Origin of the sequence: Streptomyces sp. NPDC051322 (genome assembly GCF_040689485.1) — a bacterium.
Classification (GTDB): domain Bacteria; phylum Actinomycetota; class Actinomycetes; order Streptomycetales; family Streptomycetaceae; genus Streptomyces.
Window position 1 is genome coordinate 342,305 of sequence record NZ_JBFBAK010000007.1, and the last position, 55,631, is coordinate 397,935.

Here is a 55,631-nt window from a genome sequence, read left to right on the forward strand (position 1 = left end):
AGCTGAACCCGGTCCGTGTACGCGGAGCTGTCCCGGGCTGCGGTGAGCTGAGCCTGGGTGAGCAGTCCGGTGCACAGGCCGCCGTCGTCGCAGACGAGCAGGTGCCCGGTGCGCGCGCCGGCCATGACGGACAGGGCCACCTCGACGGTCATGTCGTCGCAGACCTGCGGTCCTGCGGTGTCCACGGCGGCGGCCACCGTACTGTGCACGGGGGTGGCACTCGTCGGGCCGGGCTGCATCTGAATCAGCGTCAAAAGGTGCCTCCTGCATGAGTGGGTCGGCTTCCTGATCACGAAGTCTTCAGGCCGCCGCGTCGAACGTGGCTTGTCGCACGGTCACGCGCCGGGCAGCCGAGGCGGGGCTGCGTCGGCCGCGTGAGGCCGTGCCGCGCTGACGCCGCTGGGCCGCCGGTGCGGTGATCGTCACGGGGATGCCGGAGGGGTCCCGAGCGCCGGTGATCCGACTGAGGGCCTCTTCACCGGAGCGGACCTGGGTGGTTCGGGGCACGATGCCCGCAGCTGTCATGAGGCGGACCATGTCGCGGCGCTGGTTGGGGGTGACCAGTGTGACGACACTGCCGGACTCGCCGGCGCGCGCGGTGCGGCCGCCGCGATGGAGGTAATCCTTGTGGTCGCTCGGCGGGTCGACGTTGACGACGAGGTCGAGGCTGTCGACGTGGATGCCGCGAGCGGCGACGTTCGTGGCCACGAGTACGGTGACGTCCCCGGTCTTGAACTGCGCCAAGGTCCGGGTGCGCTGCGGCTGTGACTTGCCGCCGTGCAGGGCAGCGGCCCGGACACCACTGTTCAGCAGGTCCTGCGTCAGTCGGTCGACGGCGTGCTTGGTGTCAAGGAACATGATCACCCGGCCTTCGCGCGCCGCGATCTGCGTCGTCGTCCTGTGCTTGTCGGCGCCGTGGACGTGCAGCACGTGGTGCTCCATCGTGGTGACCGCGCCTGCGGACGGGTCGACGGAGTGGACGACCGGGTCGGTGAGGTAGCGGCGGACCAGGCGGTCGACATTGCGGTCGAGGGTGGCGGAGAACAGCATCCGCTGGCCCTCGGGACGGACTTGGTCCAGGAGCGCGGTGACCTGGGGCATGAAGCCCATGTCGGCCATCTGATCGGCCTCGTCCAGGACGGTGATCGCGACCTGGTTCAGTCGGCAGTCACCGCGGTCGATGAGATCCTTGAGCCGTCCCGGTGTCGCGACGACGACCTCGGCGCCACCGCGCAGCACGTTGGCCTGCCTGGCGATCGGCATTCCGCCGACGACGGTGGCCAGGCGCAGCCTCACCGAGCGGGCATAAGGGGTGAGCGCGTCGGTCACCTGCTGGGCCAGTTCACGCGTCGGCACAAGGACCAGGGCCAGGGGCTGACGGGGCTCGGCGCGCTGCCCGGCAGTGCGGGCCAACAGGGCCAAGCCGAAGGCGAGCGTCTTGCCGGATCCGGTGCGCCCGCGTCCCAGTGCGTCGCGGCCCGCGAGGGTGTTGGGCAGGGTCGCGCCTTGGATCGGGAAGGGGACGCTGACGCCTTGCGCCGTCAGCGCGGTCAGCAACGGCCCTGGCATGTCGAGGTCGGCAAACGCCTCGACCGCGGGCAGCGCGGGAGTGATCGTCTCCGGCAGGGCGAACTCGCCCTGCACCACTGCGGGTCGGCGGCCCTGACCGCCCGAACGGCGCGGGGCGGGCGAGCCGAAGCGGCTGCCCCGCTCCGGACCGCCGCCGGAGCCGAAAGCGGGGCCTTCGGTCCGGCGGGCGCGGGAGGAGCGGCCGTTCGTACGTGTGGGGTTCATCGAGAACCTTCCTTGATACGCGGCACGCACCAAGGAATTCCCGCAGCAAAAGATCAGCGCGGGGAATCACAAGAACGGGCCGAACGGAATGCGGAAAAGAATCCGACAGTGCAGTTAATTGCGGAACGCCAGGGATGAAGCGGGCGACGTCACGTGGATGATGAATCCCGGACGTCGCCCGGTTGTCGCCCCGAAAAGGGGCAGATCCTTGGAGGAAGGAAGCGGGCGGTGTTCAGGTGACACCATCGCGGGAGGTGCTCGGAGCTGGGGCCCGCGCCCCGAGGGATGCGGGCCCCAGCTCCGAGCGTGCGTCGGCGTCAGGCGAGAACGATGTTCTCGGCCGTCGGGCCCTTGCCTCCCGGCGCGACATCGAAGATGACCTTCTGGCCTTCGAGCAACTCGCGGAAGCCGTGGGCGGCGATGTTCGAGAAGTGGGCGAACACGTCAGGGCCCCCGCCATCCTGCTCGATGAAACCGAAACCCTTGGCCGCGTTGAACCACTTCACGGTGCCTGACGCCACGTCATATCTCCTTTGGGGCAGTACGCCGGGACCCGCGATGCGCGGATACCGGGTCGCCGCGATGATGCCCCGCCCGGAAAACGACCGGAATTACAAAAAAGCTTCCAACGACCAGCAAATACTGGCGAAGGCGCTTGAAGTTTTGGGAACCCACAACTGCAACTGAGAACGACAGTAGCACGAGGTAGCGGCCTGAGTACGCTAAATAATTCCACTCTGTCAGTCGCAGCAAGCACTCTCCCTGCATGACGCGCCAAACCCTTACCTCGCGGTCATAGATATTGGCCCATCCGGAGCGGAGCGTTTCAGAAGAGCGGTTCCTGTGCCATCCCGACAGCGGCCCTCGGCTTCCGCACCGTCCTCGCGGAGCAACGTGGCGGATTCCTGTTGATGAGGCATCGAAGCATGCTCCGAGTGGAAGGCGTTGTTCACCAGACAGGAGAGGATCTCAGTGATGGACTGGGCACTTGATGAGGGTTTCGAGACACCCGAAGGGGTGATGCGGTGGGGGACCTTGGGCAGCGGAGACCCACTCGTACTGGTGCACGGCACGCCGTACTCCTCCTTCCTCTGGCGGGACATCGCTCCCGCGCTCGCCCGCACCCGCAAGGTCTACTTCTTCGACCATCTCGGCTTCGGCCAGTCGGACCAGCGTGAGGGCCAGGACCTGAGCCTGGCGGCTCACTCAAGGAACTTCGCCCAGCTCCTCGACCACTGGGGGCTGTCCCGTCCCAGCGTTGTGGCTCACGACATCGGCGGGTCGGTGGCGCTTCGGACCTTGCTGTTGGAGGAGAGGAGCTACCGGGACCTGACCCTTTTCGACGCGGTGAGCGGCGGCGAGTGGGAACGAGGGCTCTTCCAGCTCTTCCTGGAGCACGAAGAGGTCTTTCGCGAGCTGCCGGGTTACGCGCACGAGGCGCTGGTCGCCAGCCACTTGCGGCACGCCACGTACGCCGGCTTCCGGCCGGGGGTCCTCGACGCCTTCCTCGCACCGTGGCGGGGGGAGGAAGGTCAGGCGGCGTTCTACCGTCAGTACAGCCAGATCAGGCAGGCGGACACGGTCGCGTACGAGCACCTGCTGGACGGTATATCGATTCCGGTACGGCTCGTCTGGGGCCGCGAGGACCGCATTCTCCCGCCGAAGTACGCCGAGTGGCTGCGCGAACGCGTTCGGCACGCGGAGCTGCACTGGATCGAGGGCGCCGGTCACCTTCTCCAGGAGGACGCGCCCGGCCAGCTGCTGGCCTGTCTGACGGCTGGTTTCACATCAGTTTGAGCCGCGGGGCCGCTGAGCGGGTGATCCGGCCCGAACACCCCCGGGAGCCCAGGACACCTTCCCCTGTTCGGGGGCGCGCCACAGGACTCGCTGCCCGGCGGAACGGGGCGGGGCCGGGGATTTCAGGGTCCATGCCAGTACAGCCAGCCGCTTGGCCTCCCCGGCCCGGTGGCCAGACCGCCCGATGAGGGAAGTGGTCAGCTGTCGGGTGTCTTCAAGCGCCAAGGGGCGGCGGCCTGGGCGGGGCGAGCGCCGGCCTCGATCTGCAGGGCGTACACGGCGTTCGTCACGAGCTCGCGCGGGTATGCGGCGTCCAGTCGGCCGGGGCGGAAGAGGATGCGGTACATGATCGGCGCCACAACACGGTCGATCAGCAGTTCCGTCTCGGGCACCGGCTCCCCCCGCTGCACCGCACGGGCCAACACGGTTCGATCTGGTCTGCGGCATACGCCGAACACTGACCGGCATTGGCGCCGTCGGAGTCTCCGAGCAAGGCGTCCGGATGTAGGCGCGCCCGGGCGGCGAGGCCATCAAGCAGCGACTCACACTTCGGCGGGCGCCCGTCGCTCGACGGAATCGACTGGCGCGGCGAGAGCGCGGGTTCGTACGACTGCAGCAAGCTCTTCGTCACGACGCTCGCCGCGGCCGTGGCCCGTCTGCGCCCGGGAGTACTGAGCAATGCCGTGGACCCGGGCTGGGTCCCGACGAAGATGGGCGGGCCAGGAGCGCCGGACGACCTGGAGCTCGGCCATCGCACCCAGGAGTGGCTGGCCGCCATTGACGATCCCCGGGCCCTGACCACGGGCGGGTACTGGTACCACCGCCGGCGACAGCAGCCGCACCGCGCTGTGCACGACGAGGCGTTCCAAGACCGTCTCCTGCAGACGCTGGCCGAGGAGACGGGCACCGCGCTCTGAGAGTTGTTATCCGGGCCGTGCGCCTGGCCGTGCGCGTGACGGAGTACCGGACCTCTTGCGTACGTACTCGCGGTCGCCTTCACGCCGCTCGGATCAGAGGCGGAAGAGGCCGGCTCCCCGCCCACGGAAACGGTCCCCCGAGCGTCGCAGTGCGGTCAGCACATCGAAGCCCACCACGGACCCGGGCCGCGGAGCCCTTCCGTAGGGTTTCACCTGCGAGAACGCCGCCTCAGCGCCTGAATCACCACCACCGCGAACAGCGCGGCCGCCGCAGGCGCCACAGCCTTCCTGAGCAGCACGGGCAGCGCCGCCGCACCGAGGTCGATGGCTTCCGGCTCGGGCGCGAGCCGGCCCTGGAGGGTCTCCGCCGCGCCCGTCGTGGATACCGCATGCGCGGCAGGCCCGGCGTCCCGCAGCAGCTCTTCGAGTCGGGTGGCGAACTGCTGCACGATGCGGTCACCGACCTCGGTCATGATGCCCCGGCCGAACTGTGCCGGCCGACCGGTGATGTCGAGGTCCGTACGTACGCGTACCCGGGTGCCGACCGGGGCGACGGTCAGCGTCGCTGTGACCGTGGCCGAGGCAGTGCCCGCCCCGCGGGTCTCGCTCCCGCTGAGGTCGAGGAGCATCGAGCGGGCGGCGTCGTCCCGGGTGACGGTGCCCTCGCCGCGGTAACTCATCTGCACCGCGCCGACCTTGACCTTGACGCGACCGGTGAAGGAGTCGCCGTCGAGGGTGTCCAGCACAGCGCCGGGCATACAGGGCGCGACCCGGCCGAGGTCCTGGAAGAGCTTCCAGGCGTCATCGAGGTCGGCCGGGACGGTGAAGGAGTGGTCGAGTTGCATGGTTGTCCAATCAGGGGGGCGACCGGCCGGGGCCGGCCGGGGATGCTGAGCTGGTTCAGGTGCCGGGTGGCCTCAGGTACCGGCTGCCGTACGGATCAGCGCGCGTACCCGACTCGGCGAGAGGGGGCCGCGGCGTACGACCACGTCGAAGGGGCGCAGCGCGTCTTCGACGGCCCCGGCGAGTACCGCCTGGGGGGCGATCGCGCCGCCTTCGCCGAGCCCCTTGACGCCGAGGTCGTTCATGGGGCTCGGCGTGAAGATCTCGTCCATGTCGAGGTCAGGGATCTCCGAGGACGTCGGCACCAGATAGTCCATGTAGGTGCCGGTGCGGGGCTGACCGTCGGGGCCGTAGACCATCTCCTCGTACAGTGCTCCGCCGATTCCCTGCGCGATGCCGCCGGTGACCTGCCCTTCCGCGATCATCGGATTGACGATGTTGCCCGCGTCGTGGACAACGACGTAGTGCAGGATCTCGATCTCGCCGGTGTGTTCGTCCACCTCGACGACGGCCGCGTGCGCTCCGCTCGCGACCGCGAAACCCGGTGGGCGGAAGTGCACGGTCTCACTGATCTCGGTGCCGTGACGGCCGTCGGTGGGCTCGGGGATGCCGGGCAGCGGCGCCTTCCCGGCCAGTTCCGCCAGGCTGATGGACGGGCCGCCGGGTTCCTCGGCCCGCACGATGCCGTCACTCAGGTCAAGGCCGTTCGCCGCGACGCCGAGGCGGCGGGCGGCCGCTTCGACGATCTTCTCGCGGACGAGCCGGCCGGCCCGGTGGGTGGCGTTCCCGGCGTTGACCAGGGCGCGGCTGGCGATGGTGCCCACGCCGAACGGGGTGGCTTCGGTGTCGCCGCCGACCACATCGATGACGTCGAGAGGCACCCCGATGGCGTCCGCGGCGATCTGCGCCATGGAGGTGCGGTGTCCCTGGCCCTGGGAGGGGGCGCCGATGGCGAGCCGCACCCGGCCGCTGGGGGCGATGTCGATGCGCGCGGTTTCGAACGGTCCGAGGCCGGTGGCCTCTATGTACATGGCGAACCCGATGCCGACGTGCTTGCCGTCGCGGACGCCTTTCCGCTGCCGGGCACGTACCTGCGCGACATCAGCCTTCGCGACGGCGCGGCGCAGGAGTTCGGGGAAGTTCCCGGAGTCGTAGGACTGCGGACTGCCCGAGCGGTCCACCAGGCCGGTCGCGTACGGCATCTCGTCGGGCTGCACGAGATTGCGCGCCCGCAGCTCCTCGGGCTCGAGGCCCAGTTCCGCGGCCAGCCGGTCCATGGCCCGTTCCATGGCGAAAACCGCCTCCGGACGTCCGGCTCCGCGGTAGGGCGTGGCGAACGTGGTGTTGGTGAGCACGCCGACGACATCGATGTGCACGTTCGGGACGCGGTACGGGCCCAGGAGGTGGCACAGCGAGTTGTACGGCACGACCAGGCCGGTCATGTTGTACGCGCCGAAGTTGACGGTGATCCGGTCGCGTACGGCCACGAGGCGCCCTTCGGCGTCCGCGGCGAGTTCGATGCGGTGGATCTGTTCTCGGGCGTGCGAGGAAGCGGTGAGGTTCTCGTTGCGGTCCTCGCGCCACAGCACGGGGCGGCCGAGGAGGCGGGCGGCGTGCGGGACGATGAGTTCCTCGACGTAGAGGATGCCCTTCTGCCCGAAGCCTCCACCGACGTCGGCCGCGATGACGCGGACCGTGGCGGATTCCAGGCCGAGGGTGTGGGCGATGGCATCCCGCAGCCGGTGCGGAGTCTGGGTGCCCGACCAGACGGTCAGCCGGCCACTGTACGGATCGACCTGGGCCGAGATGGCGCGAGTCTCGATCGGCGAGGCGACATATCGGTGGGCCTGGAACTGCTCGCTCACCACGACGTGCGCACCGGCGAACGCGGCTTCCGGGTCACCGACACGGGTGGCGACGGCGACCGCGGTGTTGTCCGGCAGGTCCTCGTGCAGCCGGGTCGCGTCCTCGGTCAGGGCGTGTTCCGGTTCGACGAGCACCGGCAACGGGGCGTACCGCACGTCGACGAGTTCCAGGGCGTCCTCGGCGAGGTAGCGGTTCTCGGCGAGGACGACCGCGACGGGCTGGCCGACGTAGAGGACCTTCTCGCGTGCGAGCAGGGGCATGGGGGTCGTGCGGACCAGCGGGTCCAGGAGATCGGCGAGGCCCGGCGGGGTGCGCAGCTCTTCCTTGTTCAGCATCGCGGGCAGGCCCGCCACGTCGTCGCCGATCCACACGGCGACGACGCCGGGGGCGGCCAGGGCCGCTGTCACGTCGACCGATTCGATCCGGGCGTGGGCGTGCGGGCTGCGCAGGAAGGCGGCCTCGACGGCGCCGGAGAGGGCGATGTCGTCGACGTAGCGGCCATTGCCGCGCAGCAGCCGGTCGTCCTCGACGCGTGGGACGGAACGGCCTATCCAGCCGGCGGCACTGGTGCCGTTGCCGGGCCGGCTCCGGTCGGAATCGTGGGACATGCGGGTCACTCCCCGAATCGCTCGTCGAGTGCCTGACACACGGCACGGCGGATGTTGCGGTAGCCGGTACACCGGCACAGATGTCCGCTGAGCGCGTCGGCGACCTGTTCCTCGCCGGGGCGCTCGGACTGCTCGGTCAGGGCGGTTGCCGTCATGACGAAGCCAGGTGTGCAGAAACCGCACTGCATGCCGTGGCACTCGTGGAAGGCCCGCTGCACGGCGGAGAGCGGGGCGTCTGCGGGGGCGAGGCCCTCGACGGTGCGGAGCTCGGCACCGTCGCATTGCACGGCCAAGGTCAAGCAGGTGCGCACGGGCTCGTCGCCGACGAGGACGGTGCAGGCGCCGCAGACTCCGTGTTCGCAGCCGACATGGGTGCCGGTGAGGCCGAGCCGGTCGCGCAGGAAGTCGCTGAGCAGCAGCCGCGACTCGACCTGGGCGGTGACCGGTCGGCCGTTTACGGTGAGGCTGATCTCGTGCCAGGCGGACGGCTCGGCGAGCGGCGGTGTGCGGGCGGCGAGCGGGGTGGGGACGGAGGGGGTCATCAGCAGCGCTCCCAGGCGGTGGTGCAGGCACGGACGAGGAGATGGGCGGCGCCCTCGCGCCGGTACTCGGCGGTGGCGTGGATGTCGTCGGAAGGGGTGAGCCCGGACAGTGCGGCACTGGCCGCGGCGGCGAGGGCCTGCTCGCCAACACCGCTGCCGATGAGTGCGTCCTCGGCGGCGTGCAGACGTACCGGGACGGGTCCCGCGCCGCAGAAGACCACGCGGGCGGCGCGGGCAGTGTCCGCAGCGGTGTCCCGTTCGAGGACGACGGCCACGCCGACGGTGGCGAAGTCGCCGTGTCTGCGCGTCAGTTCCTCGAAGGCCCAGCCGTGGTGTGCCGGGACCCGCGGAAACACGACCTCGGTCAGGAGTTCGTCCGCTTCGACGGCCGTGGAGAAGGTGGCGACGAAGAAGTCCTCGGCGGTGACTGTTCGGCTGCCCCGCGGCCCGGTGATCAGGAAGGTGGCGTCCAGGGACAGTGCCGCGGTGGGTAGCTCGGCGGCCGGGTCGTGGTGGGCGAGGCTGCCGCAGACGGTGCCGCGGCTGCGGATCTGAGGGTGTCCGATGTGGTCGATCGCCGCGGCCAGGAGCGGCCATCCGTCCCGTACCGCGCTGTCCGCTGCGGCGTGGGCCTGCCGTACGGCGGCGCCGATGCGCAGGTTGCCCGCCGCGTCCACGTGGACGCGGCCGAGTTCGGGGATCCTCGTGATGTCCACGAGCAGCCCGGGCCTGGCGAGACGCATGTTCAGCATGGGGATCAGCGACTGGCCGCCCGCGACGACCTTGGCCTCCCGCTCTTCGTCGGCGAGGAGGGCGACCGCCTCGCCGACGGTGCTGGGGGCGGTGTAGTCGAAGGACGTCGGTTTCAACCTGCTGCCACCGGACCTCTCGTGTCGTCGTTCACGCCGTGACATCAGACACGGACGGATCTATCTAACACCTGAAATGATTTACACTAAAGTTTCTTCTTGGCAAGAGGTTGCTTCGAGATTTCAGGCCGGCGGAGGGCGGTATGCGGCACATCATCGACCAGGCGGTCGCCTGGCAACGCCGTGGAACCCGCTTCGCGATGGCGACCGTCGTGCGGACCTGGGGTTCGTCCCCGCATGGTCCGGGTGCGTCGATGCTCGTGTCCGAGGAGGGCCGCATCGTCGGCAGTGTCTCCGGTGGCTGCGTCGAGGCCGCCGTCTGCGCGATTGCGGAGGAGGTGCTCGCAGGAGCGGCCCCGGTGCTCGAGCGCTGGGGAGTCAGCGAAGAGGACGCCTTCGCGGCGGGCCTGACCTGCGGCGGAACGATCGAGGTACTGGTCCGCGAGGTGGGTGCGGAAGCACCGCTCGGCCGGCTTGCCGCCGACCTCGCGACCGGTACGCCGGTGGCTCTGGTCACCCCCGTCGACAGCGGCGGCTGTCTGATCGTCGGCGGCGGGACGACCACCGGTTCGCTGGGCGACCCACGGGCGGACCGGGCGGCCGCCCTGGCCGCCGAGGGCATGCTCGGCCGGAATGCCAACGGCCTCGTCACCCTCGGGGACGGCACGACCGACGACACCGCCTGCGCGCCGGAGCATGAGCTATTGGTGCAGTCGTTCGCCTCCTGGCCACGCTTGCTGATCTTCGGCGCAGTCGAGTTCGCCCGTTCCCTGGCGGACATGGGCACCGCACTCGGGCACCGGGTGACGGTCTGCGACGCCAGGCCCGCCTTCGCCGCGGCCGAGCGCTTCCCGCGGGCCCACGAGGTCGTCACCGAATGGCCCGATCGCTGGTTCCGCGCCCATGAGGACCTGTTCGACGCTTCGACCGCGGTGTGCGTACTGACCCACGACACGCGGTTCGACGTGCCGGTTCTCGCCCTCGCCCTGCGCAGTGGGGCCGGCTACGTCGGAGCCATGGGCAGCCGCCGGACGCACGAGGACCGGCTCGAGCGACTGCGCGCGACGGGCACGACCGAAGCCGAACTCGCACGTCTGCGCTCGCCGATCGGGCTGGATCTAGGCGGCCGGGGACCTGAGGAGACCGCCGTGTCGATCCTGGCCGAGATCGTCGCGGTGCGACGTGGCGGCAGCGCCTTGCCCCTCACCCTGCGGGCCGGACCCGTACACATAACGTGATTATTTTTGAACGGATGTTTTTATGAACACTCGTTTAATGTGGACCGGGTGGATCCGAAGAACACAGGCCGTCGACGATCGGTCACAACCCCCATGTCGGGAACCCACCGCGGAGCAGGGCAGCCGTCACAGCGCCGCCCCGGCTCACATGACCCGGAGGGCAATCGCCACGCGGTCCTCGACGCGGCCCGTCGACTGTTCGGCGCGCACGGCTACCGGGGCGTGGGCGTCCGTGCCATCGCGGCCGAGGCGGGGGTGACACCCGGCCTGGTGATGGCGTACTTCGGCACCAAGGACGGCCTCTTCCGCGAGGCGGTGGGCAGCGGGTCGGGCGTCACCAACGACGTGCTGTCGGCCGCGGCCGACGGCACGGACGAACTGCCCGCGGCCCTGACCCGTGCCTACCTCGACCGGTGGGACCGGCTGCCGGCCGACGACCCCTGGCCCGCCCTGATCCGCTCGGCCGTCAGCCACCCACCGAGCGCCGACCTCTTGCGCACGATCCTGGATAAGCAAGTCGGCGAACCTCTCGCGCGCCTGCTCGGCGACTCGGCCGGCGCGGAGGTGCGGGCCGCTGTCATCCGGAGCGTCCTGTTCGGCGTGATCATGGAGCGCTATCTCTTCGCCCATGAACCGGCGGCCTCCGTCCCGACCGAGGAGCTCGCTCCCGCGTTGGCAGACGTTCTCACCACCGCTTTCGGCGACGCCCTCGACGTCGTTCCCCCACCTGCGCCGGGCGGCGTGGCCGACGGCGGGGATGGGTCCGCGCGCCTACGCGTCGATCGTCCCGCCGTGGTCACCGCAGCCACCCGGCCGCCCTCGGAGCCCGTACACCCCGAGCATCTTCGCCCGGAGCCCGCGGCCCGGGCGGTGGACGCCTCCCCGGCGGCCCTGTTCGCGCAGTTGCACGCGTGTGCCGCTGTTCATCAGGACCTGATCAGCAGGACCGTCCGCGAGTACGGCATCAGCCTGCCCGCCTACGACGTGCTCGCCGCCCTCCGCGACGCGGGAGAGCCCTACCGCCGTACGACGGGCGAGGTGGCGGCAGCCGGCAGGGTCCGCGCGGGCGGACTCACCCAGCACGCGGACCGCCTGGAGGCAGCGGGCCTGATCCGGCGGGAGCGCGACGCGGACGACCGCCGGATCGTCCGGCTGTGTCTCACCCCGGAGGGCCTCGAACTGGCCGAGCGGATCTTCGCCGTACGGTCTGTCCAGGAGCAGGAGTTGTTCGCCGGACTGGGCGCTCCAGACCGGCACCGGCTCTCCGGGCTGCTCAGCGCCCTGGGACGAACGCCGGGGCCGGTCAGGTGAGCCATGGGCCTCGACCAGGTGAGCCCATTCGAGAACGACGCCCATGAGGGGAAGGGAGGCGTCCGCGTGATCGGTCCCGCTTGTTCACGGCGCCTGTGCGGGCGGGTGTACCTGGGGTGGGCGTCCGTATCAGCAGCGCATCGGACATGATCACAGCTACGATGCGCCTCCCCGCATGGCCGAAGGCGAGGCGGCGAACCGATCAAATGGAGGGGTTCTCGTGTTGTCCCTGACGTTGCGGGACGGCGCTCGCCTTGGAGCGCTGGAGCTGTGGCACGCGGAGGAGTTCGCCGACCACCTGGACCGGGCTCGCGAGCACATCCGGCCGTGGGTCGGGGCCGCGTTCGTGACCGACGATGTGGACGGAGCACGGACCACACTGAGGCGGTACGGCGAATGGCAGGCCGCTGACGGTGCCCGCCTGTACGGCATCTGGCACGATGGTGTGCTGGTCGGCGGCGTGATGTACGTCAGCTTCAGCGCGGCTCTCGGTTCGTGCGAGATCGGGTGCTGGCTGGAGCCGTCAGCGGAAGGCCAGGGCCTCATCACGTCGGCATGCGGCGCCTTGCTGGACTGGGCGTTCGTCTCGCGTGGACTGCACCGGGCCGAATGGCATTGCCGTGCGGACAACGAGCGGAGTTCGGCGGTGGCCGAGCGGCTCGGCATGAAGTTGGAAGGCGTGCGGCGCGAGGCATGGCCCTATGAGGGCCGGCACTACGACAAACAACTCTGGGCGGTTCTCGCGTCGGAACGGAACACCGGAGGCAGGTGACCACCGAAGCCCCGGCTCCCACCGCCGCGGCCTCCACCGGCCCGAGCCGGAATCAGGCCTGCACCTGCGCCACGACCGCCGTCATGGCCTCGCCCAGCGGCAGCTCGATGCGCTGGGCGGCCCACCGATCACCACGGGTCGGGCCCTGATTGATGATCAGAACCGGGAGGCCGGCCTGCGCCGCCTGGCGCACGAAGCGCAGCCCGGACATGACGGTCAGGGAGGAGCCGAGCACGAGCAGGGCGGCGGACCCGGCCACCAGGCGGCGGCACTGCTCCACCCGCTCCGGCGGCACGTTCTCGCCGAAGAAGACCACGTCCGGCTTGAGCACTCCGGTGTCGCAGGCCGTGCACTCCACCACACGGAACTCGCGTACCGCTTCCGTGGGCAGTTCCACGTCGCCGTCGGGATTGACCCGAGCGGCCCGGTGGCGCTCGGCGGTGGCCTCGAACCGCGGGTTGGCCTGGCGCAGCCGGTGGTCGAGTTCCGCGCGGTCGCTGAGACGGCGGCAGCCCAGGCAGATAACCCGGCTCAGACTGCCGTGGAGCTCGATCACGTCCCGGGCCCCGGCGGCTTGGTGCAACCCGTCGACGTTCTGGGTGATCACACCGGTAACGAGGCCCGCCTCGGCGAGTTCGGCGACGGCGCGGTGCCCGGCGTTGGGGCGCGCCTTGGTCATGGCCCGCCATCCCATCTGGCTGCGAGCCCAGTAACGCTGCCGAGCCTGTTCTTCGCCGGTGAACTCCTGGAACGTCATGGGCAGGTGCCGACGGCGCAGGGACCCGCGCTCACCGCGGTAGTCCGGGATGCCGGACTCCGTGGAGAGTCCCGCTCCGCTCAGCACGGCGACCTTGCCCGCGCGCACGGCCTCGACGATGGTCGTCAGGTCGCTCGAAGCCCGGAGAGGGGCGCCCGTCGGCTCCCAGGTCAGCGTGGGTCGCGTCCGCATGCCGCCCAGCTTACGTATCCGTCGTCCGCTCACCAACGACCGAGTGCCGCCGGAGCCGCGTGCAGGTGGTCCATGTCCGCCAGGCCCCTCTACGTGTACTCACGGAAGGGTGTGACCGGCCGCGCGGAAGAGGCGGTACCACTCCTCGCGGGTGAGTGGCAGTTCCGAGCCCGCCGCGGACTCGGCCACCCTGCCGGGGTTGGTGGTCCCGAGCACCACCTGCATGTTCGCGGGGTGACGAGTGATCCACGCGACGGCGATGCCGGTAGGAGTCACCTCGTACTTGGCGGCCCACTCGTCGAGTACGGCGTTCAGTTCCCGGTAGTTGTCGCGGTCGCCGATGAAGACGCCGTCGAAGAACCCCTTCTGGAACGGTGACCACGCCTGCACGGTCGTTCTCCGCAGGCGCGCGTAGTCGAGCAGGCCGTTGTCGCGGTCGAGCGACTGGTCGAGACCCGCCATGTCGGCGGCGATTCCCGAAGCGATCATCGGGCAGTGGGTGATGCTGAGTTGTACCTGATTGGCCACCAGAGGCTGGCGTACGGCGGTCTTGAGCGCCTACGAGCAGGCCACCAACAGCCACGACGTCACTCAACTCGTCCCACTGATCGCTTCCGACGTCGTCCACTCGTTCTCCGACGGATCGCAACCGCGGCCGCGAAGCCCATCCTCTCCGCCATCGCCAAGAACTTCGCCACCATCCGCGAGGAGATCCGCCAGATCGACGAACTGGAGTGGATCGCTCACAGCGACGACCATGCGGTATGCCACTACCGATCCGCTTGGACCGGAACCGTCGACGGCCGGCCGCGATCAGAAAAAGGCCGCGGCACCAACGTGCTCGTCAAACACGCGGGAACCCGGCAGATGCTTCACGAACCTCAGCGCATAACCGGGCGATGCCGATGATCTGTAGGAATTAACACTTAATCTGGACAAATACGCAGTCACAGGCCTGCGCGCAGGGCCAGCGAACACGAGGTATGCGGAGATAGAAATGAAGGCAATCGTCGCGACTGATCAAGGCGCGGAAGCGGCCGGGATCAAGCTGGCGGAGCGACCTGAGCCGACGCCGGCGATCAACGACGTCGTCGTTGAAGTTCATGCGTCGGGCTTCGTCCCGGCAGAGTGGGGGTGGCCCTCGACGTGGGTCGATCGCTCCGGTCACGACCGAGCCCAGGCGATCATCGGCCACGAGTTCGCCGGAGTGGTCACCTCCCTCGGCCACGGCACGACGGGGCTCTCGTTGGGCCGGGTGTTCGGGATCACGGACTGGCACCGCGATGGAACCCTGGCCGAGTACACGGCCGTGGAGGCACGCAACCTCGCGCCGCTGCCCGGCACCGTCGACTTCACGGTGGGTGCGAGCCTGCCGATCTCGGGCCTGACCGCATGGCAAGGCCTGTTCCGGCACGGTCGTCTTCAGGCGGGGCAGAGCGTCCTCGCACACGGCGCCGCCGGCGCGGGCGGATCTGTGGTGACGCAGCTCGCACGGGAGTTCGGCGCCTACGTCATCGGTACCGGACGGGGGCCGGACCGTCGGTGCTCGACTTCGGCGCGAACGAGTTCCTCGCCCTCGACGACGAGAACCTCGAAGACATCGGAGGGGTCGACCTGGTCTTCGACGTCATCGGTGGTGACATCCAGAGGCGCTCGGCGAGCATCATCCGGCCTGGCGGGACGCTGGTGTCGGTGGTCGGGGCTGTTGAGACTCGCCCTATCCACGGTCTCGCGGTCGACTTCGTCGTCGAGTCCGTTCCGAGTCAGCTGGTGGAGATCGTCGACCGGGTTCGGGACGGGCGCCTTCGCACGCACATGGGAACCGTCGCGACGCTCGACGACGCAAGCCCAGGAGCACTGGTGGCCCGCGCGCCCGTTCAGGGCAGGGGCCCCATTAACGGATGCTCTGCAGCAGAGTCCCCATGGCGGTGACCGTCCGGACGGCGCTGCGCGATGTGAGACTGGGCGGATGCTCATACAGTTCGTGACCGCGGCCGGTGTCCTGGCTGCGCTGACCATGGTGCCCGGCCCAAACATGGCCGGCGTGACCAAGCGGGCCGTTGCCGCCGACTGGCAGGACGGACTACGGACCGTGGGCGGGATCACCGCTGGGCTGTTGGTCCGGGGCGTCCTCTCGGTGGCCGGCCTCGCCGCTGTCCTGGCCACGTCTGCCGCCGCGTACACGGTGGTCGAACTCGTCGGCGCCGTCTACCTGGTCTTCCTCGGTGTCCACGCACTGATCCAGAGCCGTGGCAACCGTTCGCAACCGACAGCGGCCGTTGCCCAGCCTCGCGGCAACCCCTGGCGGACCGGCCTGGTGAGCAACGTCCTCAATCCCAGGATCGCTGTCTTCTACACCGGACTGCTGCCGTCACTGGCCCCGACCGGGCTCTCTGCATACCGGTATGGCCCTGCTGGTGCTCGTCCACACCATGCTGAATGCGGTGTGGCTCGGCGGGTACGTCCTGCTTCTCTCCAAAGCTCGCGTCTTCTTCGAGAAGCCGGCCGTACGCCACGGCATGGGCCGTGTCACAGGCGTCGTACTGATCGGGTTCGGGCTGAAGGTCGCCACGAACCAGCCTTGACTATCTGTGGCGCGCCTCGCGCGAGGCCGTCGCAGGTGCCGCGTCCGGAGCACGACGGAAACCGACCCGGACCGCGACCATCACGTCCACCGGGGGAAGGAACAGCACGATGATGAACGACGACCCGGTACTCGATGACCCGGTGGGCCGGTCGCTCGGAGGTCGCCATGCGCATCTCGCACGACGACTCGGCCGGGCCGCCACCTATCTCGACGACGTAACAACCTTCTCCGCAGTGTCCACCGATCCGGACGCGAAGGACTGGGCCGACCTCGTCGAACTGCTCGGTCCCGGCGCCTTCGCCGACATGTTCAGCTGCCCGACCCTCCCGCCGTCGAGTTGGGAGCCGGTCTTCAGCCTCCAAGGCCGTCAGATGATCCGGTCCGGCGGTGACCGCCCGGGCTTCGAACCCGACCCCGACGTGATCGAGTTGGGCGCGGACAGCGTGCCTGAGATGCTCGGTCTCGTCGCGCGGACCGAGCCGGGGCCCTTCTGGCCCCGCACCCACGAACTCGGTACCTACCTGGGGGTCCGAGTGGACGGCATCCTGGTGGCGATGGCCGGAGAGCGCCTGCGCCCTCCGGGGTGGACCGAGATCAGCGCCGTCTGCACTGCTCCCGGAGCACGCGGGCAAGGCCACGCCGCCCGCCTCGTCTGTGCGCTCACGGCCCGCATCGTGGCCCGCGGCGAACTCCCCTTCCTGCACGTGGCCGAGGCGAACACCGGCGCGATCGCCTTGTACGAGCGGCTCGGTTTCGACACCCGCAAGCAGGTGACCTTCCGGGGCTTCCGCACCCCCTGACGGCCGGCCTCGGAGGTACTCCCCCGGAACCGTGCCGTTCGTCAGGGACGGAGCCGAAGCAGGCGTGGCCGGCCGTGTGTCACCAGGTCGGCAGGCCGAGCGCTGCCGCTGGGTCTGCGGGGACAGCGTGGACGACGCCAGACGAGTCGCCGCCGTCGGTCTGTCATGGTGCGAGGACCGAGTACACGTGTTCGACCTGCGGCGGAGCTGCGAAGTGCGGTCCTGCGAGGGCCCGCCAGCGGGCGAAGCCCTCGGAGGCGCGGAAGGTGACCGTGTGGTGCGCGACCGTCTCCCACCGGACCGTCAGCCGGTAGCGCGAGGGGTGTTCGACACTGCGATGAAGGTCGGCTCCGTCGCAGCCTTCGGCGGCCAGGAAGAAGGGCAGGGCCTTGGCAACCGCCGCCTCGAACTCCTTCTCCTGGCCAGGGTGGATCTCGATCCGGGCGATCTCGGTGATCACGCCGCGCTCCCTTCCTGCTCTCTCGGGTCGTCTTGGTGCCGGTCGCGGCGGTCGGCGGCTCTGTTGTGCTCGGCGTCGACCCGCGCGGTGACACATGGTGTTCGCTGCCGTCGATCTCCACGATGGCGTCGCCTTCGAGGATGGTCACGCTCTCCGGGCAGTTGTGGGTGTGCAGGGCTATTCCGGCACCGCCGTCGAAGAGGGGCCTGGCCGGTGAGGTAGACCTCGGCGCCGACGGCTCGGGTGACCAACGGGACGGTGCGGGCACCGCCACCACGGCTGAAGGAGGTCAGCTCGGCGGGCCGCAGCACGGCGGGAGGGAAGGCGGCGAAGCAGGGCTGGTCGGGAGGGCAGTTCACAGGGCCTCCGTGTGGATATGGGAAGGGGGGTTCAGGCGGTCGCTGCGGCCGGGCCTGTCCGGACAGTCTTGGTGTTGACGCATGCGCGGATGCCCTCGGCGCCCAGTTCACAGCCGTAGCCGGAGCTCTTGATGCCTCCGAATCGAGGCCTCCGAAGGGCGGACGCCGGTCGGAGGCGGCCATGCCGTTGATGCATGAAGAGCACCAGCAGGTCTGCGACTTCGAGGATGAGCAGCACCATCAGCAGTACGGTGAGGGCGGTATTGCACCACATGCGCCAGTCGGCCTTGATCGGCTCGAACGCCTCACCGGAGGCGATCTCCAGCTTGTAGGCGCTGAGCTTTTCACCGTCGATCTTGCGGCGTTCGCGCAGGCCGAGCCAGTAGGCGACGGCGACGATGGCCAGGCTGGTGAGTGCCATCGGGCCGATCATGTGGACGAAGTACTCACTGGCGTTGAGGTGCAGGACGCTGATGCCACGCGTGGCCGCGCCGCCCCAGAAGGTGCTGCCGGAAATGGTGCCCAGCGCCATGGCAGCGAGCGTGGCAAGAACAAGGGGGTTCATGCCGAGGCGGCGGTAGATGGGCAGGAACGCCGAGCAGACGATCATGTAACTGGTGGTGCCGTCACCGTCCAGTGCGACGCATAGCGACAGCACGGCTGTACCGATCACGATGCGGACCGGGTCGCCTTTGGAAGCGCGGAGGATGGCCTGGACGATGGGCTCGAAGAGCTTTGCCTCCATCATCAGGCCGAAGTAGAGGACGGCGAAGAGGAGCAGGGCCGCGGTGGGCGCGACCGTGTCCAGGCCGTGCATGAACCATGTCACCGGGCTTTGGGCCAGCCACGATGCTCGGCGCCTGCGACCAGACCCGTACGACCAGCCGAACTTCCGGAGCAAGCGTCATTCGAGCGTCAGGGTGGCGGGGTGCGCCGGCGGCGAAACGCAGGTTGCCGGTGGTGAGCAGGTCGAAGGCTTCGCGTGGGGTTGCGGGGAGGTCCCGGGTGGCGTCACTCATGGTCCGCAGGTTACGTCCGCAGCCGCCTCGTCATGGTGCGGAGGTGTGCTGACCTGGCTGAACGGATCGTGCTCATGCGCGGTGAACAGGTGGCGCCCCGCCCTCCCTCGAGGGTCGCTCGGGCAGGGGCCGTGGGTGGACCGCGTGTTTCATCACGATGGTCGAGTTGAGGCTGCGCACCCCCGGCAAGTGGATGAGCACGGACTCGTAGAGCTGCTGGTACGACGGCAGGTCGGCCGTGACCACGCGAATCAAGTAGTCCGGTTCGCCGAAAAGACGCTGGGCCTCGATCACCTCGGGGACGTCAGCGAGTGCCAGGTCGAATTCGGTGACGGCGTCGGGGCGGCTGAGCGCGGCGAAGACCAGGACCTCGAACCCGAATCCCACAGCCGCGGCATCGACGACCGCGCGGTAGCCGCGGATGACTCCGGCCGCCTCCAGCTCGCGGACACGTCGCTGGCACCGGGAGACGCTGAGCCGGACCTTATCGGCCAGATCAGTGAGCGTCATCCGCCCCTCAGTTTGGAGAAGGGCAAGTATTTTGCGGTCTGTCACGTCCATGCGCGAGATTCTAGCTCGCGAACGCTGACACTTGGCAAAGTTCACGAACACTTTGCTCGCTGTCATGACTAGCATCCAGCCATGGCAACCGACCCCCTCTGCGCCGACCGGATACGACAGGCCGCCCCCGCCGGAACCACCGGATCGGCCTTCGACACCGTCATCGACCGCAAGAACAGCAACTCGATGAAATGGGCCTCTGCCCAGCAGTTCCTCACCGCCGACGAGGTCGCGGCCGACCCGCTGCCGATGTGGGTCGCCGACACCGACTTCAAGGCTCCCCAGGTCGTCATCAACGCCCTCCACCAGGCCGTGGAGCACGGTGTCTTCGGATACCCCGGCGGCGCGACGGACAGTTACGTCGACGCCGTGACCGGCTGGCAGGCCAGGCGGTTCGGCTGGGAGGTCCCCAAGGAGTGGGTGATGCAGACCGCCGGCATCATCACCACGCTCAAGACGGCCGTTCAGGCTTTCTCCGCGCCAGGTGACTCGGTCCTGATCCAGCCGCCGGTCTACGCCCACTTCCACGACGACGTCCTGCTCAACGGCCGCCACCTCGCGTTCGCGCCGCTTATGCGGACCGACGACGGCTACCGGTTCGACGCCCGGACGTTCGAGGCCGCCATCCGGCCCGACACCAAGCTGTTCATCCTCAGCCACCCCCACAACCCCACCGGGAACGTGTGGAGCGAGGACGAGCTGCGGACCATGGGCGAGATCTGCGCCCGCCACGGCGTCCTGGTCGTCTCCGACGAGATCCACCAGGACCTCATCATCAACCCGGACCGCAAGCACATCCCGTTCGCCTCGCTCGGCGAGGAATTCGCCCGCAACAGCATCACCTGCACCGCCCCCAGCAAGACGTTCAACCTGCCAGGGCTGCAGAGCGCCAACGTCTTCGTGCCCGACCCGCGGCTGCGGGCGGAGCTGGCCCGCCAGTACGACCGCAACATGTTCCCGCTGGTCAACGTGCTCGGCATGGTCGCCGCCGAGGCCGCCTATGCGCATGGCGAGCCCTGGCTGGAGGAGATGCTCACCTACCTGCGCGGCAACCACGCCCACTTCGCCCAGTCGGTCAACTCCGCCACCTCGAAGGTGCGGGTCCTGCCTGCCGACTCCCTCTACCTGGCATGGATGGACTGCCGGGGCCTGGGGATGGACGCCGCGTCACTCGACAAGTTCATGCTCACCAAGGCACGGCTGTGGCTGGACAAGGGCCAGAAGTTCGGCATCGAGGGCCACGGCTACATGCGGGTGAACCTGGGCTGTCCCCGCTCCACGGTCGACGAGGCCATCGATCGGCTGCTCACGGCCGTCGAGAACCTCTGAGCAGCGCACGGACAGCAAGCACAGCCCCTACCGGAGGACACCATGACATCCGCCGTCGAAACCCGCCTTGCCGAACTCGGCGTGCCACTGCCGGAGCCGGCCCGGTCGGTGGCCAACTACCTGCCCTGGACCCGGTCGGGCAACCTGCTGCGCACCTCCGGCCAGCTCCCGCTGCGGGACGGCGCCCTGGTCGCCACCGGACTGCTCGGACAGAACCTGGACGTCGCCACCGGACAGCTCTCCGCACGCTGGTGCGCGGTCAACGTCCTGGCCCAGGCCAAGGCCGCCCTGGGCGACCTCGGCCAGATTCGCCAGTTGCTGAAGATCACCGTGTTCGTCGCCGGCGTTCCCGGGTTCGCCGAACACCACCTGGTCGCCAACGGGGCCTCCGACCTGTTCGTCGAGGCGCTGGGTGAGGCGGGCAAGCACGCCCGCTCCGCCGTCGGCGTCGCCGCCCTGCCGATGCGGGCCCCGGTCGAGATCGAGGCGGTCATCGCCACCGTCTGACACCGCCTCTGCACACCCATATTCCTTACGCGCCCGTGGCCGGCCACGGGCGCGCGCCGCAGCGCCCTCGCTGCGGCTTTCGCATACCTGCACGTCCCTTCGTCAGAGCACCACCCTTTTCGTCCAGGGAGCAGTGACATGACCGCAAGAGCCGCGAAGGACTACGAAGAAGAAGAGCTCAAACGGGACCTCAAGAGCCGGCACATCCAGATGATCGCCATCGGCGGTGCCATCGGGACCGGTCTGTTCTACGGTTCCGGATCTGCGGTCGCCACCGCCGGCCCCGCCATCATCGTCACCTACGTCGTCGCCTCCGTGGCGATCTACTTCGTGATGCGGGCCCTGGGCGAGATGTCGGTGGCCGAACCGGTGTCCGGCGCCTACATCTCCTATGCCAACCGCTACATCCACCGGTTCGCCGGCTTCCTGAACGGGTGGAACGCGTTCATCTTCCTCCTCGCCACCACCGCGGCCGAACTCAACGCCCTCGGACGCTACGTTCAGTACTGGTTCCCCGCTGTGCCGATCTGGGCGACGGCGGCCGTGGCGGTCACCGTGATGTTCGTCGTCAACGTCGTCGGGGTGAAGTTCTACGGTGAGGCGGAGTTCTGGTTCGCGATCATCAAAGTGGTGGCGATCATCGCGCTGATCCTCTTCGGCTTCGCCATGGTCGTCTTCGGTGTCGGCAACGGGGGACACGCCATCGGCCTCGGCCATCTCCACGGGCACGGAGGCTTCTTCCCCAACGGCGTCAGCGGCGCGTTCCTCGCCATCGTCATGGTCGCCTTCTCCTTCGGCGGTGTGGAGAACCTGGGCATCGCGGCAGGTGAGACCAAGGACGTCGCCACGACCATGCCGAAGGCCGTCAACGCGACCTTCTGGCGACTGATGATCTTCTACGTCGGTGCCATCACCGTCCTGGTCACCGTCTTCCCCTGGACCTCGCTGAACGGCTCGGGCAGCCCTTTCGTCACCGTCTTCGCCACGATCGGCGTACCGGCCGCGGCAACGGTCATGAACGTCGTCGTCATCACCGCCGTCCTCTCCGCCGTGAACTCGGCCGTCTTCACCAACAGCCGCACCTTCTACAACCTGTCACTGCAGGGCAACGCGCCGAAGTTCCTCGGCACCGTCAACGACAGGAATGTTCCGTCGAAGGCGGTCACGGCGGTGTTCGTGACGATGGCCGCCGGTGTGCTGCTCAATCTGCTGATGCCCGATCAGGTCTTCTCGGTCTTCTCGTCCGTCACCGTCTTCGGCCTGATCTGCGCCTGGGGATCGATCGTGGTCAGCCACCTCAGGTTCCGCAAGATCAAGGTCCAGAACGGTCAGGCGGACAGCATCCGGTACAAGATGCCGCTCTACCCGTACAGCAACTACCTCGCCCTGGTGTTCGTAGCGGTCGTCCTCGTCTGCGTCGCGATCCTCCCGGACACCCGTGTGTCGCTGATCGTCTCCGGCGTCTGGGTCCTGGTGGTATTCGCCGCTTACACCTTCTACACCAGGGACCAGAAACGGCAGTCGGCCGATGATCAGCCGGTTCAAGAGCCCAGCTCGCCGGGGCCGGCGGAGCCGCTCCACCGCGCCGTCCCCGGCATGGGCCATACAGAGCAGTGATGAGGGCATTCGGCTTCGTCTCCTACCGACTCGTGCTGCGGCTCCCTACAGTGGCGGCGGTCCGCCGCCACCAGCCGCGCCGTCCGAGGAACGCGGAGCCCCCTCGTGACCTGGACCCACAGACCGGACCGGACATCTGAAGGAGAGCTGTGCACGAACTGCAGGCGCTGTTGGGCGAGTACGACCGTGCCCGCGGGTACACCGACGAGCTGTGGCGGGACCTCACGCCGGACGAGGTGGTCTGGCGCCCGAGAGAGGACTTCAGCGCCATCGGCTGGCACCTCGGGCACCAGGCCCACGTCGCCCACTTCATGATCCGCAACCTCACGGCCGCCGAACCCAGCCCGGCCCCGGAACTGGACGGACTCATGGACTCGGCCAACCCGGAGAAGTTCCGCGGTGCCCTCCCGACGGTGGAGCGGCTCGCGGCCTTCCGGGAGACCGTCGCCGAGCGGGTGCATGCCCGCATCGGTGACATCGCGGCCGGGAAGGTCGGCGCGCCCACCCAGATGACCATCGTCGCGACGCATCTGCTGACCGCTCTCATCAACCACGAGTACCAGCACGACCAGTGGATCGGCGAGGTCCGCGCCGAGCACCTCGGGCACGCCCTGCCCGCCGATCCGGACTCCGACCATGTGCGCCGTATCGACGGCTACCTGTGCCTGCACCCCTGTGCGTGACATGCGCGGGTGTGAGCGGTCCGGCACCTTCCGGACGTGACGTGAGGTGATGTCAATTCCACCCCGGCTCCGTGCGGTGACTGCGGTGACGAGTTCCGCGCGAGCGCGGCACGGTCTCCTCGCCCTGCTGTCGCTGTTCGTTGTGCTGAGTGCGTGGGCATGCGGGACACGCACTCTCGACGTCGGCGCGGGGTTGTCGAGTCCCAGGACCGTGACCGCCTCGGCGGATGCGGCGGCCCAGGGACCGGGCGATGCCACCGATGCGGTGCGACCGGGCTCCTCCCAGTGCGATACGCCCAGTACACCGGCCCCGTGCAGGAAAGTGCTCCTCACTCAGCAGGACGTACACCTCCTGGAGACTACGGAGCCGGTGGGCCGGACGGTCGCCGTGGCTGCAACCGGGCTCGACACGGTCTCGGCCGACGTGTGCCGAGACGTGGTGACGTCGGGACTCTCCCCGCCGGCGGGACGGGCCGTACCCGACCGGATGCAGATCCAGGCCGGACGCTCGCGCGTTCCCACGCGCCGCGCGCCGACCAGCCGTCATTCGGTCACGGCCCGGTGCACGGCCACAGCGCTGTGCGCCTACCGCTGTCCGTCACTCGCACACCGAGCACGAGGTTGTCTCCCGCCATGCCGTCTTCTTCCTCCCCCGCCGTATCCCGCGTCCGCCGACGCCGCACACTCGCCGCCACCGCTGCCGGGCTGGCCGCCGTCGTCGCAGCGGTCCTCGCCCTCACCCTCGACGACGGGCCGTCCGGCACCGCGTCGCAGGACTCCGCTGTCGCCGACACCAATACGCCCGACGCCCAGACGAGCGCCTTGCTCGCACTGGCCCGTCGGGACACCGACGACCCGCTGGCCGTGGGGGACGCCGACGCCCCTGTCGTCATGATCGAGTACTCCGACTTCCAGTGCCCTTACTGCGGGAAGTTCGCCCGCGACACCGAACCGGAGCTGATCCGCTCCTACGTCGACAAGGGAGTGCTGCGCATCGAGTGGCGCAACTTCCCGATCTTCGGCGAGGAATCGGAACAGGCAGCCCGCGCCGCCTGGGCGGCCGGCCAACAGGGCAAATTCTGGAAGTTCCACGCCCAGGCGTACAGCACGACGCACAAGAAGAACGCCGGCGCCTTCTCCACCGACAAGCTGACCGCCATGGCCAAGGCCACCGGGGTGACCGACCTCGCCCAGTGGCGCGCGGACATGGACTCCGAAGCGGCGGACACGGCAATCCAACGGGACCAGAACGAGGGCTACTCACTCGGCGTGACCAGCACCCCCGCCTTCCTGGTCAACGACGTTCCCGTCCTCGGCGCACAGCCGGCCGACACTTTCAAGCAGACGATCGAGGCAGCAGCGAAGGCCGCCCGGTGAACGGCGACACGAGCCTGCTGGCCGCCTTCCTCGGCGGACTGCTGGCCCTGCTCAGCCCCTGCAGTGCGCTGCTGCTGCCGGCCTTCTTCGCCTACTCCTTCACCAGCCCGGCCAAACTGCTGCTGTGCACCGGCCTGTTCTATCTCGGCCTGTGCACCACCCTGGTGCCGCTCGGCGTCGCGGGCTCCCTCGCCAGCCGTCTCTTCTACGGCCACCGTGACCTGCTGGTCAGCATCGGCGGCTGGACCGTGATCGCGCTGGGAGCGGCACAGATCCTCGGAATCGGATTCGGAGTGCGCCGATTCCAGGAAGCCGCAGGCGCCCGCCGTTCCGGGTCGGCCGTCTCCGTCTTCGCCCTCGGCACCGTCTACGGCCTGGCGGGCTTCTGCGCCGGTCCCATCCTCGGCTCCATCCTCACCCTCGCCGCCCTCGGCGGCCGGCCCGCCCACGGGGGCCTGCTGCTCGCGGTCTACGCACTCGGCATGGCCGTACCACTGTTCGCCCTGGCCCTGCTCTGGGACCGCTTCGACCTCGGACACAGACGCTGGCTGCGAGGCCGCACCCTGCGGCTGGGACGCTTCTCCTGGCACACCACCTCCCTCGTCGGCGGCATCCTCTTCATCCTGCTTGGCGTGATCTTCCTGCGCTTCGACGGTACGGCGGCCCTCCCCTCCCCGGTCAGCATCGAGACGGAGGCAGGGCTGGAAGAACACCTCGCGCGCCTCGGCAGCGCCGTACCGGACCGCGTCATCCTTCTCGTCCTGGCCGCAGCCGCCGCGCTCACCGCCGTCGTCCTGCTGTCCCGCAGGGACGGCCCCCGGCCGGAATCCCGTTCCGAACCGTCCCGGCACGACCCCTGAACCCGGCCCGTCCACCCCGCACGCCCTTCCTCCCCTCTCGACACAACCCATTCAGCCGACCCTCCAAGGAGCGCCGACACGTGAGCACGCAACAGGACATAGCCCCGACGCCGTGGCAGGAACAGGCCCGAGTGCGCGCGGTGCAGAAGCGCACGGTCCGGGTCCTGTCCGCGGCACAGATCGTCGCCGGGGTCGGGGTGGGCGTCTCGGTGTCGGTCGGCCCCCTGCTCGCGGAGTCCGTGGCCCGGAGCGAGACATACGCCGGACTGGCGCGCACAGCGACCACAGCGGGCGCCGCCCTGGTCGGCATACCGCTCGCCCTCCTCGCCCAACGGCGCGGTCGCCGGACCTCTCTCGGGGCAGGATGGCTCGTCGCCGCAGCCGGCGGGGGCCTGCTCATCGCCTCAGCGGTGAACAGGTCGATTGCTGTGCTGATCGTAGGCATGCTGCTGTTCGGCGTCGGCAGCGCCACCAACCAGCAGAGCCGCTACGCGGCCGCGGATTTGGCCGCGCCGCACCGGCGGGCCCACGCGCTGTCCATCGTGCTGTGGTCCACGACGATCGGCTCGGTGATCGGACCCAACCTCGCCGATCCCGGTGCCGCCGTGGCGTCGGCTCTGCACCTTCCGCGCCTGTCGGGGGCGTTCGTCCTGGCCACCGTCTGCATGGCAGCGGCAGCGGCTCTGCTGTGGGGCTTGATGCGTCCCGACCCGCTCACGCTGTCCCGCCACTACCAGGAGGCCGTCGCCCTTGTGGAAGAGGACACGGCCATCCGGACGGCCGGAGCCGAGAGCGCCGTGCAGAAGAAGGATTTGCGGAAGGGGACAGTGCGCGCGGGCCTGCGGCACCTTCGCCACACCCCGCACGCGGCCTTCGCGTTCGTGACCGTCGTCGTGGCCCACACGGTCATGGCGGCGGTCATGACGATGACCCCGGTCAGCATGTCCGAGCACGGCCATGGGCTCACCGTCGTCGGCGTCACCATAAGCGGTCACCTGCTGGGCATGTACGCGTTCTCCCCGCTCGTCGGCCGGCTCTCCGACCGGATCGGTCACATGCCGACCATCGTGGCAGGGCAGGCGGTCTTCCTCGTGTCCGCCGCGCTGTCGGGCATGGGCCACGGCTCGGTCGGCATGATGATGGCAGGGCTGTTCCTCTTGGGGCTGGGCTGGTCCTTCAGCCTGGTGGCAGGCTCGGCCATGCTCAGCGAGACCACGCCCGTCGCCCTGTTGCCCGGCGTACAGGGGACCACGGACACCGCGATGAACGTCGTCGCGGCCGTGGGCGCCGGCCTCGCCGGGCCCTTGATGGGCTGGGCCGGCTTCGGCGTTCTGAACGCCGTCGCCGCCGTCCTGGTCCTGCCTGTGCTCGCCTTCTGGGCGGTCCTCGTGCGCGCACGCTGAACCGACCACGAGCGTCAGCGTCCGGATGGCACCGCGTCCGCGGGCGGCCGCCGCCGCGCCTTCGCCCGGCCGCGTGCGGCCTGGGCACCAACCGGTGGCCTGGTACCAGGAGGCGGCCAGCGCGACGGCTGGAGCGGCTTCGTCCAGGTCACCGCCGTAGTACATGACTTGGGCGCCGGTGTGCAGGTCGGCGGCCGCGAAGGTGGTGCCGGGCGGCCCGGCCGCGTACAGGGACTCGGCGAGGACGGTGTGCGCTGCGCCGGCGGCCCATGCCCGAGGTGGCCCCGTGCGCCAACGCGCGGGAGAGCTGCCGCACAGACATACCCGCGTCGAAGGGAGAGGAGTCGGGGCGCTGGCCGCGTGTTGTCCGGGTCAGCCCAGGGGGAGGCCGCGGCCGTGGGCGGCCGGGGACAGGACGGTGCGGGCCGCGCGCTCGCCGGAGTGCAGAGCGCCCTCGATGTGCCCGGCGTGGTCGGTGGCCGTCTCGGTCGAGGCCCAGTGCAGCCGGCCGTCGAGGGACGGCCGCTGGTAGAGGTCGTGGCCGAAGACGGAGTAGTCGCTGAGGGCGTGCACGGAACGCGGGGCGGTCCAGGTCTCGCGGCTCCAGTCCTGCACATACACGGCCTCGGGTGAGGCCGCGGCGGGCCCGAAGCACGCACCGAGTTGTGCGGCCACAGCGTCCTCGAAACCCGGCCGGACGGTCCGGGCGTGCGCGAAGCCGAACAGCGCCGCGGGACGTCCGTCGGCGCCGGACATGTCGTGGATCTCCTGGAGCGGACCGATCCTGCTGAAGGCCGCGCCGGCGAGCCCGTCCGCGCGCCAGAAGGCGGTGGAGTAGCGCGCGACGACCTTGGCGACGGCCCCCATCCACACGGGAGTGGAGCGGGCCAGGCGGACGAGGTCGTCGGGCAGCGCGCCGGCGAAGTCGATGCACTCCAGCGCCAGCGCGGGTGGTACGGCCAGGACGACCTGCGCGGCGCGGAAGGCCCGCTCCGGGGTGTGGACGTCGACCCCGTCCGCACCGGCGGGCCGGATCGCGGTGACGGGCGCGTCCAGCAGTACGGCGTCCGGGGGCAGGCTGGTCGCGAGTGCCGAGGTGAGACGCTGCGCCCCGGCCGCGAAGCGGTAGGACGGAACGTCGATCATGTTGCCGGGATACCGGTGGGCCCCCGACCGGTCGTGCAGGACGGCGTCCCCTGCCAGGTGCTGGTCGAAGACCTCGACCCCGGTCCGGGCGGCCAGCGCGGCGACCCGCCGCTCCCCCGGCCAGAACCAGGTGGCCCCCAGATCCAGAGCGCCGCCGTCGACGGCCTCGCTGAGCAGCCGGCCGCCGACCCGCGCCCGCGCTTCCAGGCACAGGACCCTGTGCCCGGCCTCGTGCAGTACGGTCGCGGCGGTCAGCCCCGCCGCGCCGGCGCCGACCACGATGACGTCATGAGTGCCGCTGCTGAGCATGGCGGGTTCCCTTCGGGACGGTGGAGGACCGCCCGGCACGCTGCCTGCGCGACGGGCGGACGGGAGAGATCCGGCAGTCAGGACACCTGGGACGGGTCCAGCACGATACGGAACCGGGGTGTCGCGGAGCGCAGGCGCCTGACGGCTGCGCCGGCCTCCCGCAGCGGCATCCGCTCGATCATGGGCCGGACTCCGTTGGTGACGGCGAAGCCCATGGCCTCCTCCGTGTCCCGCGCGCTGCCGGTCAGGTGCCCGGTGACGCTCACTCCCTGACCGACCAGCAGGCCCACGGGGAGGCACAGGGAGCCGTCGTCCACGCCCACCAGCGTCAGCCGGCCGTGCGGCCGCAGTCCGGTGACCAGTTCGCCCAGCGCGTCGGTGGTGGAGGCGGTGCGCATGATGTGGTCGGCGCCGCCGAGGGCCGCGAGAGCCGCACCAGGGGCCTCGCGCGTGCTGTCGACGTAGTGCCGGGCGCCGAGTCCGCGGGCCAGTTCCTCGCGGTCGGCACCGCGGGCGACCGCAACCGTCTCGTACCCGAGCTTCGCCGCGAACTGCACGGCGAGGTGCCCCAGCCCACCCAGTCCGAACACGGCGACCCTCCCCCCGGTTCGCGTACCGGCCTTGCGGACGGCGTTGAAGGTGGTCACGCCCGCGCAGCCGAAGACCGCCGCGTCGAAGAGGTCCAGGCCGTCGGGGACGCGCGCCGGCGCGTCGGCCGGCACGGTGATGCTCTGTGCCCAGCCGCCCGGGTAGGACAGTCCGGGCACCTTCCGCTCGGGGCAGTGCACGACGTCACCGTCACGGCAGAAGGCGCAGTGCCCGCAGCTTCCGCCGAACCAGCCGACGGCCACCCGCTCGCCGACCGTCCAGCCGCGCACCTGGCCGCCCACCTCGGCGATGACGCCGGCGACCTCGTGCCCGGGAGTCACGGGGGCGTCCGGGCCTGCCTTCGGGGCCCTGGCCGTGCCGATGTCGGCGTGGCACACGCCACTGGCCTGGACGGTGATCCGGACCTGCTGACCTTCCAGCGGGGCAGTGTCGACGGCGGACGCGACCAACGGCCCCTCCGGCTCGGTCACGACCATGGCAACGGCGGGATCCGACACAGTGCACTTCCTGGGGGAACGCGGATGAGTGTTATAAGGGTGAATGATGACGAGGTCATCGGCGGCCCACGGTAAACGGGGGTGAGCCGCAGCGGTAGGCGACTTCAGCGAATGAGGCGATAAGCGATGGCTATGACGGAACGACTGAACGTCGAAGGTCTCCGCTACGCGCAGGCGGTCGCCGAGACCCGTTCCTTCAGCGCGGCGGCGCGGGCGTACGGCGTCACCCAGCCGGCCCTGTCCAACGGCATCGCGAAACTGGAAGAACGACTCGGGGGCAAACTCTTCGACCGCTCCCCTCGCGGCGTGAGCCAGACCGCCTTCGGCAGTCGCGTCCTGCCGCTCATCGAACGCGCGGTCACCGCCCTGGACGCCGTCACCGCGGAAGCCCGGCGGCTCACCGAACCGGACGACCAGAAGATCCGTACGGGCGTCTCCCCGCTCATCGGACCGCACCTGGTGGGCCGCGCGTTCGCCGCCGTCCGCGATCTGCCCACACCCCGCGATCTCGTCCTGCGCGAGGCCAACATGCAGGACCTGCGCGACGGGCTGCAGGCCGGACAGCTCGACCTGATCCTGATCCCGGCCGTGACCGCGATGCCACGCTTCGAGCACCGGGTCATCGATGTCGAGCCCGTCGTCATCGTCGGCACGGCCGCCGACGACGGCACCTCGCTGGAACTCACCGAGGCCGGGAACCAACAGTTCATCCTCGTGCCGGAAGCCTGCGGGCTGACCACGTTCACCACCCAGCTCTTCCAAGCAAATGAGGTACCGCTGCACACCTATCCCGGGGAAGCGGCCAGCTACCGGGTCCTGGAGGAATGGGCCGCTCTCGGTCTGGGCTCGGCCATGCTTCCCCAGTCCCGGCTCACTTCCCCGGCTGTCCCGCACCGCCCACTGCTGAACGCGGGCCGGGAGGTGCAGATCTCCTTCGAGGCCGTATGGAACGCGGACTCGGCCCTGCACACCGACCTCAAGCTGCTCGTGCAGCAACTCGGCGCCTCACGGTGACCCATACAGATTGCTTATGCGGGGATTCAATATCCTCCCCTACCGGACGGCATTCCGTCTGCCTAACTTGGCGGTGTGCAGCGATGACGTCGCAGCGCACCCGTCGAGCTGGAAAGGCAGACATAACCGTGGCCTATCTTGAGATCACCCTCTCCGTGGACCCCGCCAACCGTCCTGCGGCGGCAGCCGTCTACGAGAAGTACAAGCAGCGGTTCCTGGACGGTGTCTCCGGCGCCACCAGCAAGGAACTCCTGATCCGGGACGAGGACGTCCAGGTGCTCCACGGCTTCCGGTCGGTGGCAGACGCCCGCGCGTACCTGGACAGCGAACTCTTCACACGGGATGTCGTGGGTGAACTCGCACCCCTGCTGTCGACCGACCCGGACGTACGGGTCTACGACACCGTCTGACATACCCGTTCTGCGCAAGGAGCACAGTGTGAGCACCGTTCGAGTCACCCCCTGGCAGGAAGACGATCCGCCTCCCCCGTCCGAGCTGCTCGCGGGCGTGCGAGGCCGCCGCCCGGGCGGCGAGCTGATCGGTATCGACCGCGTACTGCTGCGGAGCGTTCCGCTCGCCACGGGCTGGAACGGCCTGCTGGGCCGGGTCCGCACCGAGTTCGACCTCAGTCTGGAGTACCGCGAGCTGATCATGCTCCGGGTGGCCGCCCTGAACAGGGCGGAGTTCGAATGGGGCGTGCACTACCCCGCGTACCTGGATGCGGGCGGGACCGATGAAAAGAGCAAGGCCCTTCGGGAAGAAGACACGGACAGCACGCTCTTCAACGAGGAGGAGCGGGCCCTGATCGCCCTCACCGACCAGTCCACACGTCGGGTCGAGGTGGACGCCGACGTCATCGAGCACCTCAAGCGTCTGTTCGGCGAGGCCCAGACGGTGGAGGCGGTCGCCACGGTCGCGGCGTACAACATGGTCTCCCGCTTCCTGGTGGCGCTGGCCATCTGACCCGGGCGACGCCACAGCGACATGTCACGTACCGGCTGCCGGCGTCGCGGCGGTCGGTACGGGCGCAGACCTGACCAGTATCGAAGTGGCGCGGTCGAGCCGCGTTCACTGGTAACGCGGAGTCGAAGATGGTCGCTCGCAGCGCCGGCGGAGGCTTCCGCATCGAGCGTCATCCGAGCGTCAAGAATCTCCGAACACCCCTCCGAAGGCGTCGCCCATGCAGGCACCTCGCTCACGAACCCGCAGGTAAGCAAGCTGCAGCACCGATCCCCCGCTTGAACCGCTGTACGGAGGGAAACAGGTCATGCAACCCACCCGGATCACAAAAGCGCAGGTCAGGGCTCCTTGCACGCAGGTTGAAGGATGGCGACGCACTCCACGTGCGACGTCATCGGGAAGGTGTCGGCCTGAGTGAGGAATGGAAAAGACCAGGTCAGAGCGACTTTCTCGGCTCGCTGAGCAGCGTGAGTGCGCCCAGAGCGTCAAACGAGCGTCACGGTCGACAGCCCGTCCCGCCCGCCCGGGCCAGACCGAGCTGCCACGACCAGTTGCCCCAGCAGGCTCCGTCCCGCTCACTTCAGGCGTCGTTTCCTTTGGCGTAATGCTTCGTTGATCCGTGCATGACGGGACGCGTTGAGCGTCTAGTGCCGGACGATTTGTGGGTGCTGTTCCGGCGGGCGGTGCCACCGACCGAGGTGATACGTCCACACTCCGGGGGACGCCTCAGCCAGCTGGCTCATCATGACCCGCGCCACCACGCCGGCCCCAGAATGGAGGCATGCCCTCCAGCCCACAACACCCCACACCCACGCCCGCCGCACGGGGGTGGGTGACGGCACGGCAGGGCCTGCCGAAAGGTTCCTCCCGCCGCGGGCGGCAGCGACCTGGAGTGCAGGCACCAGACACAGCCGTCAGCCCGGTGTAGCGGTGCGTCCATCCCGAACGCCGTCGGCAACTCCGGCCCAGGAGCTGCCTGTTTGTGGCCTCGCGCCGCACCTCTCAGCCGGCGCCCAAGATTTGCAGGAACTGCTGCACCAGCCGTGCTGTGTCGAGGTCCCCCGCTGGACGCCCGGACAGGATGTGGAAGAAGGCAGGGCCGATCAGTGCAGCAGGTGCCCGCGCTGATACGCCGGGCGGGAGTGCCCCTCACATTGTCAGCCGCCTTTTCCCTCACCAGCGCCGGCCTGCTCGTGCTGGCCTTCGCAGCGGACCGCCCCTACCCCGTGTATGCGGCTGGCCTGGTGGTGATCGGACTCGGCATCATGCTGGCCGCTCCCAGCCTGACCGCGCAGATCGCTTCCGCGGTGCCGGTGGAACGAGCGGGAATCGCTGGTGGCCTGCAGTCGGCCACCCGCGAGCTGGGCAGCGCCCTGGGGGTGGCGGTCGTGGGCACCGTTTTGACCGCGGGCTTCACCCGCCACCTTCCCCAGGCGCTCAGCGCGCACCGGCCCGCCCCGCACACCGTCCAGGAAGCACTCGCTCTCGCGCCCACGGACCACCAGGCCATCACCGAGGCGTTCACCGACGGTGCCACAACTGCCCTGCGTGCTGCCGCCCTCATCGTGTTCCTGGTCGGCGCGGTCGTGGTCACCGCGACGCGGCGCCCCCGCCGGAGCGCGTAGTCCAAACCAGCGGTGCGTCACCGCACCGCACCGTCGATCTCGTGCCCCTGCGGGGGCAAAGGAGGCCACGCTCATGCGTGCACCGCGGGGACGCCGCCCGCCTGCTCCGACTGGGCACGGAACACGCCCCTGCATCGCCTTCGTCGGGTCCCTCTCCGGCAACTGGCCACCGATCGACCCTCGTCTGCAGTTCGGTGCCGCAGCTACGATCCGCGCATTGGCCGTCGGCAGTCGCGCACAGTTCATCGCGATGAACAACGTCATCACCGCGCATCGGCTCCGACCAGTCCTCGACCAGACGTTCTCGTTCGAACGAGCCGCGGCGGCGTACGGGTACTACGCATCGGCCAGCCCGTTCGGAAAGGTGATCATCAAGATCAGATAGCCGGCGAGCGTGCAGGCCGGGGGTGGGTGGGAGGACGGAGGGAGTCCCGCGCACGCTCGATCGTCGGCAGAGCAGGGATGCAGGGACAAGGCGCCCGGGGGCGGCCACCGCTGCGCGGGGTTTCGACCGAGGTCCGTGGGCGCTACCGCAGTTGGTCGCGTCGGCGGGTCAGGTAGGCGGTCTCGGCCGTGTTGCTCGTCGGCTCGATGGTCTTGTCGTAGGCCGCGCGCGACTGCTGACCACGGCACAGCCGACGCAGCAGGTCGGCGCGGGTCGCATGGTAGGCGTGATATTCGGCCAACTCGTCCTCGAGACGGCCGACGGCGGCCAGAGCCACCTCCGGGCCGTCGAGCGAAGAGCCACCACCGCTCACGGAACCTCATTCCGCCCCGCATCCTCACATCGTCGAACGTCAGGAAATGGGGAACCAGGCCGCCAGGCGCTTGGCGATGGCCGGTACGTCGATGGTGTCCTGCGCGACATCCTCGACGAACGGGCCAGCAACGGAGACTGGTGGCGGGACATTACCGGCGCTCACGCCGTTGAACCGCAGGAAGACGCGCATGGCGAGCCAGGCAGTGCGCTTGTTGCCGTCGATCAGCGCGTGATTGCGTGCGACGGAGTGCAGCAGCGCCGCGGCCTTCTCGTGGAGTGTGGGGTACAGCTCGGCACCGAACACGTTGGTCCGGGGCCGCTCGATCGCCGAAACGAGAAGACCCATGTCACGCACGCTGTGTTCGGTTCCGTTGACCGTGCGGGCGATGGCCAGGATCTCGTCGATCTGGACGTAGCGCACGTCGGTCACTTCAGGTAGTCCAGGATCTCCGCATCGCTGTCCATCAGCTCGGCCAGGACGTCATCGACCTTCAGCTCGGCCCGGTCCTGGGCGTCACGGATGGCCTCGATGGCAAGTTCCTGCTTGCTGCGCCTCTCCCGACGAGCCCGCTCGGTGAGCTTCGCGTCGAGGTCGTCGGGGAGCCGAAGTGTCATCGCCATGCATAGATGATACCTGACCGGTATCACAGTGCGCGGTCGAGTCGCGTTCCCTGGCAACGCGCGGCCTGAGATGGTGGCTCGCGGCGGGGGCGGAGGTGCAGCGGAGACTTCCGCTTCGAGCGTCACCCGAGCGTCAAGAATCTCCGAACGCCCCTCTGTATGCGTCGTCCATGCAGGCACCTCCCTCACGAACCCGCAGGTCAGCAAGGTTCAAAGATCAATCCCCCGCTCGAACCGCTGCACAGAGGGAAACAGGTCGAGCGACCCACCCGGACAACAGAAGTGCAGGTCAGGAACCCTTGCCCGCCGGTTCGAGGATCGCCACGCACTCCACGTGCGAGGTCATCGGAAACAGATCGAACGCCCGCAGCACCCGCACCCGGTACCCGCCCTCCCGGAAGTACGCCAGGTCCCGCGCCAGCGCAGCCGGGTCGCAGGCGACGTAGGCGATGCGGCGGGCGCCGAGGCCCGCGAGGTGCTTGACGGTCTGCTTGCCGGCACCGGCGCGGGGCGGGTCGAGGACGATGAGGTCGGTCTCGGTGATGCCGGTGCGGGGCAGGGCCGCCTCGACCTTGCCGTGTTCGATGCGGACCCGGGGCAGGTCCTTGAGGTTGTGGCGGGCGTCCTCGCAGGCGCGCTTGGAGGATTCGATGCCGAGCACCGCGCCCTGCTCGCCGACGCGTTCGGCGATCGCACCGGCGAACAGGCCGACACCGCAGTAGAGGTCGAGGGCCGAGTCGCCCTTACGGGGCATCAGGCCTTGCATCACGGCTTTGAGCAGGGTGTCGGCCGCCTGCGGGTGGACCTGCCAGAAGCCGCCCATGCCGACGCGGTAGGTGCGCTCGTCCGCCCGCTCGCGGACGAAGGGGCGGCCGTGGACGCGGTGCACTCCCCCGTCGCGCTCCTCGACCCGCAGGACCGAGACCGGCTTGTCGAGCTCCACGAGGGGCAGCCGGCCGCCCGGCTTCGGGGTGAGGACGACCTGGCGGTCGTTGGATCCGGTGGCGGCGATGGCCTCCACGGAGGCCAGCTGCGGCCACTCGCGCTTCTCGATGCCGAGTTCGCTGACGCCCGGCGCCGCGATCATGCAGTGCTCAATGACCTCGACCTCGTGCGAGCGGTGCTTACGCAGCCCGGCCCGGCCCTGCTCGTCCACGGTGTACTGGACTCGGGTGCGCCAGGCGGGCACCTGGCCCGCGGGCAGCTTGTCGCCCTCGGCGGGCATCACGGTGCCGTCCCAGCCGGCTTCCTCGGGGGTGAGACCGGCGAGGCGCTGGAGCTGTTCGGCGATCACGTCGCCCTTGAGCCGGCGCTGGGCGCCCGGCTTGGCGTGCTGCCAGTCACAGCCACCGCACTTTCCGGGGCCGGCGTACGGGCAGGGGGCCTCGACTCGGTCCTTGGACGCCTCGATGATCTTGATGGCGTCGGCGCGCAGGAAGCGGGAGCTCTCGTCGCCGTCGGTCACCCGGACCAGGACCTTCTCGCCGGGCAGCGTGTGCCGGACAAAGAGGACGCGGCCCTCGGCGTTACGCGCGATGCAGTGGCCGCCGTGTGCGACGGGGCCGACCTCGACCTCGTACTCCTCCCCGACCAGCGATGACGTGGGTTCTGTCTGCATGGCGGGGGGACTCCAGAGGATAAGAAGAAAACAGCCGGACAACGACCGACCAGTCTACGTCGGTGTTGCCCGGCCGCTCACCGGTCAGTCGCCGGTCCCACCGTTCCTGCCCTTGGGGGCCGGCGGACCACTGGGCTCCTTCGGCCGTTGGCTCACCGGGCCGCGCCGTACCGAACCGGGGGCGATCCAGTCGGCCCGCCGCTTCGCCCGCTGCTTGGCGAGCTCCGAGGACTCCAGCTGGTACGGCACCGATGTGACCATCACACCCGGGGTGAACAACAGCCGGCCCTTGAGCCGCAGGGCGCTCTGGTTGTGCAGGATGTGCTCGTACCAGTGCCCGACCACGTACTCCGGGATGTAGATGGAGACGACATCGCGCGGGCTCTCGCGGCGCAGCCCCTTCACGTACTCGATGATCGGGCGGGTGATCTCCCGGTACGGCGAGTCGAGGATCTTCAGCGGCACATTGATGCCGCGCTGTTCCCAGTCGTCCTTGAGCGCCTTGGTCTCGGCCGGGTCGACGCCGATCGAGAGCGCCTCCAGATGGTCGGAGCGCATCAGTTTGGCGTAGGCGAGTGCGCGCAGCGTCGGCTTGTGGACCTTGGAGACCAGCACGATCGAGTGGACGCGGGAGGGGCGCAGGCTGTCGTCGGACGGCTCGTCGGGCGCCGCGATCTCCTCGGAAACCCGGTCGTAGTGCTTGCGGATCGCGGTCATCGTCAGGAAGAAGATCGCCATGCCCATCACGGCGACCCAGGCGCCGTGGGTGAACTTGGTGAGCAGGACGACGACGAGCACCAGTCCGGTGAAGAAGGCGCCGAAGGCGTTGATCGCGCGCGAGCGGATCATGTGGCGGCGCTTGGACTGGTCCTGCTCGGTCGCCAGGTGGCGGTTCCAGTGCCGCACCATGCCGATCTGGCTGAGCGTGAAGGAGACGAACACGCCGACGATGTAGAGCTGGATCAGCCGGGTGGAGTCCGAGCCGTAGATCACGACCAGCAGGGCGGCCGCGCCGGCCAGCAACACGATGCCGTTGGAGAAGGCGAGCCGGTCACCGCGGGTGTGCAGCTGGCGGGGCAGGTACCGGTCCTGGGCGAGGATCGAGCCGAGCAGCGGGAAGCCGTTGTACGCGGTGTTGGCGGCCAGGAAGAGGACCAGCGCGGTGGCGGCCGACAGCACCACGAAGAAGAACGTGCCTTCGCCGAAGACCGCGGCGGCCACCTGGGAGATCACCGGGTCCTGGGTGAAGCCGGAACCCACCGCGACGCCGTGCCTGAGCAGGTCGACCGCCGGGTTCTCCGCCATCTTTACGTCGGTGGTCATGGCCAGCACGATGATGCCGCAGAACATGGTGACGGCCAGCAGGCCCATCATGGCCAGCGTGGTCGCCGCGTTCTTGCTCTTGGGCTTGCGGAAGGCCGGTACGCCGTTGCTGATGGCCTCCACCCCGGTCAGGGCCGCGCAACCGGACGAGAACGCCCGGAGCAGCAGGAAGATCAGCGCGAACCCGGAGAGGCCGGTCTGCTCGGTGTGCACCGTGAGCCCGGCGGTCGGCGCTCGCATGGTGTCGCCGAGCACCAGGCCCCGGTAGGCACCCCAGATGATCATGATGAAGACGCCGGTGACGAAGATGTAGGTCGGGATGGCGAAGAGCTTCCCCGACTCCTTCATGCCGCGCAGGTTCATCAGCGTCAGCAGGACGATCATGAGGACGGCGCAGAGCACCTTGTGCTGGACGACGAAGGGGACCGCCGAGCCGAGGTTCTCGACCCCCGACGCGATCGACACCGCGACGGTCATGACGTAGTCCACCAGCAGGGCGCTGGCGACGGTGAGCCCGGCCTTCGGCCCGAGGTTGGTGGTGGCGACCTCGTAGTCACCGCCGCCGCTCGGGTAGGCCCGCACGTTCTGGCGGTAGGACGCCACCACCGTGAACATCAGCACCACGACAGCGACCGCGATCCACGGGCTGAAGTGATAGGCCGACACACCCGCGAGGGAGAGGACGATCAACACCTCTCCCGGCGCGTACGCCACTGACGACAGCGGGTCGGAGGCGAAGACGGGGAGCGCGATGCGCTTGGGGAGAAGGGTCTCTCCCAGCTTGTCGCTACGCAGCGCCCGGCCGATCAGGATGCGTTTGGGCACGTCGGTCAGTTTGGACACGGTGAGGATCGTAAGCGTTCGATATCCAGAGCGCCCACCCCGCACCCCCCGGTTCCGGCGGAATCTCCGAGCGGGGCACCCGCGGGGCTCCTCACCGGCACCGTGCGTGTGTAGCTTGGGCCCGCGTCTGAGACCCTTTATTCCCCGGCGGGAACTTTTTCCGGCGGAACATTTATGACCGAACATTTACGGACGGGTGGAAGGACGGTCGTGCACATCGTCATCATGGGCTGCGGGCGAGTGGGAGCCGCTCTCGCGCAGACCCTCGAACAGCAGGGGCACACGGTCGCGGTCGTCGACCAGGACCCCACGGCCTTCCGCCGCCTGGGCGCCGGGTTCGGCGGCCGCCGTGTCACCGGAGTGGGGTTCGACCAGGACACCCTCCGCGAGGCAGGGATCGAGGAGGCCGGTGCGTTCGCCGCGGTGAGCAGCGGGGACAACTCCAACATCATCGCCGCGCGGGTCGCCCGCGAGATGTTCGGCATCGAGAACGTCGCCGCCAGGATCTACGACCCCCGCCGGGCCGAGGTCTACCAGCGGCTGGGGATCCCCACCGTCGCCACGGTCCGCTGGACCGCCGACCAGATGCTGCGGCGGCTGCTGCCGTCCGGCGCCGAGCCGCTGTGGCGCGACCCGAGCGGTACCGTGCAGCTCGCCGAGGTGCACGCGTCGGAGGCGTGGATCGGTCGCAAGATCAGCCAGCTGCAGGACGAGACAGGTGTGCGCGTCGCGTTTCTCACGCGACTGGGTGAGGCGACTCTGCCCACTTCCCAGACTGTCCTCCAGGAGGGTGATCTGGTGCACGTGATGATGCTCAGCGACGAGGTCGCGAAGGTCGAAGCGGCCTTCGCGCAGGGCCCCGAGGAAGGCGGTCACTGATGCGGGTGGCTATTGCCGGGGCCGGCGCGGTGGGACGTTCCATCGCGGGCGAGCTCCTGGAGAACGGGCACGAGGTCCTGTTGGTCGACAAGGCCCCCACCGCCATCTCGGTGGAGCGGGTGCCGCTGGCCGAGTGGCTGCTGGCCGACGCCTGCGAGATCACCTCGCTGGACGAGGCGGCGCTGCAGCGCTGCAATGTGGTGATCGCGGCGACCGGTGACGACAAGGTCAACCTCGTCGTCTCGCTGCTCGCGAAGACGGAGTACGCGGTGCCCAGGGTGGTGGCCCGGGTCAACAACCCCAAGAACGAATGGCTCTTCAACGAGTCCTGGGGCGTCGATGTCGCGGTCTCCACGCCGCGGCTGATGTCGGCGCTGGTCGAGGAGGCGGTGAGCGTCGGCGATCTCGTACGGCTGCTGCGCTTCAGCCACGGCGACGCCAACCTCGTCGAGCTGACGCTGCCGCCGGAGTCGGCGCTGGCGGGCACCCAGGTCGGCGAGGTGGCCTGGCCGGAGGACACCTCGCTGGTCACCATCATCCGGGGTACCCGGGTGCTGACGCCGAGCCTGGAGGAGACGCTGGAGCCGGGCGACGAGCTGTTGTTCGTGGCCGCGCAGGCGCGCGAGGAGCAGTTGGAGGACCTGCTGTCGGTGCGGCGGGAGGAAGACGCCGCCGGCTGAGCGGGCGCACCCGGCCCGTGACCGAGCGGCCGGTACGCGGATGTGAAGGGCCCGGGAACCTGACTGCGGTTCCCGGGCCCTTCTGCGGTCGCCGCGCCGCTGTTGACGCGCGCCGCTGTTTACGCCTCGCTCTGCTGCGCCTCGGCGGCCTTGCGGGCCTCCTTCGCGGCCTTCTCGGCCTGCTCCTCTGCTTCCATCTCCGCGAACACGTCGATGGGAGCGGGCGCCTTGGCCAGGAAGACCCAGGTCAGATAGACCGCCAGCAGGAACGGCGGGATCTTCAGCGTGATCAGCACCCAGCCGAACTGCGCGGTGTCGGCCCACCAGTACAGCGGGAAGAGTACGGCGCACTTGGCGAGCAGGATCAGCCCCCAGGCCCAACTGGCCTTGGTGTAGGCCTTCTTGCGGCCGGGATTGCGGTCGCGCCAGGAGAGGTTCTCCTTGAACACCGGACCGAGAATCACACCGATCAGCGGGAAGCCCACGAGAGCGGTGATGATGTACGCGGCTGCCAGGCCCAGCGTGTAGAGCATGCCGGGGAGGTAGAAGTCCTTGGCGTTACCGGTGATCATGGCGAATACCACGCCGAAGGCGACCCCGAAGATACCGCTGAAGGCGTGCTTGACGGTGTCCTTGCGGGCCAGCCGTACGACCAGGAGCACCAGCGAGACCGCCACCGCGGCGATCGCCGACGAGCGCAGGTCCTTGTTGATCGTGAATATGGTCACGAACAGCAGGCCGGGAAGCACGGTCTCCACCATGCCCCGCACGCCGCCGAAGGCCTCGAAAAGAGCCGCCTCCGTGACGGCTCTGGTATCGGTGTCCTGGTCGGTTGTGGTCGGCTTGTCACCAGACGTCACCGGCTACTCCTGTCCGAGCGGTCGCAGTTCGTACTTGGGATTGAACAACACCCGCCGGCCGTGGCTCATCGAGATCCGGCCGGAGGCGATCAGCTTGCGGCCGGGTTCGATGCCCACGATGGAGCGCCGCCCCAGCCACACCAGGTCCAGCGGGGCCGTGCCGTCGAACAGCTCGGCCTCCAGAGCGGGCACACCGGCCCGGGGGCGCAGAGTGACCGTGCGCAAGGTACCAGTCACCTTGACGATCTGGCGGTCGTTGCACTCGGAGATCCGGCTGCACCCCGTGGCCTGCGTGTCCTCCTGCAGCTCCGCGGAGTGCAGTTCCTCCTGCGAGGTCGACAGCCGGTCGATCATCCGACGAAAGCGGCCGGACGGCTTAGCACTCATAACTGAAGCGTACCGGGGATCCCTGTACCGGAACTCCGGGGTTCAGCGCTCGAAGCGGTACCCCATACCGGGCTCGGTGACGAAGTGCCGGGGGTGCGCGGGGTCCGCCTCCAGCTTGCGGCGCAGCTGGGCCATGTAGACGCGCAGGTAGTTGGTCTCGGTGCCGTAGGAGGGTCCCCAGACCTCCTGGAGCAGCTGCTTCTGTCCGACCAGGCGGCCGGTGTTCCGCACCAGTACCTCCAGCAGATGCCACTCGGTGGGTGTCAGCCGCACGTCGCGGCCGTCCCGGTGCACCTTCTTGGCCGCGAGGTCGACCGTGAAGGACGCGGTCTCGACCAGCGAGACCGCGTCCTCGCCGGTGCCGTATCCGGGCCCGACCGGCTCGGCCCTGCGCACCGCCGCGCGCAGCCGGGCGAGCAGCTCGTCCATGCCGAAGGGCTTGGTGACGTAGTCGTCGGCGCCGGCGTCCAGCGCCTCGACCTTCTCGTCCGAGGTGTGCCGGGCCGAGAGCACCAGGATCGGCACTCTGGTCCAGCCGCGCAGTCCCCTGATGACCTCGACCCCGTCCATGTCGGGCAGGCCGAGGTCGAGGAGCACCACGTCGGGGTGGCGGGCGGCGGCGCGCTGGAGCGCGGTGGCGCCGTCGGACGCCGCGTCCACCTCGTACTTGCGGGCCTTCAGGTTGATCACAAGGGCGCGCACGATCTGCGGATCGTCCTCGACCACGAGCACCCGGGTCATAGGGAGAGTCGCCTTTCTGCTGACGATGCCGGCTGTGCCGACTCTGCCGACCGCACGGGAGTCTGCCCCGTGACGGCCTTGAGTGTGAGGACCATGGTCATGCCACCGCCGGGGGTGTCCTCGGCGTCCAGCGTGCCTCCCATCGCCTCGGTGAAGCCGCGGGCCACCGCGAGACCGAGGCCGATGCCCACCCCGCGCGGGGCGTCGCCGAGGCGCTGGAAGGGTTCGAAGATCCGCTCCTTGGCCTCGTCGGGGACGCCCGGGCCGCGGTCGACGACGCGCAGCTCCACGCGGTCGCCGTGCGCGCTGGCGGCCACGGTGACGGGGATCTCTCCGGGGTTGTACTTGACGGCGTTCTCGACGATGTTGGCGACGGCCCGCTCCAGAAGTCCGGGGTCGACCGCCACCATCGGCAGGGTCTCCGGGATGTCGAGTTCGGTGCTGCCCTCGGGGACCCCGCCGAGAGCCATCGGCACCACTTCGTCGAGGTCGATCTCACGTATCAGCGGGGTGACGGTGCCGGTCTGCAGCCGGGAGACGTCGAGGAGGTTACCCACCAGGTGGTCGAGCCGGTCGGCGCCGTCCTCGATGCCGGCGAGCAGTTCTGCCTCGTCCTCGTCGGACCAGGAGACGTCGTCGGAGCGCAGCGAGGTGACGGCCGCCTTGATGGCGGCCAGCGGAGTCCGCAGATCGTGGCTCACGGCGGCGAGCAGGGCGGTCCGGATGCGGTTTCCCTCGGCGAGCCTGCGGGCGCCCTCCGCTTCGTCGACGAGGCGCTGTCTGTCCAGTACGACGGCTGCCTGGGCGGCGAAAGCGCCGAGTACGCGCCGGTCCTCCGCGGGCAGCACCCGACCGGTGAGCGCCAGTGCCATGTGGTCGCCTATCGGCATGTCCACGTCGGCATCCTCGGGGCGCGCGTCGATCCGTGGACCGACGCTGCCCGCGCAGGTCCACGGATCGACGTCGCTCTTGCGTTCGAGGAGTGCCACGGATTCCATGGCGAAGGTTTCCCGTACCCGCTCGAGCAGGGCGTCCAGCGTGGTCTCGCCGCGCAGCACGCTGCCGGCCAGGAAGGACAGGATCTCGGATTCGGCCCGCAGTCTGGCCGCCTGATGGGTACGCCGGGCCGCCAGGTCCACCACGGAGGCCACTGCCACGGCCACCGACACGAAGACCGCGATGGCCACGATGTTCTTGGAGTCGGAGATGGTCAGCAGATGCAGCGGTGGGGTGAAGAAGTAGTTCAGCAGCAGGGACCCGAAGGCGGCCGAGGCGAGCGCCGGCAGCAGACCGCCCAGCAGCGCCGCCGCCACGGTCAGTGTCAGGAACAGCAGCATGTCGTTGGCCAGGCCGAGGTCCGCGTTGATGTTGGTCAGCAGCACGGTGAGGACCACCGGGCCGACCACACCGGCCAGCCAGCCCCAGACGATCCGGGCCAGCCCCAGCCGCGCCCCTCGGGCCACCGGCAGCCCGCGCCCTTTGGCGACCTCTTCGTGGGTAACGATGTGGACGTCCAAGTCGGGCCCGGAGTCACGGGCCACCGTCTGGCCGACGCCGGGACCGAGCACGTACTGCCAGGTCTTGCGGCGGCTGGAGCCGAGCACGATCTGGGTGGCGTTGACCCCACGGGCGAACTCCAGCAGCGCGGACGGGATGTCCTCCCCTATGACGTGATGGAAGGTCCCGCCCAGGTCCTCGACCAGGGTCCGCTGCACCGCGAGTTCCCTGGGGGACGCCGAGGTCAGGCCGTCGCTGCGGGCCACATAGACGGCGAGGATCTCGCTGCCGGAGCCCTTGGCCGCCATCCTGGCCGCCCGGCGGATCAGCGTGCGGCCCTCGGGGCCGCCCGTCAGCCCCACGGCGATGCGTTCGCGGGCCTGCCAGGTGGAGCGGATGTTGTGCTCGCCGCGGTACTGCTGGAGGTATTCGTCGACCCGGTCGGCGACCCAGAGCAGCGCGAGCTCGCGCAGGGCGGTGAGGTTGCCGGGGCGGAAGTAGTTGGACAGCGCCGCGTCGACCTTGTCGGGCTGGTAGACGTTGCCGTGGGCCATCCGCCGGCGCAGCGACTGGGGCGACATGTCGACAAGCTCCAGCTGGTCGGCCCGCCGGACCACTTCGTCGGGGACGGTCTCCCGCTGGCGCACGCCGGTTATCGACTCCACCACGTCGCCGAGCGATTCCAGGTGCTGGATGTTGACGGTGGAGACCACGTCGATACCGGCCTGCAGCAGGGCTTCGACGTCCTGCCAGCGCTTGGCGTTGCCGGCGCCGGGCACATTGGTGTGGGCGAGTTCGTCCACCAGGGCAACGGCGGGCGCGCGGTCCAGGACGGCGTCCACGTCCATCTCGGTGAACACGCCACCCCGGTAGTGGATCTCCCGGCGGTGGATCTGCTCGAGGCCGTGCAACATCACTTCGGTGCGAGGCCTGTCGTGGTGCTCGACGAAGGCGACGACGCAGTCCGTGCCGCGTGCCACCCTGCGATGAGCCTCCGACAGCATGGCGTAGGTCTTGCCCACACCCGGTGCCGCACCGAGGAATATCCGAAGCTTGCCGCGTGCCATACGACGACCTTACGGCCACGGATCACGACATTACGGGCGGACCGGGTGACCGGTGATCGTCTTGACGTATTTCTGACACCGGCTTCCGACACCGGCTTCTGAGACCGGTCGGCGCCTGGTCCAGGTCAGCCTGGTCGACGAAGCGCCCGCGTCCAGCTGGCCGGTGGGCTCTCCGGCGGGCAGCGCGTGGACGGCGGAGGCCCCGGCCGCCGTACGAGCGGTGCAGATGCTCCACTCGCACCATGGGCACGGCGACCGGGTTCCGGCCACGGCCGTACCGCTGTGTCCGCTGGTGTCCTCGGCCATGGTCACTCCCCGCCCGGTCCTGCCGGACGGGCGTCAGTATGGTCGGACGCCGCCTCGGCGGGCAATGGCGGGGAGCATCGGAGCCGCCCGCTCGTCAGCGATCGGCCAACTGCTTGAGCGCGATGTTGAGCTCGAGGACGTTGACCCGGGGCTCACCGGCGAAGCCGAGGAGCCGGCCGGTGGTGTGGTCGGCCACCAGCTTGTGGACCCGCGCCACCGTGAGGTGATTCCGCTCGGCGACCCGGTGCACCTGGATCCTGGCGTACGCCGGGGAGATGTCCGGGTCGAGACCGGAGCCGGACGAGGTGACGGCGTCGGCGGGCACCTCCGCCGGTGCGACCCGGTAGCCCTTCACCGAGTTGTCCTTGATGACTGCCGCCTTCGCGTCCTTGACCCACTCGATCAGTTCGGCGCTGTCACCGGCGCGGTTGGTCGCGCCGGACACGATCAGCTTGTAACGGGTGTTGACGCTGTTGGTGCTCAGTCCGTTGGAGGGGCGCGGCTGGAACCAGCGGAGGTCGGGGGCCGGCGTATGACTGCCGCCTTGCAGCGGCAGGTCGTACCGCTGCCCGATGAGTGACGACCCCACGCTCCTGCCGTCCGATGTGATCTCGGAACCGTTGGCCCGGTGGCTGAAGAACGCCTGGGCCACGCCCGTGACGGCGATCGGATAGATGACGCCGCACACGACGGTCAGTACGAGGAGGGCACGCAGGCAGGCCCAGAGCAGCCGCCCGGTGCCGCGCACGGAGTTGTTCACGATGGTCACCCGATGCCAGGGAGAAGGGAGAGGAGCAAATCGATGATCTTGATGCCGATGAACGGTGCGATCAGACCGCCGAGTCCGTAGATCCCGAGGTTGCGGCGGAGCATCTGGTCGGCGCCGGTCGGCTTGTACCGCACGCCCCGCAGCGCCAGCGGCACCAGTGCGACGATGATCAGCGCGTTGAAGATCACCGCGGAGAGGATCGCGGACTCGGGGGAGGACAGGTGCATGACGTTGAGCCGGTCCAGACCCGGATAAGCCGCCACGAACATCGCGGGGATGATCGCGAAGTACTTCGCGACGTCGTTGGCGATCGAGAAGGTCGTGAGCGCGCCCCGGGTGATCAGCAGTTGTTTGCCGATCTCCACGATCTCGATCAGCTTGGTCGGGTCGGAGTCCAGGTCCACCATGTTCCCGGCCTCCTTGGCGGCCGAGGTTCCGGTGTTCATGGCCACCCCGACGTCCGCCTGGGCCAGCGCGGGGGCGTCATTGGTCCCGTCGCCCGTCATCGCCACCAGCTTGCCGCCGGCCTGCTCGCGTTGGATCAGCGCCATCTTGTCCTCGGGGGTCGCCTCCGCGAGGAAGTCGTCGACGCCCGCCTCGTCCGCGATCGCCTTGGCGGTCAGCGGGTTGTCCCCGGTGATCATGACGGTCTTGATACCCATGCGTCGCAACTCGTCGAACCGTTCCCGCATGCCCGGCTTCACCACGTCCTTGAGGTGGATGACGCCCAGCACCCTGGCCCCGTGCGCGTCCTCGACCGCGACCAGCAGCGGCGTACCACCGGCCTGGGAGATGGCCTCGGTGAGCGGTCGTACGTCCGGCGTGGCCGCGCCGCCACGTTCCTCGACCCAGGCGATGACCGAGCCGCTCGCGCCCTTGCGGATCCGGCACCCCGCGACGTCGACGCCCGACATCCGGGTCCGGGCGGTGAAAGCCACCCAGTCGGCGCCGGCTTGCTCACCCCGGTTCCGTTCGCGCCGGTGGTACTTCGCCTCGGCGAGTACGACGATCGAGCGGCCCTCCGGCGTCTCGTCGGCCAGCGAGGACAGCTGCGCCGCGTCGGCGAGTTCGGCCTCCGTGACGCCCCTGACCGGTACGAACTCAGCGGCCTGCCGGTTGCCGAGGGTGATGGTGCCGGTCTTGTCCAGCAGCAACGTGGAGACATCCCCGGCGGCTTCCACCGCACGGCCCGACATGGCCAGGACGTTCCGCTGCACCAGACGGTCCATGCCCGCGATACCGATCGCGGAGAGCAGCGCCCCGATGGTGGTGGGGATCAGACAGACGAGCAGAGCGGTCAGCACGATCAGCGACTGCTCGGCGCCCGCGTATCTCGCGAACGGCTGGAGGCTGACGACCACCAGCAGGAAGACAACGGTGAGCGAGGCGAGCAGGATGTTCAGCGCGATCTCGTTGGGCGTCTTCTGCCGCGCCGCGCCCTCGACGAGCCTGATCATCCGGTCGATGAAGGTGTCCCCCGGTTCGGTCGTGATCCGCACGACGATCCGGTCGGACAGCACCTTCGTACCGCCGGTGACAGCCGAGCGGTCGCCGCCCGACTCCCTGATGACGGGGGCGGATTCACCGGTGATCGTCGACTCGTCGACCGAGGCGACGCCCTCGACGACATCGCCGTCACCGGGGATGGTGTCGCCCGCCTCGCAGACCACCAGGTCCCCGACCCGCAGTCCGGTGCCGGGCACCTGCTCCTCGGCCGAGCCGGTCAGCCGTCGCGCGACCGCGTCGCTCTTGGCCCTGCGGAGCGTGTCGGCCTGGGCCTTGCCGCGGCCCTCGGCGACGGCCTCCGCCAGATTGGCGAAGACCGTGGTCAGCCAGAGCCAGCCGGTGATCGCCCAGCCGAACCGGTCCCCCGGGTCCCGGAGGGCCAGCACGGTGGTGAGGACGGAGCCGACCTCGACCACGAACATCACAGGTGACTTGATCATCGTCCGCGGGTCGAGCTTCCTGACCGCGTCCGGGAAGGATCTGATCAGCTGCCCCGCGTCGAACAGTCCACCCCCGACGCGCCCTTCGATCCTGTCGCCGGCCGGGTCGCGTTTCAGGTCGTCCTGCTTCGGGAGTGTGGTCATGACGCCAGCCCCTCGGCGAGCGGTCCCAGCGCCAGCGCGGGGAAGTAGGTCAGGCCGGTGACGATGAGAATGCTGCCGGCCAGCAGGCCGGCGAAGAGCGGCTTGTGGGTACGGAGCGTGCCCACGGTCGCGGGCACCGGCTGCTGTTCGGCGAGGGAACCTGCCAGCGCGAGCACGAACACCATCGGCACGAAGCGGCCGAGCAGCATCGCGATTCCGAGGGTGCTGTTGAACCACTGGGTGTCGGCGTTGAGCCCGGCGAAGGCCGAGCCGTTGTTGTTGGCGCCGGAGGTGTACGCGTAGAGGATCTCGGAGAAGCCGTGCGCGCCGGAGTTCGTCATCGAGTGCGCCGGGGTGGGCAGAGCCATCGCGGCTGCCGCGAAGCCGAGCACCAGCGCCGGGGTGACGAGGATGTAGCAGGCCGCGAACTTGATCTGACGGGTGCCGATCTTCTTGCCCAGGTACTCCGGTGTACGGCCGACCATCAGTCCCGCGATGAACACCGCGATGATCGCCATGATCAGCATTCCGTAGAGGCCGGAGCCGACGCCGCCGGGCGCGATCTCACCGAGCTGCATACCGAGCATCGTGATGCCACCACCGAAACCGGTGAAGGAGGAGTGGAAGGAGTTGACCGCTCCGGTCGAGGTGAGCGTCGTCGCCACCGAGAAGATCGACGAGCCGGCTATGCCGAAACGGTCCTCCTTGCCTTCCATGGCGCCGCCCGCGATGGTGAAGGCGGGGCCCCCGTGATGGAACTCGGTCCACATCATCACGGCCGTGAAGCCGATCCAGATCGTCACCATCGTGGCGAGGATGGCGTAGCCCTGCTTGACGGAGCCGACCATCCGGCCGAAGGTGCGGGTCAACGCGAACGGGATCACCAGGAGCAGGAAGATCTCCAGGAGGTTGGACCCGCCGTTCGGGTTCTCGAAGGGGTGGGCGGAGTTGGCGTTGAAGTACCCGCCGCCGTTGGTGCCCAGCTCCTTGATGGCCTCCTGGGAGGCGACGGCGCCACCGTTCCACTGCTGGGTGTGCCCGCTGAAGAACTGGCCGACCTGGTGGATTCCGGAGAAGTTCTGGATGACGCCGCAGGCGACCAGTACCAGCGCGGCGACCACGGCGATCGGGAGCAGAATGCGAACGGTGCCACGGACCAGGTCCGACCAGAAGTTGCCCAGTTCACCGGTACGAGACCTGACGAAGCCCCGTACCAGTGCGACGGCGACAGCCATGCCCACCGCGGCCGAGACGAAGTTCTGCACCGCGAGACCACCGGTCTGCAGGACGTGGCCCATGGTCTGCTCGCCGGAGTACGACTGCCAGTTGGTGTTAGTCACGAACGACGCGGCCGTGTTGAAAGCCTGCGCCGGGGCGATCGAGAAGAAGCCGAGCGAACCCGGGAGGGAACCCTGCAGGCGCTGCATCAGGTAGAGGAAGAGCACGCTCACCAGCGAGAAGCCGAGGACTCCGCGCAGGTAGGCCGGCCACCGCATTTCGGTGTCCGGATCCGCGCCGATGACTCGGTAGATCCACTTCTCCACCCGCAGATGCTTGCCGGAGGCGTAGACGGCGGCCATATGGTCGCCGAGTGGACGGTATGCCAGGCCCAGCGCCGCGATCAGCGCGAGCATCTGGAGCACACCGGAGAGGACGGGGCTCATCGGGGCTCAGAACCTCTCCGGACGGACCAGGGCGACGACGAGGTATCCCAGCAGGGCGAGGGCGATGAGCAGACCGACGATGTTCTCGGCAGTCATAGCTTCGCCACCCCCTTGGCGATGAGCGCCACCAGCGCGAAGACCGCGAGCGTGGTGACGACGAAGGCCACATCGGCCATCGTGAGCTCCTGGAAGAGTGCGACGGATCGGACTCTTCGAGGAAACCCCCACGCGCGGCACCCGAGCCGTCCGTTGACGGCCCTCATACGACAAGCGACCCGCCCTTGACGCGATTCCTACGCCCGCGGGATCGGCCGGCTACCGACACAGCGAGAGGCCGGTGGCCCGCACTCCCCTGTCCGGGAAGGCGGGCCACCGGCCTCTGCTGTCGCTGCGGATCGGCGCCTCAGCGCACCTCGGTGATCTCGGGTCCGCGCTGGAGCTGACCCATGCCACCGGAGAAGCGCGAGCCCTCCTGGTCCTCCTGCTGCACACCGTCGGGCATCATCTGGGCGTCGTCGGGGAGCTTGAGGACGATCGGATCCCTGGGAGCCATCGGCCCCTCGCCCCGGACCACCACGGTGTCCCGGAAGATCTGCTCGAGCACGCCGGCCGCCTCCGGCTGCACCGCGCCCTGGCCGGAGATCACGCCGCGCAGGAACCAGCGCGGCCCGTCCACGCCGACGAAGCGCACCAGCTGCACACCATTGGTGCCGTCCGGGAGCTGCACGGGCACCTGGGCCCGCAACTCCCAGCCGAGCGGGCCCTCGACCTCGTCGATGATGCCGCCCTGCTGCGTGATGCCCGAGGCGATCTCCTCGCGTACCTCGCCCCAGATGCCTTCCTTCTTGGGCGCCGCGAAGGCCTGCAACTGGACGGCGCTGTCACGCAGCACGATGGTGGCCGCGACGATGGCGTCACCGGCGACCTCCACGCGCAGCTCCATGCCCTCGACCCCGGGCACGAAGAGGCCGCCGAGGTCCACCCGGCCCTCGCCTGCCGCACTCACCTCGGAGCTGTCCCAGGGACCGTCGGGCCGGGGGGCGGGCGGCAGGTTCGACCTGTGCGGCTCGCTCACGTCAGCCCGCTCGCTGTCGACTTCGTCGACGACCTGCTCGGCCTCGTCCGCCGCGTCCTCGGCGGAACCGCTCTTCTTGCGACGTCCGAACACGTCACTGTCCTTCCCGGTCGGATACGACCGAAGCGTATCGATTCCCACCCGTTGTGGCGCCCACAGCGGCATGGCCGCCGGTGGACCCGAAGCCCCCGCCGGCCCGCGCCGAGCCGGGAAGTTCCGCCACCTCGTGGAAGCGCACCTTCTCGACCTGCTGGACGACCAGCTGGGCAATCCGGTCGAAGCGCTCGAACCGCACGCTCTCGCGCGGGTCGAGATTGACCACGATCACCTTGATCTCCCCACGGTACCCGGCATCAATCGTCCCTGGGGCATTCACCAGGGCAACTCCGCAGCGGGCGGCCAGACCGGATCGCGGGTGCACGAAGGCCGCGTACCCGTCGGGGAGCGCCACAGACACCCCGGTGGGAAGCACCACGCGTTCGCCGGGGGCGATCTCGGCGGACTCGGTCGTCACCAGATCCACCCCCGCGTCGCCGGGGTGCCCGTACGCCGGGACCGGCACCTCGGGATCGAGCCGGCGGATCAGTACGTCGACGGGGTCACGGCTCATGGGTTCACCTCGAAGGCACGGGCACGCTTGGTCCGGTCGGGGTCGGCCATCGCCGCCCGGATCTCCTCCGGGCGTCCGTTCTCGGTGAAGTGATCGACCTTGACCTCGATGAAGAGGGCATCGGCACGGACCGCGACCGGCCCGTCCGGGCCGCCGATCCGCCCGGTCGCCCTCGAGTAAATTTTACGTCCGCGTACCGCGGTGACCTCGGCCTCCAGGTGGAGCAGTGTGCCCACCGGCACCGGCCGCACATAGTCGGTCTCCAGCCGCCCGGTCACCGCGATCACCCGCAGCAGCCAGTTCAGCGATCCGAGCGTCTCGTCCAGCGCGGACGCCAGCACTCCGCCGTGCGCCAGGCCCGGCGCGCCCTGGTGGGCGGATTTCACGGTGAACTCGGCGGTCACCCGCACGCCCTCGCCGGCCCTCGCCTGCAGGTGCAGTCCGTGCGGCTGACCCTCGCCGCAGCCGAAGCAGTGCGCGTAGTGCGCCCCGAGAAGCTCTCCGGGTGCCGGGGCCTCGGGATGGCGCACCGGCGCTATGGCGTCGGCCGGGGGCGTCAGCGCTGCAGATGTTCGTGTCACAGGCGCGAACATTACCCGCGCGAACACACAGCGGCCGCACCATGCCAAGCTTGACCGCATGCAGCCTTACGAAGAACGTCTCACCGCACCCCGTGCCTGGTGGCTGATCGCCCTCCTCGTCGGCATCGCGGGTGCGCTGATCCTGCTGCCGCTCGGTACCCTGCCGATGCTCGGCGGGCTGGTCGGAGGCGCGGCGGTGGCGGGCGTCGTGGTGAGTTCGTACGGCTCGGTGCGGATCCGGGTGGTAGCGGACTCGCTGGTCGCCGGAGACGCGAAGATCCCGTTGTCGGCGCTCGGTGAGGCCACGGTGCTGGATGCGGAGGAGACCATCGCCTGGCGCTCCTACAAGGCCGATCCGCGGGCCTTCATGCTGCTGCGCAGCTACGTGACGACGGCGCTGCGGGTGGAGATCACCGATCCGGCCGACCCGACTCCTTACGCGTATCTCTCGACCCGCGATCCGGAGGGACTCAAGGCCGCGCTCTCCTCGGTGCCGGCTGCCTGACCCGCGGCGCGGGCCCGCTGTGCCCGGGGCCGGACCCTGCCGCTAACGCTCCAGCTCTTTGGGCTGCTGCAGCGGCGGCAGTTCGGGAAGCGCGTGCCAGGGGATCTGGCGTTTGCGCATGTCCGTGCGGACCTTCTCGGCGAGTCGCCTGGTGTCGCGCCTGTTCATCGTGGCGCCGACGGCCGCGCCCACCATGAACGGCATCAGATGGGGCAGGTCGCGGATGCTGCGTTTCATGATCCGCTGGCGCATTTCGCGTTTCATCTGACCACCGAGCGCCGCGTTCACCGTGTGCGGCTTGGCGATGTCGAAACCGCGCTCCCCGGACCAGGCGTTCAGATACGCCGTGGAGCGGTCCTTGATGTTCCCCGGCGGGCGCATGCCGTAGACCTCGTGCAGCTCGGCCATGAGCTTGAGCTCGATGGCGGCCACACCGATGATCTCGGCGGCGATCTCCGCGGGCATCGCGGGCGGCACCGGCAGCATCGCGGCGGCGCCGATACCGGCGCCGACGGTGGACGTCGCGTTGGCCGCGCCGAAGACGAGTTTGTCGGCGATCTGCTCCGGGCCGAGACCCGGGAACTGTCTGCGCAGCGTCGCCAGATCGCGGACCGGGATTCTGGGCGCGGCGTCGATGACGCGGTCGGCGATGTACGCGAGTCCTGCCTTCGCGCCGGCGCTGCCCTTGTGTATTCCGCTGTGCATTCCGTGCTTCAGGGCGTCCAGGCGGCGGCCCCTGGTCAGGGGACCGGCCTGTACGCCCTGCTCTGCGGCCTCCGGTGCCGGGGCCTCCGGCGACAGGACTTCTCGTGCCGCCGCGTTGAAAGGTTCCGCCGCGTTGAGAGCCTCCGCTTCGTCGAGCGAGGCCGGAAGGCCTCGCTCGTCGTCACGTGCGCTTCCACTCGGCGTGCTCTCCCCGTGGACGTCGGCCCCCGGCGGCCGGAGGGCGCCGGGCTCCGAGGAAGGCGCCTCGGCGCCTTCTGCAGTGCCTGTGCCGCCCTGTGGGGCCTCCGGGGAACCCTGCCGCCGGAAGCGTCGCTTCCGGGGTGGTGTGGAGCCTGCCACGGTCGACCCGCTCAGTCGCAGTCGCGGCAGATGGGCTGACCGTTCTTCTCCCGCGCCAGCTGACTGCGGTGGTGCACGAGGAAGCAGCTCATGCAGGTGAACTCGTCGGCCTGCCGGGGCAGGACCCGGACCGAGAGTTCCTCGTTGGACAGGTCTGCGCCGGGCAGCTCCAGACCCTCGGCCTGCTCGAACTCGTCGACGTCCACAGCGGCTGTCGACTTGTCGTTCCGACGAGCCTTGAGCTCTTCCAGGCTGTCCTGGTCGCTGTCGTCATCGGTCTTGCGTGGAGTGTCGTAATCCGTAGCCATGTCGCGCTCTCCCCCTCTGGGTATTTGCGGTGTCTCCAGCGCACGTAACGCGTGAGAGGCCGGACTTTGTGCCCGACCTGAGGCGGAGATTTTGCCTCACATCAAGGTCTGTTACTCAATCGACACCCAACCGGATCCCCCGGGAGAGATCGATTTGGATGGCGAACGGGACCGTACACGGTCCGTAGGTAGCACCTCACAGGCGCCACCCCGTGTACTTCCCGTGATTCACCCCCTCGGAAACCCGGGTTTTTCCCGGATTTTCGGGGATTTGGGGATCACGGAGAGTAGGGGTCCGGAAACCTGGGCCTGTGACGGATCGCACATATGTTTCTCGGGAACGATCCTCGAAAATTCCGCGCAAAGCGAACATCCGAACGCTTCGAGCCGTTCCTCAGACCGGCAACGTGACACGCATCACGAGGCCGCCCCCCTCGCGGGGCTCCGCGATGATACGGCCCCCGTGGGCCCGCGCGACGGAGCGAGCGATGGAGAGCCCCAGCCCCACCCCCTTGTCACTGCCGGTCCGCTCGGTGCGCAGACGCCGGAACGGCTCGAAGAGGTTGTCGATCTCGTAGGCGGGGACCACCGGGCCGGTGTTGGAGACCGTCAGAAGGGCGTAGCCGGGCTGCAGCTCGGTGGTGACCTCCACCCACCCCTCCTCCCGGACGTTGTAACGCACGGCGTTCTGCACCAGGTTGAGGGCGATCCGCTCCAGCAGCACACCATTGCCCTGAACGACGGCGGGCGCCTGCTCCCCGCGGATCTGCACATCCTTCGCCTCGGCCTCCGCGAGCGTCTGGTCGATGGCGCGGGTCGCCACCTCGGCCAGGTCGACCGGTTTGCGTTCAACGATCTGGTTGTCGCTGCGGGCCAGCAGCAGCAGTCCCTCGACCAGCTGCTCGCTGCGCTCGTTGGTCGCCAGCAGCGTCTTGCCGAGCTCCTGCAGCTCGACGGGCGCCCCCGGGTCGGAGAGATGCACTTCGAGCAGCGTGCGGTTGATGGCGAGCGGCGTACGAAGCTCGTGCGAGGCGTTCGCGACGAAGCGCTGCTGCGCGGTGAAGGCCCGCTCCAGCCGGTCGAGCATTTCGTCGAAGGTGTCGGCGAGCTCCTTGAGCTCGTCGTCCGGTCCGTCCAGCTCGATCCGGCGGGTCAGGTCGGTGCCGGCCACCCGGCGGGCGGTACGGGTCATCCTGCCCAGGGGGGACAGCACCCGCCCCGCCATGCCGTAGCCGAACGCGAAAGCGATGATCGTCAGGCCCACCAGCGCGTAGAGCGAGCGGGTGAGCAGGTTGTCGAGTGCGTGCTGACGCTGGTCGCTCATGCATGCCTTCAGCACGCTGTTCAACTGGTCGCTGTTCTGCGTCTGGCCGAGATTCGGGCAGGTCGGGCTGGAAATGGACACGTTCTGCCCGGAGACCTGGAAGGCCGGGGTGCTGCTGCCGTTGTGCAGCGCCTGGGCGGCCAGCATGTAGATGATCGTGAGCAGCAGGATCCCGGCGATCAGGAACATCCCGCCGTACAGCAGTGTGAGACGGATACGGATCGTCGGACGCAGCCAGGGGAAGACCGTCTCGGTTTCTTTCGGGTCCCAGGTCGGCTTGGGTGGCGCGGTCGGTGGCGCCGGGCTGGAGGCCACCGGCGATCAGATCCGGTAGCCGGAGCCCGGCACGGTCACGATGACCGGGGGCTCGCCGAGCTTGCGGCGGAGAGTCATGACGGTGACCCGGACCACATTGGTGAACGGGTCGGTGTTCTCGTCCCAGGCCTTCTCGAGCAGCTGCTCCGCGGAGACCACCGCGCCCTCGCTGCGCATCAGCACTTCGAGGACCGCGAACTCCTTGGGTGCCAGCTGGATCTCCTTGCCGTCCCTGAAGACCTCGCGGCGATTCGGGTCGAGCTTGATGCCGGCCCGCTCCAGTACGGGGGGCAGGGCCACGGTCGTCCGCCGCCCGAGAGCCCGCACGCGGGCGGTCAGCTCGCTGAAGGCGAAGGGCTTGGGCAGATAGTCGTCCGCACCGAGCTCGAGGCCCTCCACGCGGTCGCTGACATCACCCGAAGCGGTGAGCATCAGGATGCGGGTCGGCATGCCGAGTTCCACGATCTTGCGGCAGACGTCGTCACCGTGGATGACCGGCAGGTCGCGGTCGAGGA

59 protein-coding genes and 1 pseudogene (2 of these 60 running past the window's edge) are annotated in these 55,631 nt (G+C 69.3%); 23 read left to right on the forward strand and 37 right to left on the reverse strand.

Annotated elements, in window-relative coordinates; genetic code table 11:
- The 3 genes from AB0436_RS18945 to AB0436_RS18955 form a co-directional block, all read right to left on the reverse strand.
- A protein-coding gene (locus tag AB0436_RS18945) for a CBS domain-containing protein (RefSeq protein WP_366469032.1) crosses the window boundary here: on the reverse strand, window positions 1–254 show its 5' portion. Its footprint begins 151 nt before the window's first position; the window shows 254 of its 405 coding nt (coding positions 1–254); the start codon lies at window positions 252–254; its stop codon lies beyond the left edge, outside the window.
- A 46-nt stretch (window positions 255–300) separates the two neighbouring features.
- Window positions 301–1,794, reverse strand: coding sequence for a DEAD/DEAH box helicase (locus AB0436_RS18950; RefSeq protein ID WP_366469033.1), 1,494 nt, complete (start codon window positions 1,792–1,794; stop codon window positions 301–303).
- Window positions 1,795–2,111: 317 nt separating this feature from the next.
- The gene (locus AB0436_RS18955; RefSeq protein WP_366469034.1) at window positions 2,112–2,315 is read right to left on the reverse strand and encodes a cold-shock protein; all 204 of its coding nucleotides are present in this window, start codon (window positions 2,313–2,315) and stop codon (window positions 2,112–2,114) included.
- Between the two features lie 454 nt (window positions 2,316–2,769).
- Here AB0436_RS18955 and AB0436_RS18960 point away from each other — a divergent pair, with 454 nt between their 5' ends.
- Window positions 2,770–3,591, forward strand: a complete 822-nt coding sequence (locus tag AB0436_RS18960) for an alpha/beta hydrolase (RefSeq protein ID WP_366469035.1) — start codon at window positions 2,770–2,772, stop codon at window positions 3,589–3,591.
- 197 nt (window positions 3,592–3,788) lie between these two features.
- On the opposite strand, the gene AB0436_RS18965 is transcribed toward AB0436_RS18960, so the two are convergent.
- A complete protein-coding gene (locus tag AB0436_RS18965) occupies window positions 3,789–4,049 on the reverse strand; it encodes a TetR-like C-terminal domain-containing protein (protein WP_366469036.1) in 261 nt (86 codons plus the stop codon).
- A gap of 9 nt (window positions 4,050–4,058) precedes the next feature.
- Here AB0436_RS18965 and AB0436_RS18970 point away from each other — a divergent pair, with 9 nt between their 5' ends.
- Window positions 4,059–4,508, forward strand: a complete 450-nt coding sequence (locus AB0436_RS18970) for a hypothetical protein (RefSeq protein ID WP_366469037.1) — start codon at window positions 4,059–4,061, stop codon at window positions 4,506–4,508.
- Between the two features lie 209 nt (window positions 4,509–4,717).
- Here AB0436_RS18970 and AB0436_RS18975 read toward each other — a convergent pair whose 3' ends face one another.
- The 4 genes from AB0436_RS18975 to AB0436_RS18990 form a co-directional block, all read right to left on the reverse strand.
- Window positions 4,718–5,353: an SRPBCC family protein gene (locus AB0436_RS18975; protein WP_366469038.1), complete on the reverse strand. Its 636-nt coding sequence runs from the start codon at window positions 5,351–5,353 to the stop codon at window positions 4,718–4,720.
- A 72-nt stretch (window positions 5,354–5,425) separates the two neighbouring features.
- Window positions 5,426–7,825, reverse strand: a complete 2,400-nt coding sequence (locus AB0436_RS18980) for a xanthine dehydrogenase family protein molybdopterin-binding subunit (protein WP_366469040.1) — start codon at window positions 7,823–7,825, stop codon at window positions 5,426–5,428.
- A 5-nt stretch (window positions 7,826–7,830) separates the two neighbouring features.
- On the reverse strand, window positions 7,831–8,367 hold the full coding sequence (locus tag AB0436_RS18985; RefSeq protein ID WP_366469041.1) for a (2Fe-2S)-binding protein: 537 nt from the start codon (window positions 8,365–8,367) through the stop codon (window positions 7,831–7,833).
- On the reverse strand, window positions 8,367–9,236 hold the full coding sequence (locus tag AB0436_RS18990) for a xanthine dehydrogenase family protein subunit M (protein WP_366469042.1): 870 nt from the start codon (window positions 9,234–9,236) through the stop codon (window positions 8,367–8,369). Before AB0436_RS18990 ends, AB0436_RS18985 begins: the two co-directional genes overlap by 1 nt.
- A 143-nt stretch (window positions 9,237–9,379) precedes the next feature.
- On the opposite strand from AB0436_RS18990, the gene AB0436_RS18995 reads away from it, so the two are divergent.
- The 3 genes from AB0436_RS18995 (at window position 9,380) to AB0436_RS19005 (ending at window position 12,557) form a co-directional block, all read left to right on the forward strand.
- Window positions 9,380–10,474, forward strand: a complete 1,095-nt coding sequence (locus AB0436_RS18995; protein ID WP_366469044.1) for an XdhC/CoxI family protein — start codon at window positions 9,380–9,382, stop codon at window positions 10,472–10,474.
- A gap of 93 nt (window positions 10,475–10,567) precedes the next feature.
- A complete protein-coding gene (locus AB0436_RS19000; protein WP_366469045.1) occupies window positions 10,568–11,785 on the forward strand; it encodes a TetR family transcriptional regulator in 1,218 nt (405 codons plus the stop codon).
- A 220-nt stretch (window positions 11,786–12,005) separates the two neighbouring features.
- Window positions 12,006–12,557: a GNAT family protein gene (locus tag AB0436_RS19005; RefSeq protein WP_366469046.1), complete on the forward strand. Its 552-nt coding sequence runs from the start codon at window positions 12,006–12,008 to the stop codon at window positions 12,555–12,557.
- A 52-nt stretch (window positions 12,558–12,609) separates the two neighbouring features.
- Here AB0436_RS19005 and AB0436_RS19010 read toward each other — a convergent pair whose 3' ends face one another.
- Entirely contained in the window at window positions 12,610–13,506 is an 897-nt protein-coding gene (locus tag AB0436_RS19010) for an NAD-dependent protein deacetylase (RefSeq protein WP_366469047.1), read from the reverse strand.
- A gap of 99 nt (window positions 13,507–13,605) precedes the next feature.
- Complete coding sequence (locus AB0436_RS19015; protein ID WP_366469048.1) at window positions 13,606–14,034, reverse strand: aldo/keto reductase; 429 nt, start codon at window positions 14,032–14,034, stop codon at window positions 13,606–13,608.
- 1,014 nt (window positions 14,035–15,048) lie between these two features.
- On the opposite strand from AB0436_RS19015, the gene AB0436_RS19020 reads away from it, so the two are divergent.
- The 3 genes and pseudogenes from AB0436_RS19020 (at window position 15,049) to AB0436_RS19030 (ending at window position 16,893) form a co-directional block, all read left to right on the forward strand.
- The gene (locus AB0436_RS19020; RefSeq protein WP_366469049.1) at window positions 15,049–15,438 is read left to right on the forward strand and encodes a zinc-binding dehydrogenase; all 390 of its coding nucleotides are present in this window, start codon (window positions 15,049–15,051) and stop codon (window positions 15,436–15,438) included.
- Window positions 15,439–15,475: 37 nt separating this feature from the next.
- Window positions 15,476–16,091, forward strand: a pseudogene (locus AB0436_RS19025) (LysE family translocator).
- A gap of 109 nt (window positions 16,092–16,200) precedes the next feature.
- Window positions 16,201–16,893: a GNAT family N-acetyltransferase gene (locus tag AB0436_RS19030; RefSeq protein WP_366469050.1), complete on the forward strand. Its 693-nt coding sequence runs from the start codon at window positions 16,201–16,203 to the stop codon at window positions 16,891–16,893.
- A gap of 163 nt (window positions 16,894–17,056) precedes the next feature.
- Here the strand turns inward: AB0436_RS19030 and AB0436_RS19035 are convergent, their stop codons facing one another.
- The 3 genes from AB0436_RS19035 to AB0436_RS19045 form a co-directional block, all read right to left on the reverse strand.
- Complete coding sequence (locus AB0436_RS19035) at window positions 17,057–17,353, reverse strand: antibiotic biosynthesis monooxygenase family protein (RefSeq protein ID WP_366469051.1); 297 nt, start codon at window positions 17,351–17,353, stop codon at window positions 17,057–17,059.
- Window positions 17,354–17,743: 390 nt separating this feature from the next.
- Window positions 17,744–18,529 carry an SLC13 family permease gene (locus AB0436_RS19040; RefSeq protein WP_366469052.1) on the reverse strand — a complete coding sequence of 262 codons (786 nt, stop codon included), beginning with the start codon at window positions 18,527–18,529 and terminating at the stop codon, window positions 17,744–17,746.
- Between the two features lie 274 nt (window positions 18,530–18,803).
- On the reverse strand, window positions 18,804–19,292 hold the full coding sequence (locus AB0436_RS19045; RefSeq protein ID WP_366469054.1) for an Lrp/AsnC family transcriptional regulator: 489 nt from the start codon (window positions 19,290–19,292) through the stop codon (window positions 18,804–18,806).
- Window positions 19,293–19,373: 81 nt separating this feature from the next.
- On the opposite strand from AB0436_RS19045, the gene AB0436_RS19050 reads away from it, so the two are divergent.
- From AB0436_RS19050 to AB0436_RS19080, 7 genes are all read left to right on the forward strand, one after another.
- Entirely contained in the window at window positions 19,374–20,621 is a 1,248-nt protein-coding gene (locus tag AB0436_RS19050; RefSeq protein WP_366469055.1) for a MalY/PatB family protein, read from the forward strand.
- A gap of 42 nt (window positions 20,622–20,663) precedes the next feature.
- Complete coding sequence (locus AB0436_RS19055) at window positions 20,664–21,128, forward strand: RidA family protein (RefSeq protein ID WP_366469056.1); 465 nt, start codon at window positions 20,664–20,666, stop codon at window positions 21,126–21,128.
- Between the two features lie 138 nt (window positions 21,129–21,266).
- The gene (locus tag AB0436_RS19060; RefSeq protein ID WP_366469057.1) at window positions 21,267–22,745 is read left to right on the forward strand and encodes an amino acid permease; all 1,479 of its coding nucleotides are present in this window, start codon (window positions 21,267–21,269) and stop codon (window positions 22,743–22,745) included.
- Window positions 22,746–22,894: 149 nt separating this feature from the next.
- Window positions 22,895–23,428 carry a DinB family protein gene (locus tag AB0436_RS19065; protein ID WP_366469058.1) on the forward strand — a complete coding sequence of 178 codons (534 nt, stop codon included), beginning with the start codon at window positions 22,895–22,897 and terminating at the stop codon, window positions 23,426–23,428.
- A 633-nt stretch (window positions 23,429–24,061) separates the two neighbouring features.
- Window positions 24,062–24,805 (forward strand): DsbA family protein, encoded by a 744-nt coding sequence (locus AB0436_RS19070; protein WP_366469059.1) that lies wholly within the window; start codon window positions 24,062–24,064, stop codon window positions 24,803–24,805.
- Window positions 24,802–25,665: a cytochrome c biogenesis CcdA family protein gene (locus tag AB0436_RS19075; RefSeq protein ID WP_366469060.1), complete on the forward strand. Its 864-nt coding sequence runs from the start codon at window positions 24,802–24,804 to the stop codon at window positions 25,663–25,665. The genes AB0436_RS19070 and AB0436_RS19075 overlap by 4 nt, the downstream gene beginning before the upstream one ends.
- Window positions 25,666–25,745: 80 nt before the next feature.
- On the forward strand, window positions 25,746–27,068 hold the full coding sequence (locus AB0436_RS19080) for an MFS transporter (RefSeq protein WP_366469061.1): 1,323 nt from the start codon (window positions 25,746–25,748) through the stop codon (window positions 27,066–27,068).
- A 372-nt stretch (window positions 27,069–27,440) separates the two neighbouring features.
- Here AB0436_RS19080 and AB0436_RS19085 read toward each other — a convergent pair whose 3' ends face one another.
- Window positions 27,441–28,523 carry an FAD-dependent oxidoreductase gene (locus AB0436_RS19085; RefSeq protein ID WP_366469062.1) on the reverse strand — a complete coding sequence of 361 codons (1,083 nt, stop codon included), beginning with the start codon at window positions 28,521–28,523 and terminating at the stop codon, window positions 27,441–27,443.
- 77 nt (window positions 28,524–28,600) lie between these two features.
- Entirely contained in the window at window positions 28,601–29,629 is a 1,029-nt protein-coding gene (locus AB0436_RS19090; RefSeq protein WP_366469063.1) for an alcohol dehydrogenase catalytic domain-containing protein, read from the reverse strand.
- Window positions 29,630–29,761: 132 nt separating this feature from the next.
- Between AB0436_RS19090 and AB0436_RS19095 the strand changes: the two genes are divergently transcribed.
- From AB0436_RS19095 to AB0436_RS19115, 5 genes are all read left to right on the forward strand, one after another.
- The gene (locus tag AB0436_RS19095; RefSeq protein ID WP_366469064.1) at window positions 29,762–30,643 is read left to right on the forward strand and encodes a LysR family transcriptional regulator; all 882 of its coding nucleotides are present in this window, start codon (window positions 29,762–29,764) and stop codon (window positions 30,641–30,643) included.
- A gap of 128 nt (window positions 30,644–30,771) precedes the next feature.
- Window positions 30,772–31,053, forward strand: a complete 282-nt coding sequence (locus AB0436_RS19100) for a hypothetical protein (RefSeq protein ID WP_366469065.1) — start codon at window positions 30,772–30,774, stop codon at window positions 31,051–31,053.
- A 28-nt stretch (window positions 31,054–31,081) separates the two neighbouring features.
- A complete protein-coding gene (locus AB0436_RS19105) occupies window positions 31,082–31,606 on the forward strand; it encodes a carboxymuconolactone decarboxylase family protein (protein ID WP_366469066.1) in 525 nt (174 codons plus the stop codon).
- Window positions 31,607–32,757: 1,151 nt separating this feature from the next.
- Window positions 32,758–33,228 (forward strand): hypothetical protein, encoded by a 471-nt coding sequence (locus tag AB0436_RS19110; protein ID WP_366469067.1) that lies wholly within the window; start codon window positions 32,758–32,760, stop codon window positions 33,226–33,228.
- A 217-nt stretch (window positions 33,229–33,445) separates the two neighbouring features.
- The gene (locus AB0436_RS19115; protein WP_366469068.1) at window positions 33,446–33,613 is read left to right on the forward strand and encodes a zinc-binding dehydrogenase; all 168 of its coding nucleotides are present in this window, start codon (window positions 33,446–33,448) and stop codon (window positions 33,611–33,613) included.
- A gap of 142 nt (window positions 33,614–33,755) precedes the next feature.
- Here AB0436_RS19115 and AB0436_RS19120 read toward each other — a convergent pair whose 3' ends face one another.
- The 5 genes from AB0436_RS19120 to AB0436_RS19140 all read right to left on the reverse strand — a co-directional run bounded on the left by AB0436_RS19120 (window position 33,756) and on the right by AB0436_RS19140 (window position 38,393).
- Complete coding sequence (locus AB0436_RS19120; protein ID WP_366469069.1) at window positions 33,756–33,986, reverse strand: hypothetical protein; 231 nt, start codon at window positions 33,984–33,986, stop codon at window positions 33,756–33,758.
- Window positions 33,987–34,025: 39 nt separating this feature from the next.
- The gene (locus AB0436_RS19125; protein WP_366469070.1) at window positions 34,026–34,418 is read right to left on the reverse strand and encodes a type II toxin-antitoxin system death-on-curing family toxin; all 393 of its coding nucleotides are present in this window, start codon (window positions 34,416–34,418) and stop codon (window positions 34,026–34,028) included.
- Window positions 34,415–34,609 (reverse strand): ribbon-helix-helix protein, CopG family, encoded by a 195-nt coding sequence (locus tag AB0436_RS19130; protein ID WP_031089472.1) that lies wholly within the window; start codon window positions 34,607–34,609, stop codon window positions 34,415–34,417. Before AB0436_RS19130 ends, AB0436_RS19125 begins: the two co-directional genes overlap by 4 nt.
- A 289-nt stretch (window positions 34,610–34,898) precedes the next feature.
- Window positions 34,899–36,227, reverse strand: a complete 1,329-nt coding sequence (locus AB0436_RS19135; RefSeq protein ID WP_366469071.1) for a TRAM domain-containing protein — start codon at window positions 36,225–36,227, stop codon at window positions 34,899–34,901.
- Window positions 36,228–36,311: 84 nt separating this feature from the next.
- A complete protein-coding gene (locus tag AB0436_RS19140) occupies window positions 36,312–38,393 on the reverse strand; it encodes an APC family permease (protein WP_366469072.1) in 2,082 nt (693 codons plus the stop codon).
- A 210-nt stretch (window positions 38,394–38,603) separates the two neighbouring features.
- Between AB0436_RS19140 and AB0436_RS19145 the strand changes: the two genes are divergently transcribed.
- Both AB0436_RS19145 and AB0436_RS19150 read left to right on the forward strand, forming a co-directional pair.
- Entirely contained in the window at window positions 38,604–39,272 is a 669-nt protein-coding gene (locus AB0436_RS19145; RefSeq protein ID WP_366469073.1) for a TrkA family potassium uptake protein, read from the forward strand.
- The gene (locus AB0436_RS19150) at window positions 39,272–39,952 is read left to right on the forward strand and encodes a TrkA family potassium uptake protein (protein ID WP_366469074.1); all 681 of its coding nucleotides are present in this window, start codon (window positions 39,272–39,274) and stop codon (window positions 39,950–39,952) included. The genes AB0436_RS19145 and AB0436_RS19150 overlap by 1 nt, the downstream gene beginning before the upstream one ends.
- Window positions 39,953–40,071: 119 nt before the next feature.
- Here the strand turns inward: AB0436_RS19150 and AB0436_RS19155 are convergent, their stop codons facing one another.
- The 13 genes from AB0436_RS19155 to AB0436_RS19215 all read right to left on the reverse strand — a co-directional run bounded on the left by AB0436_RS19155 (window position 40,072) and on the right by AB0436_RS19215 (window position 51,599).
- Complete coding sequence (locus AB0436_RS19155; protein ID WP_366469075.1) at window positions 40,072–40,812, reverse strand: DUF3159 domain-containing protein; 741 nt, start codon at window positions 40,810–40,812, stop codon at window positions 40,072–40,074.
- Between the two features lie 3 nt (window positions 40,813–40,815).
- The gene (locus tag AB0436_RS19160) at window positions 40,816–41,166 is read right to left on the reverse strand and encodes an OB-fold nucleic acid binding domain-containing protein (protein ID WP_365851480.1); all 351 of its coding nucleotides are present in this window, start codon (window positions 41,164–41,166) and stop codon (window positions 40,816–40,818) included.
- A 75-nt stretch (window positions 41,167–41,241) separates the two neighbouring features.
- A complete protein-coding gene (locus AB0436_RS19165; RefSeq protein WP_366469076.1) occupies window positions 41,242–41,940 on the reverse strand; it encodes a response regulator in 699 nt (232 codons plus the stop codon).
- Window positions 41,937–44,504, reverse strand: coding sequence for an ATP-binding protein (locus AB0436_RS19170; RefSeq protein ID WP_366469077.1), 2,568 nt, complete (start codon window positions 44,502–44,504; stop codon window positions 41,937–41,939). Before AB0436_RS19170 ends, AB0436_RS19165 begins: the two co-directional genes overlap by 4 nt.
- Before the next feature lie 30 nt (window positions 44,505–44,534).
- Entirely contained in the window at window positions 44,535–44,810 is a 276-nt protein-coding gene (locus AB0436_RS19175) for a hypothetical protein (protein ID WP_366469078.1), read from the reverse strand.
- A gap of 94 nt (window positions 44,811–44,904) precedes the next feature.
- Window positions 44,905–45,570: a potassium-transporting ATPase subunit C gene (locus tag AB0436_RS19180; protein ID WP_366469079.1), complete on the reverse strand. Its 666-nt coding sequence runs from the start codon at window positions 45,568–45,570 to the stop codon at window positions 44,905–44,907.
- A 5-nt stretch (window positions 45,571–45,575) separates the two neighbouring features.
- The gene (gene kdpB / locus AB0436_RS19185; protein WP_366469080.1) at window positions 45,576–47,669 is read right to left on the reverse strand and encodes a potassium-transporting ATPase subunit KdpB; all 2,094 of its coding nucleotides are present in this window, start codon (window positions 47,667–47,669) and stop codon (window positions 45,576–45,578) included.
- Window positions 47,666–49,333 carry a potassium-transporting ATPase subunit KdpA gene (gene kdpA / locus AB0436_RS19190; protein WP_366469081.1) on the reverse strand — a complete coding sequence of 556 codons (1,668 nt, stop codon included), beginning with the start codon at window positions 49,331–49,333 and terminating at the stop codon, window positions 47,666–47,668. Before kdpA ends, kdpB begins: the two co-directional genes overlap by 4 nt.
- Window positions 49,334–49,339: 6 nt before the next feature.
- A complete protein-coding gene (kdpF, locus tag AB0436_RS19195; RefSeq protein ID WP_366469082.1) occupies window positions 49,340–49,429 on the reverse strand; it encodes a K(+)-transporting ATPase subunit F in 90 nt (29 codons plus the stop codon).
- On the reverse strand, window positions 49,426–49,596 hold the full coding sequence (locus tag AB0436_RS19200) for a hypothetical protein (RefSeq protein ID WP_366469083.1): 171 nt from the start codon (window positions 49,594–49,596) through the stop codon (window positions 49,426–49,428). Before AB0436_RS19200 ends, kdpF begins: the two co-directional genes overlap by 4 nt.
- A gap of 140 nt (window positions 49,597–49,736) precedes the next feature.
- Window positions 49,737–50,501 (reverse strand): DUF3710 domain-containing protein, encoded by a 765-nt coding sequence (locus AB0436_RS19205; protein ID WP_366469084.1) that lies wholly within the window; start codon window positions 50,499–50,501, stop codon window positions 49,737–49,739.
- A 1-nt stretch (window position 50,502) separates the two neighbouring features.
- Window positions 50,503–51,018, reverse strand: coding sequence for a dUTP diphosphatase (gene dut, locus AB0436_RS19210; protein WP_366469085.1), 516 nt, complete (start codon window positions 51,016–51,018; stop codon window positions 50,503–50,505).
- A complete protein-coding gene (locus AB0436_RS19215; protein WP_366469086.1) occupies window positions 51,015–51,599 on the reverse strand; it encodes a PaaI family thioesterase in 585 nt (194 codons plus the stop codon). The genes dut and AB0436_RS19215 overlap by 4 nt, the downstream gene beginning before the upstream one ends.
- Before the next feature lie 58 nt (window positions 51,600–51,657).
- Here AB0436_RS19215 and AB0436_RS19220 point away from each other — a divergent pair, with 58 nt between their 5' ends.
- Window positions 51,658–52,104, forward strand: coding sequence for a DUF3093 domain-containing protein (locus tag AB0436_RS19220; RefSeq protein ID WP_366469087.1), 447 nt, complete (start codon window positions 51,658–51,660; stop codon window positions 52,102–52,104).
- Between the two features lie 42 nt (window positions 52,105–52,146).
- On the opposite strand, the gene AB0436_RS19225 is transcribed toward AB0436_RS19220, so the two are convergent.
- The 4 genes from AB0436_RS19225 to AB0436_RS19240 form a co-directional block, all read right to left on the reverse strand.
- Window positions 52,147–53,169, reverse strand: coding sequence for a hypothetical protein (locus AB0436_RS19225; RefSeq protein WP_366469088.1), 1,023 nt, complete (start codon window positions 53,167–53,169; stop codon window positions 52,147–52,149).
- 11 nt (window positions 53,170–53,180) lie between these two features.
- Complete coding sequence (locus tag AB0436_RS19230) at window positions 53,181–53,477, reverse strand: DUF4193 domain-containing protein (RefSeq protein ID WP_164260119.1); 297 nt, start codon at window positions 53,475–53,477, stop codon at window positions 53,181–53,183.
- A 394-nt stretch (window positions 53,478–53,871) separates the two neighbouring features.
- Window positions 53,872–55,116, reverse strand: a complete 1,245-nt coding sequence (locus AB0436_RS19235) for an ATP-binding protein (RefSeq protein ID WP_366469089.1) — start codon at window positions 55,114–55,116, stop codon at window positions 53,872–53,874.
- A gap of 6 nt (window positions 55,117–55,122) precedes the next feature.
- Window positions 55,123–55,631 carry the 3' portion of a response regulator transcription factor gene (locus AB0436_RS19240; protein WP_365851354.1) on the reverse strand. Its footprint extends 145 nt past the window's final position, so only the last 509 of its 654 coding nucleotides appear in the window; the start codon falls outside the window, past its right edge; it ends in the stop codon at window positions 55,123–55,125.

Excerpts from the sequence above, each read along its gene's own strand:
- AB0436_RS18950 (WP_366469033.1), bottom strand. The coding sequence starts at position 1,794 with ATGAACCCCACACGTACGAACGGCCGCTCCTCCCGCGCCCGCCGGACC.
- AB0436_RS18960 (WP_366469035.1), top strand. The coding sequence starts at position 2,770 with ATGGACTGGGCACTTGATGAGGGTTTCGAGACACCCGAAGGGGTGATG.
- AB0436_RS18975 (WP_366469038.1), bottom strand. The coding sequence starts at position 5,353 with ATGCAACTCGACCACTCCTTCACCGTCCCGGCCGACCTCGATGACGCC.
- AB0436_RS18980 (WP_366469040.1), bottom strand. The coding sequence starts at position 7,825 with ATGTCCCACGATTCCGACCGGAGCCGGCCCGGCAACGGCACCAGTGCC.
- AB0436_RS18985 (WP_366469041.1), bottom strand. The coding sequence starts at position 8,367 with ATGACCCCCTCCGTCCCCACCCCGCTCGCCGCCCGCACACCGCCGCTC.
- AB0436_RS18995 (WP_366469044.1), top strand. The coding sequence starts at position 9,380 with ATGCGGCACATCATCGACCAGGCGGTCGCCTGGCAACGCCGTGGAACC.
- AB0436_RS19000 (WP_366469045.1), top strand. The coding sequence starts at position 10,568 with ATGTCGGGAACCCACCGCGGAGCAGGGCAGCCGTCACAGCGCCGCCCC.
- AB0436_RS19010 (WP_366469047.1), bottom strand. The coding sequence starts at position 13,506 with ATGCGGACGCGACCCACGCTGACCTGGGAGCCGACGGGCGCCCCTCTC.
- AB0436_RS19030 (WP_366469050.1), top strand. The coding sequence starts at position 16,201 with ATGATGAACGACGACCCGGTACTCGATGACCCGGTGGGCCGGTCGCTC.
- AB0436_RS19040 (WP_366469052.1), bottom strand. The coding sequence starts at position 18,529 with ATGCACGGCCTGGACACGGTCGCGCCCACCGCGGCCCTGCTCCTCTTC.
- AB0436_RS19045 (WP_366469054.1), bottom strand. The coding sequence starts at position 19,292 with ATGGACGTGACAGACCGCAAAATACTTGCCCTTCTCCAAACTGAGGGG.
- AB0436_RS19050 (WP_366469055.1), top strand. The coding sequence starts at position 19,374 with ATGGCAACCGACCCCCTCTGCGCCGACCGGATACGACAGGCCGCCCCC.
- AB0436_RS19055 (WP_366469056.1), top strand. The coding sequence starts at position 20,664 with ATGACATCCGCCGTCGAAACCCGCCTTGCCGAACTCGGCGTGCCACTG.
- AB0436_RS19060 (WP_366469057.1), top strand. The coding sequence starts at position 21,267 with ATGACCGCAAGAGCCGCGAAGGACTACGAAGAAGAAGAGCTCAAACGG.
- AB0436_RS19070 (WP_366469059.1), top strand. The coding sequence starts at position 24,062 with ATGCCGTCTTCTTCCTCCCCCGCCGTATCCCGCGTCCGCCGACGCCGC.
- AB0436_RS19085 (WP_366469062.1), bottom strand. The coding sequence starts at position 28,523 with ATGCTCAGCAGCGGCACTCATGACGTCATCGTGGTCGGCGCCGGCGCG.
- AB0436_RS19095 (WP_366469064.1), top strand. The coding sequence starts at position 29,762 with ATGACGGAACGACTGAACGTCGAAGGTCTCCGCTACGCGCAGGCGGTC.
- AB0436_RS19130 (WP_031089472.1), bottom strand. The coding sequence starts at position 34,609 with ATGGCGATGACACTTCGGCTCCCCGACGACCTCGACGCGAAGCTCACC.
- AB0436_RS19135 (WP_366469071.1), bottom strand. The coding sequence starts at position 36,227 with ATGCAGACAGAACCCACGTCATCGCTGGTCGGGGAGGAGTACGAGGTC.
- AB0436_RS19150 (WP_366469074.1), top strand. The coding sequence starts at position 39,272 with ATGCGGGTGGCTATTGCCGGGGCCGGCGCGGTGGGACGTTCCATCGCG.
- AB0436_RS19160 (WP_365851480.1), bottom strand. The coding sequence starts at position 41,166 with ATGATCGACCGGCTGTCGACCTCGCAGGAGGAACTGCACTCCGCGGAG.
- AB0436_RS19165 (WP_366469076.1), bottom strand. The coding sequence starts at position 41,940 with ATGACCCGGGTGCTCGTGGTCGAGGACGATCCGCAGATCGTGCGCGCC.
- AB0436_RS19170 (WP_366469077.1), bottom strand. The coding sequence starts at position 44,504 with ATGGCACGCGGCAAGCTTCGGATATTCCTCGGTGCGGCACCGGGTGTG.
- AB0436_RS19175 (WP_366469078.1), bottom strand. The coding sequence starts at position 44,810 with ATGGCCGAGGACACCAGCGGACACAGCGGTACGGCCGTGGCCGGAACC.
- kdpB (WP_366469080.1), bottom strand. The coding sequence starts at position 47,669 with ATGACCACACTCCCGAAGCAGGACGACCTGAAACGCGACCCGGCCGGC.
- kdpA (WP_366469081.1), bottom strand. The coding sequence starts at position 49,333 with ATGAGCCCCGTCCTCTCCGGTGTGCTCCAGATGCTCGCGCTGATCGCG.
- kdpF (WP_366469082.1), bottom strand. The coding sequence starts at position 49,429 with ATGACTGCCGAGAACATCGTCGGTCTGCTCATCGCCCTCGCCCTGCTG.
- AB0436_RS19200 (WP_366469083.1), bottom strand. The coding sequence starts at position 49,596 with ATGAGGGCCGTCAACGGACGGCTCGGGTGCCGCGCGTGGGGGTTTCCT.
- dut (WP_366469085.1), bottom strand. The coding sequence starts at position 51,018 with ATGAGCCGTGACCCCGTCGACGTACTGATCCGCCGGCTCGATCCCGAG.
- AB0436_RS19220 (WP_366469087.1), top strand. The coding sequence starts at position 51,658 with ATGCAGCCTTACGAAGAACGTCTCACCGCACCCCGTGCCTGGTGGCTG.
- AB0436_RS19230 (WP_164260119.1), bottom strand. The coding sequence starts at position 53,477 with ATGGCTACGGATTACGACACTCCACGCAAGACCGATGACGACAGCGAC.